The 57,320-nt window shown below is 51.6% G+C and carries 40 protein-coding genes, 1 tRNA gene and 5 pseudogenes; 36 read left to right on the top strand and 10 right to left on the bottom strand.

The features are described 5' to 3' along the window. Positions 1–278 precede the first annotated feature (278 nt). Entirely contained in the window at positions 279–1,838 is a 1,560-nt protein-coding gene (locus tag JK211_RS11980; protein WP_343876833.1) for a sugar porter family MFS transporter, read from the bottom strand. Positions 1,839–2,909: 1,071 nt separating this feature from the next. On the opposite strand from JK211_RS11980, the gene JK211_RS11975 reads away from it, so the two are divergent. Continuing rightward, a complete protein-coding gene (locus tag JK211_RS11975) occupies positions 2,910–3,695 on the top strand; it encodes an endonuclease/exonuclease/phosphatase family protein (RefSeq protein ID WP_212708915.1) in 786 nt (261 codons plus the stop codon). Positions 3,696–3,754: 59 nt separating this feature from the next. Here the strand turns inward: JK211_RS11975 and mltD are convergent, their stop codons facing one another. Both mltD and gloB read right to left on the bottom strand, forming a co-directional pair. Then, positions 3,755–5,134: a murein transglycosylase D gene (gene mltD, locus JK211_RS11970; RefSeq protein WP_212708912.1), complete on the bottom strand. Its 1,380-nt coding sequence runs from the start codon at positions 5,132–5,134 to the stop codon at positions 3,755–3,757. Positions 5,135–5,211: 77 nt separating this feature from the next. After that, complete coding sequence (gene gloB, locus JK211_RS11965) at positions 5,212–5,982, bottom strand: hydroxyacylglutathione hydrolase (RefSeq protein WP_212708911.1); 771 nt, start codon at positions 5,980–5,982, stop codon at positions 5,212–5,214. A gap of 42 nt (positions 5,983–6,024) precedes the next feature. Between gloB and JK211_RS11960 the strand changes: the two genes are divergently transcribed. Further along, a complete protein-coding gene (locus JK211_RS11960; protein ID WP_212708910.1) occupies positions 6,025–6,762 on the top strand; it encodes a class I SAM-dependent methyltransferase in 738 nt (245 codons plus the stop codon). Here JK211_RS11960 and rnhA read toward each other — a convergent pair. After that, positions 6,744–7,310 (bottom strand): ribonuclease HI, encoded by a 567-nt coding sequence (gene rnhA / locus JK211_RS11955; protein WP_212708909.1) that lies wholly within the window; start codon positions 7,308–7,310, stop codon positions 6,744–6,746. The two genes, JK211_RS11960 and rnhA, sit on opposite strands and share 19 nt — an antisense overlap. Here rnhA and dnaQ point away from each other — a divergent pair. From dnaQ to JK211_RS11825, 26 genes and pseudogenes are all read left to right on the top strand, one after another. Continuing rightward, positions 7,264–7,995, top strand: coding sequence for a DNA polymerase III subunit epsilon (gene dnaQ / locus JK211_RS11950; RefSeq protein ID WP_212708908.1), 732 nt, complete (start codon positions 7,264–7,266; stop codon positions 7,993–7,995). The two genes, rnhA and dnaQ, sit on opposite strands and share 47 nt — an antisense overlap. 131 nt (positions 7,996–8,126) lie before the next feature. Beyond that, a tRNA-Asp gene (locus JK211_RS11945) sits at positions 8,127–8,203 on the top strand. Between the two features lie 757 nt (positions 8,204–8,960). Further along, positions 8,961–9,458 carry a type VI secretion system contractile sheath small subunit gene (gene tssB, locus JK211_RS11940; RefSeq protein ID WP_212708907.1) on the top strand — a complete coding sequence of 166 codons (498 nt, stop codon included), beginning with the start codon at positions 8,961–8,963 and terminating at the stop codon, positions 9,456–9,458. Positions 9,459–9,492: 34 nt separating this feature from the next. Further along, positions 9,493–11,040 (top strand): type VI secretion system contractile sheath large subunit, encoded by a 1,548-nt coding sequence (gene tssC / locus JK211_RS11935; protein ID WP_212708906.1) that lies wholly within the window; start codon positions 9,493–9,495, stop codon positions 11,038–11,040. Between the two features lie 18 nt (positions 11,041–11,058). Next, complete coding sequence (gene tssK, locus JK211_RS11930; protein ID WP_212708905.1) at positions 11,059–12,408, top strand: type VI secretion system baseplate subunit TssK; 1,350 nt, start codon at positions 11,059–11,061, stop codon at positions 12,406–12,408. Further along, on the top strand, positions 12,405–13,130 hold the full coding sequence (tssL, locus tag JK211_RS11925) for a type VI secretion system protein TssL, short form (RefSeq protein ID WP_212708904.1): 726 nt from the start codon (positions 12,405–12,407) through the stop codon (positions 13,128–13,130). The genes tssK and tssL overlap by 4 nt, the downstream gene beginning before the upstream one ends. Beyond that, on the top strand, positions 13,130–14,797 hold the full coding sequence (locus JK211_RS11920; protein WP_212708903.1) for an OmpA family protein: 1,668 nt from the start codon (positions 13,130–13,132) through the stop codon (positions 14,795–14,797). The genes tssL and JK211_RS11920 overlap by 1 nt, the downstream gene beginning before the upstream one ends. Before the next feature lie 146 nt (positions 14,798–14,943). Further along, a complete protein-coding gene (locus JK211_RS11915) occupies positions 14,944–15,435 on the top strand; it encodes an Hcp family type VI secretion system effector (RefSeq protein ID WP_212708902.1) in 492 nt (163 codons plus the stop codon). Between the two features lie 302 nt (positions 15,436–15,737). After that, positions 15,738–18,407, top strand: coding sequence for a type VI secretion system ATPase TssH (gene tssH / locus JK211_RS11910; protein WP_212708901.1), 2,670 nt, complete (start codon positions 15,738–15,740; stop codon positions 18,405–18,407). After that, the gene (locus tag JK211_RS11905) at positions 18,400–20,757 is read left to right on the top strand and encodes a type VI secretion system Vgr family protein (protein WP_212708900.1); all 2,358 of its coding nucleotides are present in this window, start codon (positions 18,400–18,402) and stop codon (positions 20,755–20,757) included. The genes tssH and JK211_RS11905 overlap by 8 nt, the downstream gene beginning before the upstream one ends. 10 nt (positions 20,758–20,767) lie before the next feature. Continuing rightward, a complete protein-coding gene (locus JK211_RS11900; RefSeq protein WP_212708899.1) occupies positions 20,768–23,176 on the top strand; it encodes a hypothetical protein in 2,409 nt (802 codons plus the stop codon). Continuing rightward, positions 23,173–23,643, top strand: a complete 471-nt coding sequence (locus JK211_RS11895) for a hypothetical protein (protein ID WP_212708898.1) — start codon at positions 23,173–23,175, stop codon at positions 23,641–23,643. The genes JK211_RS11900 and JK211_RS11895 overlap by 4 nt, the downstream gene beginning before the upstream one ends. 226 nt (positions 23,644–23,869) lie before the next feature. Further along, positions 23,870–24,297 (top strand): annotated as a pseudogene (locus JK211_RS17100) (transposase); the annotation flags it as partial. 610 nt (positions 24,298–24,907) lie between these two features. Then, positions 24,908–25,168 carry a PAAR domain-containing protein gene (locus JK211_RS11885; protein WP_212708896.1) on the top strand — a complete coding sequence of 87 codons (261 nt, stop codon included), beginning with the start codon at positions 24,908–24,910 and terminating at the stop codon, positions 25,166–25,168. A gap of 2 nt (positions 25,169–25,170) precedes the next feature. Then, complete coding sequence (locus tag JK211_RS11880; protein ID WP_212708895.1) at positions 25,171–26,382, top strand: hypothetical protein; 1,212 nt, start codon at positions 25,171–25,173, stop codon at positions 26,380–26,382. After that, complete coding sequence (locus tag JK211_RS11875; protein ID WP_212708894.1) at positions 26,369–29,788, top strand: ImcF-related family protein; 3,420 nt, start codon at positions 26,369–26,371, stop codon at positions 29,786–29,788. Before JK211_RS11880 ends, JK211_RS11875 begins: the two co-directional genes overlap by 14 nt. Continuing rightward, a complete protein-coding gene (tssA, locus tag JK211_RS11870) occupies positions 29,789–31,402 on the top strand; it encodes a type VI secretion system protein TssA (protein ID WP_212708893.1) in 1,614 nt (537 codons plus the stop codon). Positions 31,403–31,490: 88 nt separating this feature from the next. Continuing rightward, positions 31,491–33,260, top strand: coding sequence for a type VI secretion system baseplate subunit TssF (gene tssF, locus JK211_RS11865; RefSeq protein WP_212708892.1), 1,770 nt, complete (start codon positions 31,491–31,493; stop codon positions 33,258–33,260). Continuing rightward, positions 33,224–34,303 (top strand): type VI secretion system baseplate subunit TssG, encoded by a 1,080-nt coding sequence (tssG, locus tag JK211_RS11860; RefSeq protein ID WP_212708891.1) that lies wholly within the window; start codon positions 33,224–33,226, stop codon positions 34,301–34,303. The genes tssF and tssG overlap by 37 nt, the downstream gene beginning before the upstream one ends. A 55-nt stretch (positions 34,304–34,358) precedes the next feature. Further along, positions 34,359–34,886, top strand: a complete 528-nt coding sequence (gene tssJ / locus JK211_RS11855) for a type VI secretion system lipoprotein TssJ (protein ID WP_212708890.1) — start codon at positions 34,359–34,361, stop codon at positions 34,884–34,886. 4 nt (positions 34,887–34,890) lie between these two features. Beyond that, positions 34,891–37,436 (top strand): annotated as a pseudogene (locus JK211_RS11850) (type VI secretion system Vgr family protein). After that, the gene (locus tag JK211_RS11845) at positions 37,433–38,818 is read left to right on the top strand and encodes a hypothetical protein (protein WP_212708889.1); all 1,386 of its coding nucleotides are present in this window, start codon (positions 37,433–37,435) and stop codon (positions 38,816–38,818) included. The pseudogene JK211_RS11850 and the gene JK211_RS11845 overlap by 4 nt, the downstream one beginning before the upstream one ends. Beyond that, a pseudogene (locus JK211_RS11840) lies at positions 38,818–39,714 on the top strand (Imm72 family immunity protein); the annotation flags it as partial. The gene JK211_RS11845 and the pseudogene JK211_RS11840, both read left to right, overlap by 1 nt. A gap of 64 nt (positions 39,715–39,778) precedes the next feature. Continuing rightward, the gene (locus JK211_RS11835; protein ID WP_212708887.1) at positions 39,779–40,687 is read left to right on the top strand and encodes an Imm72 family immunity protein; all 909 of its coding nucleotides are present in this window, start codon (positions 39,779–39,781) and stop codon (positions 40,685–40,687) included. Between the two features lie 171 nt (positions 40,688–40,858). Then, positions 40,859–41,308, top strand: a complete 450-nt coding sequence (tssE, locus tag JK211_RS11830) for a type VI secretion system baseplate subunit TssE (protein ID WP_212708886.1) — start codon at positions 40,859–40,861, stop codon at positions 41,306–41,308. 409 nt (positions 41,309–41,717) lie between these two features. Beyond that, entirely contained in the window at positions 41,718–43,073 is a 1,356-nt protein-coding gene (locus tag JK211_RS11825) for a VasL domain-containing protein (protein WP_212708885.1), read from the top strand. A gap of 335 nt (positions 43,074–43,408) precedes the next feature. On the opposite strand, the gene JK211_RS11820 is transcribed toward JK211_RS11825, so the two are convergent. After that, the gene (locus JK211_RS11820; RefSeq protein ID WP_249213792.1) at positions 43,409–45,688 is read right to left on the bottom strand and encodes a cation-translocating P-type ATPase; all 2,280 of its coding nucleotides are present in this window, start codon (positions 45,686–45,688) and stop codon (positions 43,409–43,411) included. Positions 45,689–45,768: 80 nt separating this feature from the next. Here JK211_RS11820 and cadR point away from each other — a divergent pair, with 80 nt between their 5' ends. The 4 genes from cadR (at position 45,769) to JK211_RS11800 (ending at position 48,835) form a co-directional block, all read left to right on the top strand. Beyond that, positions 45,769–46,218, top strand: coding sequence for a Cd(II)/Pb(II)-responsive transcriptional regulator (cadR, locus tag JK211_RS11815; protein ID WP_212708884.1), 450 nt, complete (start codon positions 45,769–45,771; stop codon positions 46,216–46,218). A gap of 113 nt (positions 46,219–46,331) precedes the next feature. Further along, positions 46,332–47,255 (top strand): extracellular solute-binding protein, encoded by a 924-nt coding sequence (locus JK211_RS11810; protein WP_212708883.1) that lies wholly within the window; start codon positions 46,332–46,334, stop codon positions 47,253–47,255. Beyond that, the gene (locus tag JK211_RS11805; protein ID WP_212708882.1) at positions 47,252–48,031 is read left to right on the top strand and encodes a molybdenum ABC transporter permease; all 780 of its coding nucleotides are present in this window, start codon (positions 47,252–47,254) and stop codon (positions 48,029–48,031) included. The genes JK211_RS11810 and JK211_RS11805 overlap by 4 nt, the downstream gene beginning before the upstream one ends. Positions 48,032–48,115: 84 nt before the next feature. Then, positions 48,116–48,835 carry an alpha/beta hydrolase gene (locus JK211_RS11800; RefSeq protein WP_212708881.1) on the top strand — a complete coding sequence of 240 codons (720 nt, stop codon included), beginning with the start codon at positions 48,116–48,118 and terminating at the stop codon, positions 48,833–48,835. A 41-nt stretch (positions 48,836–48,876) separates the two neighbouring features. Here JK211_RS11800 and JK211_RS11795 read toward each other — a convergent pair whose 3' ends face one another. From JK211_RS11795 to JK211_RS16915, 5 genes and pseudogenes are all read right to left on the bottom strand, one after another. Further along, positions 48,877–49,734, bottom strand: a complete 858-nt coding sequence (locus JK211_RS11795; RefSeq protein WP_212708880.1) for a PA4780 family RIO1-like protein kinase — start codon at positions 49,732–49,734, stop codon at positions 48,877–48,879. A 572-nt stretch (positions 49,735–50,306) separates the two neighbouring features. Continuing rightward, positions 50,307–51,611, bottom strand: a complete 1,305-nt coding sequence (locus JK211_RS11790) for a histidine-type phosphatase (RefSeq protein WP_212708879.1) — start codon at positions 51,609–51,611, stop codon at positions 50,307–50,309. Positions 51,612–51,629: 18 nt separating this feature from the next. After that, complete coding sequence (locus JK211_RS11785; RefSeq protein WP_212708878.1) at positions 51,630–52,325, bottom strand: oligogalacturonate-specific porin KdgM family protein; 696 nt, start codon at positions 52,323–52,325, stop codon at positions 51,630–51,632. A gap of 628 nt (positions 52,326–52,953) precedes the next feature. Beyond that, on the bottom strand, positions 52,954–54,162 hold the full coding sequence (locus JK211_RS11780) for a lactonase family protein (RefSeq protein WP_212708877.1): 1,209 nt from the start codon (positions 54,160–54,162) through the stop codon (positions 52,954–52,956). Between the two features lie 341 nt (positions 54,163–54,503). Then, positions 54,504–54,688: pseudogene (locus tag JK211_RS16915) on the bottom strand (Arm DNA-binding domain-containing protein); the annotation flags it as partial. A 211-nt stretch (positions 54,689–54,899) separates the two neighbouring features. Between JK211_RS16915 and JK211_RS11775 the strand changes: the two are divergent. The 4 genes and pseudogenes from JK211_RS11775 to JK211_RS11760 all read left to right on the top strand — a co-directional run. Then, positions 54,900–55,364: pseudogene (locus JK211_RS11775) on the top strand (replication endonuclease); the annotation flags it as partial. Between the two features lie 189 nt (positions 55,365–55,553). Then, positions 55,554–55,742, top strand: a complete 189-nt coding sequence (locus JK211_RS11770) for a hypothetical protein (protein WP_212708876.1) — start codon at positions 55,554–55,556, stop codon at positions 55,740–55,742. Positions 55,743–56,187: 445 nt separating this feature from the next. Further along, positions 56,188–56,382 carry a hypothetical protein gene (locus tag JK211_RS11765; protein WP_212708875.1) on the top strand — a complete coding sequence of 65 codons (195 nt, stop codon included), beginning with the start codon at positions 56,188–56,190 and terminating at the stop codon, positions 56,380–56,382. A gap of 8 nt (positions 56,383–56,390) precedes the next feature. Then, positions 56,391–57,188: a hypothetical protein gene (locus JK211_RS11760; protein ID WP_212708874.1), complete on the top strand. Its 798-nt coding sequence runs from the start codon at positions 56,391–56,393 to the stop codon at positions 57,186–57,188. Positions 57,189–57,320: the final 132 nt, after the last annotated feature.

The following is a 57,320-nucleotide window of genomic DNA, read 5'->3' as shown; positions in this document are numbered from 1 at the left end:
GAGCGGTAGTTCAGTTGGTTAGAATACCTGCCTGTCACGCAGGGGGTCGCGGGTTCGAGTCCCGTCCGTTCCGCCACTTAATAAAAGTGCATATGATATTAATATGCTTTAAAGAAACCACACAATATATTGTGTGGTTTTTTTTTGCCTGAAATTCCTTACTTATATCTCTGGCGTACACGCTAATATTACCCTGAATTTCTGTGATTATCTGTGTCGGGGAATAACAAAAAGTCCCCCGCTCAGGCGGGAGACTTTTTACAGGCATAATGACAGGATCAGGAGCGGGCAGAAGAGCCTTCGGCTATATTGCTGACCTGTTTCTTTTTAGGATAAAAACGTCCTTCTTTCAGTGATATTTCTATATCTTCCAGTGAACGACCCCTGGTTTCCGGTACAAAAAAGTAAATAAATAAAAATCCCAGAAAGTTAAGCAGAGCATAAAACCACATCGCTCCGCCAATCCCGAGAATATTTACCAGAGATAATGCCGTGGCTGTCAGCAGCAAGTTAGAGCCCCACAGTACAGCTGCATGTAAACTGGTCGCTTTTTCCCTGATCCCCATGGGATACACTTCTGAACCAATCAGCCAGCCAATAACCTGAATACCGCCGGAATTAAATACCATAAAGGCAAACAGGCAGCTAACGACCAGCCAGCGATGTTGACCTCCATGGCTATTCATAACAAATACTGTCCCCAGTAATAATAAACTAATGATCGCACCAGGCATCATCCACAGAGTCAGAGTTCTGCGTCCAATATGATCAACCACCAGTTTTCCGAAGATAGTCAGCACCAGATAAATCACAGCCACACCTAATGCCGAATGTAATGCTGCACTGCGGCTGAACCCGGCATCGGTTAAAAACGTCGGCGTATAGTAAATCATCATCTCAATACCTGATAATTGAGTAAATGCCGCAACGCCTAGTCCGGCAAACAGAGCCGGTCGTAACCAGGGCTGTTTTAAATCTCTCCACCCGGTAATCGATTTCCGTTCTACTTTATCGTGTACTTTTTGAATATTTCTTAGCTCATGACGGACTTCCCGGTCAGTCTCACGGACCATATTAAGTGCAATACGTGCATCTTTAGTTCGTTTCTGACCGACCAGCCAGCGCGGGCTTTCCGGAAGCGGTAACATACCTAACATCAGGATCAGTGCCGGTATGGCCGCAACAGAAAACATTGTGCGCCATGTCCATATATCCTGCAGGAATGCACCGACCAGCCCGGCAGTCAGTATTCCGACGCCAATGGAAATATTGAAAAAGGTCACCAGACGACCACGTTTATGGGGCGGAGCCAGCTCAGCAATGTATACCGGTACAATCTGCGAAGCCCCGCCAACGGCAAAGCCGAGCACAATACGTGCCAGTGCCAGGGTGATAGCTGAATCTGACCAGCCTGATGCCAGAACCCCGATAGCAAATATTGCGGCCACAGCCATTACCGTATAACGGCGGCCAATCGCTGCCGAAATTTTTCCACATACCAGAGCACCTATTACCGCACCTACCAGAATGGCACTGGTAACCAGTTCCTGAGCATGGGCTGAAAGTGAAAAATCATGAGTAATTTGCAGCAGGGCACCAGAAATAATACCGGTATCATACCCATAGAGAAAACCGGCAATAGCAGCGATACCTGTGGCGGTTAACAGAAATGCATCTGCACTGAGAAAATAACTGTTGCTGCTGTCGTCCTGATTACCTGTATTATTGTCGGTCTGTGAAGTCTCCGGGGAGGTGTTTTTTATCTGAGGGTTAGATTGAGTCATAATTACCTTTTTTGTTGTTAGTGTGGTGTGCGAATTATCCTTGCGAAGAGTAATTTAAGGCCTGCCAGGCAGGGGGGAAGTATCTTATATAGCGTGGTTTGATAGTCTCCTCATACTCAAAAAACATATAGAAATTAAAAATCAATAGATAAAGCTATAACAGCTGATGTCCATGATGTCATTTTTTTATGATTGATATCACAGTTTTTGATGATATTCAGAGGATATCTCTATAATTCACTCTTTGATTGAAATATATAACTGGAATTTCTGAGGGTGATATTTCTATATAACAGCTGTTTTTAGTTATGAAATATTTATATTTTTAGCCATGATTTATGGTGTTTTTTTCGTGATTTTTATCAGGAGGTGAGGCTGTTATTCTGTATTGTTTTTTCTTGTGTGTTATTTTATTTTTTATGATTGAGTTCTCTGGGTTTTCATCCCGATGGACATTATTTTTACTAGCTGATGAATATTTATTTTTTTTGCAGGAGAGGCTATTTCGTTATTAATTTTCCGGAGGGGTAGTCCGGGGCGTGCCCTTGTGTATCAAAGCCTGTGTAGTCCGTCTGGCAGGTTAATTATATTATTACCCGTGTCTTCCTGGCTGGTGCCGGTACAGATAAAGTGGCATTATTTCCTCATTATGCGCCTCATCCTTAGGTGTAATAATAGTTGTTCCACGAATCACAATGTATGATATTTCCTTACATATATATGCAGATGATTGATCTTACCCGTCTATGGTGGATACACGAATTAGTGAGTAAACTCGCAACCTTCCGGAGGTACCCGAGTAACCTGTTTAATAACCTGATTTACTCTGAAAAGTTAATAATCAGCGCGATAAAAATAGCGGGGAAATAAGCCCTGCCGTTGATATACCACCGATACTTAACCTGATAATGATCAGTGGTAAGGACTGCGGTAACATGCACGCCGATAATGTTCTCCGGGCAGATAAAAGTCACAGGCAGGGCCAAAGTGTTTTATCAGGGGGCGGGAAAAGCGGATATTATGTGTGCCGGCACGTCGGGATCAGTACCTGCTGATTGAAACCAGGGCATAAAGTCCCTATAACAGAGAGAGACGTTTTCCGCGGTGAAGAGAGCAGACACTAAAGTGCAGAAAAAAACCTATGCCATGAGATATGTTGCAGGCCAGCCGGTGGAAAGAACATTTCCTCCGGCCGCCTTATTGCATCTTGGCCAGGCGATGCCTGCTGGTGTACCTCTGACTACCGGGCCGAAGCTCAAAGTTGTGGTGTGGAATATTTTCAAACAGCAACGAGCAGAATGGCAGACAGTCCTGAAAAATTTCGGGGCACATTCTCATCTGGTGTTATTACAGGAAGCACAAACCACCCCGGAACTGATTCAGTTTGCAACCAGCCATTATCTTGCTGCCGATCAGGTTCCGGCCCTGGTATTACCCCAGCATCCTTCCGGAGTTATGACCCTGGCGTCGGCACACGCTGTCTACTGTTGTCCGCTGCGGGAGCGTGAACCGCTTCTCCGTCTGGCGAAGTCGGCATTAGTTACTGCTTACCCTCTGCCTGATGGCCGGATGCTGATGGTGGTCAATATTCATGCGGTGAATTTTAGCCTGGGCATTGATATCTACCGTAAGCAACTGGCTGTGATTGGCGAGCAGATACAACATCATAACGGACCGGTATTAATGGCCGGAGATTTTAATGCCTGGAGCCGGCAAAGGATTCGTGTTCTTTATCAGTTTATGCGTCAGCTTAAACTGCGGGAAGTGATGTTTACTCAAGACTGCCGGCGTAAAGCGTTCGGACGCCCACTGGATTTTATCTTCTACCGTAATATGACACTCAGTCAGGCATCAGTACTGGAAACGACGGCTTCCGATCATAACCCTTTGCAGGCCGAGTTCTCATTTTAATACGACGGGTCATGGGTACAAAAAAGGCTGACCGCGGTCAGCCTTTTTCAGTGGTATCTTTAGCTATTATTCACAAAGAGTGTCAGTTTATCGCCCGGTCTCAGGGATTGCTCATCAGATAGCAGCGCATTCCAGCGCATAACATCTTTGATATTCACACCGTGTCTTGCGGCGATGCTGGAAAGAGAATCACCCTTACGAACATTGTAGGTGATGCTGTTTCCATTATCAGCCAGCTGAGTGGTTTTTGCCGTCGCGGTGCCCAGTTTCAGAGTCTGGCCCGCTTTCAGACTGGCGGTACGCAGGTTATTCAGTGATTTCAGTGTGCTCATACTGATCCCGGTTTTTGCTGCAACCGTGGACAGCGTATCACCGCGGCGAACTCTGTAACTTTGTGATCTGCTGACAGTACTATTATCCGCCATTAATTCTGGCTGAATTGCCTTAATCTCGGTGGACGCCAGAGACATTTCCAGACGTTCAACATGAGACTTCGGTACCATAATGTACTGAGGACCTTGTGGCGCAGTAGCCCCCTTTTTATATCCGGCATTATAGCTTTTGAGCCGCGATACGGAAATGCCAGCCATCTCAGCAGCCTGGGTCAGTTTTATTTGCTGACCAACCTCCACCCGAGCCAGAGCACGACTTTCATTCGGCGCAGGTAATCGTACACCATAGCGCTGATTGTTCTTCAGAATTTCACTTAATGCCAGCATTTTAGGGATATAAACCGTTGTTTCTTTTGGCAACGACAGGTGCCAGAAATCCGTCGGTTTACCCTTCGCCCTGTTTTGTTTAATCGCTTTCATCACTGTCCCCTCACCACTGTTATAAGCAGCAATAGTTAACAGCCAGTCACCGTTAAACATTTTATTAAGGCGTTGCAACATATCCAGGGCCACACGGGTAGAAGCGACTACGTCTCTCCGTCCGTCATACCATTGGTTTTGTTTCAGTCCATAATTCCGACCCGTACTCGCAACAATCTGCCAAAGGCCTGCGGCGTTAGCTGCAGAAGTTGCATGCGGATCAAAAGCGCTCTCCACTATGGGTAGCAGTACCAGTTCCATCGGCATTTTACGTTGCTGTATTTGTCCGACAATCCAGTACATATACGGTTCAGCCCGTAATGTTACATCGTGGAGATAGCTCTTATTTTTCAGGTATTTATTTTTTTGCTCACGGATCCGGTTATTATCCGGAATCCCCATCTTCAACTCGTCACTAATGGTAACCCAGAGGTTGTTGTCCTGTGCGATAGTCGTTCCATCATCCTGCCATCGCGGTGACAACATCCGCTCTCCGTACTTACCATTTTCTCCCTGACCAGCCGAAGACAGACTCTGTGCATGCTGAACAGGTATATCAGCATCTTTCCCTGATGCCTGACATCCCATCAGCAAGACCGAGGCGAAGAATATCGCTTTAGCCTTCATTATGTGTGTCATCGTTGATAGTAGATTAAAAGACGAACAATCATACGTGACGTGATGGCACAACACAATAAAAAAAGTTAAAAGTTATCCTTCTTCAGGCGCAGGGCAGAAAATACCTGCCATTCTTCAGGTAAACTTATGTCAGGCAATATATTCCTTTGTAAATCAATATCATGGGTTTTAAGAAAAACATTAATCTCGCGTTCTTTCGCCAGCGTCGAAGGTAAGCTAATGCAGTTTTTATCACGTAACTGCTTAATATCATGGTAATAAGAGCGAATCTGCTGGTTTTGTGGTAACACTTCCAGTGCAAAGGCAAGATTCGATAATGTATATTCGTGGGCGCAGCAGACCAGGGTATCTGCAGGTAACTGATTAATGGTCTGAAATGAATGGTACATTTGTTGTGGCGTTCCTTCAAAAAGCCGCCCGCAGCCTCCTGAAAATAGCGTATCACCACAAAACAGATAAGGCTGAGTGTAATAAGAGACATGCCCCAGGGTATGGCCGGGAGTATCGAAGACAGTAAACTCATAGCCCAGTAATGTGACTGAACTCCCGCCTTTGACAATATGGCTGGCACCCTTAGCCTGAGTTTCCTGAGGACCGTAGACCGCCAGCTGTGGCCACTTGCCGAGTAATCCGGCGACACCATCGACATGATCACTGTGATGATGGGTGAGTAAGATAGCCACTGGCTGCCACTGATTTGCTGTTATAGTGTCCAGTACCGGCTGTGCCTCTCCGGGATCCACAATAATGCATTGCCCTGCCGGAGTGTTCAGCATCCAGATGTAATTATCTCTGAGGGCCGGAACACTGGTAAGATTTAAACGGGGAAGATTCATACGCGCCTCTCATAATCCTGAATGTTTTAGTGATGGTAAAATATGAAGCCTGCGAAAACACGTCAAACTCTTATTGCGCCTGAAGAATGGCAGGATATGCCCTGGGGCAGTTATTTTCATGATGCACTGACATATCATCTGCAGCCATACTTCGGGAAATTGTATGGTACACACCTGCTTAAAATCGGCACTCTGAGTGGCAAAATTGATACCAGCAGTTGTGCTATCAGCCATCAGGTCAATGTCAGTCTGTCAGGTGAGGGCGGAGGGGTTATTGCTGAAGATACCCGCTTACCTTTCCTCAGCAAATCAGTGGATGCCTGTTTACTGGCTCATACCCTGAGCTGGAGTCAGGATCCGCATCAGGTATTACGCGAAACTGACAGGGTTCTGGCGGATGATGGCTGGATCATTCTTAGCGGCTTTAACCCTTACAGCCTGATAGGACTGGGAAAACTGGTTCCCGGGCTTCGTCACCGTATTCCGTGGAATGGACGTATGTTCAGTAAGGGGCGGCTGATTGACTGGCTGAGTATTCTTAATTACGAAATAATTTTCCGCAGTGGCTTCCAGGTTATCCCCTGGAAACCGCAGGGAGGTAATATTATCAGTACCCACCTGCCTGCGATCGGGGCAGTCAATATCGTTGTCGCGCGCAAGCGGACCTATCCGCTGATATTGAATAAAAATCAGTCTGTTGCCCGCGCCCCGGGGATCCGTGCAGCCGTTAATGTCACCCGTCAGTTATCTGAAAATAAAACTCATGATACTGGCGAATAACCGCTGTCTTCCTGGTCAGCGACATTTGCTGCCTGGCGGGCCAGCTCATCACAGCGTTCGTTTTCAGGATGGCCGGAATGTCCTTTGACCCACTGCCAGTCAATTTTGTGATTTTGTAATGCCTGATCAAGACGCTGCCAGAGGTCAACATTTTTCACCGGCTTTTTGTCTGCTGTTTTCCAGCCGCGTTTTTTCCAGTTAACAATCCACTGGGTAATGCCCTGACGAACATACTGGCTATCGGTACTTATTGTGACGTTACAGGCTTCGGTTAATGCTTCCAGGGCAACAATTGCCGCCATTAATTCCATCCTGTTATTTGTCGTCAGCCGATAGCCTTTACTGAACTCTTTTTCGTGTTTTCCGTAGCGTAAAATTGCACCATAACCGCCGGGCCCGGGATTACCCAGGCAAGAACCATCGGTGAAAATTTCTACCTGTTTGCGCATCTCTGGTAGACTTCCTGTTGTGAAAAATCCAAGTCTGACATAAACGGCCCCTATGAGCACAGTAAAAAACCGCCAAATCGTCCTTGATACAGAAACCACCGGTATGAATATGATCGGGGTGCATTATGAAGGGCATCGCATCATTGAAATAGGTGCAGTGGAAGTGATTAACCGCCGTCTGACCGGCAACAACTTCCATGTGTACCTGAAACCTGACCGGCTGGTGGATCCTGAAGCATTCGGGGTACATGGTATTTCCGATGAGTTTCTGCTGGATAAGCCGGCTTTTTCTCAGGTTGCTGATGAGTTTCTGGATTACATCCATGGTGCAGAACTGATTATCCACAATGCATCGTTTGATATCGGCTTTATGGATTATGAGTTTGCTAAACTCAACCGCGGGCTGGAAAAAACAGAAACTTTTTGCCAGATAACCGATAGCCTGTTGATGGCACGTAAGATGTTCCCCGGTAAGCGGAACAGTCTTGATGCTTTATGTTCACGGTTCGATATTGATAACACAAAACGAACCTTGCACGGCGCATTGCTTGATGCCGAAATCCTGTCGGATGTCTATCTGGCCATGACCGGTGGTCAGACATCTCTGACATTTTCTTCGGATACAGACTCGTCGGAGAATAATACCGGGGGGATTACCCACCGTGAGGTACAGGCTGATGGTGGTTTACGGGTTATCCGGGCTGATGCCGGTGAAATTGCTGCTCATGAGTCCCGGCTTGATCTGGTATTAAAGAAAGGCGGAAGTTGTTTATGGCGAGTATAAACATCATTTCTGGCGGATAAATCGCCTTTAAGGCCAAAAAAACGGCAAACACATTGATTGCTGTAGAAAAACCATTGACGTAATCAGGCTGCCCTATTAATATTCGCCTCGTTCCCGACGGGGAATGAAGCGGAGCGGTAGTTCAGTTGGTTAGAATACCTGCCTGTCACGCAGGGGGTCGCGGGTTCGAGTCCCGTCCGTTCCGCCACTATTTGAGGCCATGCTATTGATTAGCATGGCCTTTTTCGTATGTGTGTTTTCTGCTATGCCATTACCCTGTGACCGGCATAAGAACCCGCAGGGCGGGTTACCGCCGGATATTGTATCCCCTTGCATCCGGCCTTCCCGGGCAGTGATGTCAGTGGGTTCATCGACCAGTTCAGGTGATCTGAACGCCATATGTGTTCCCCTTTGTGAAAAATATTCGATTGTAAACATTCCGCATCATTCTGCTTATTAATGGCCGTTTTTATGAGTACGATTGCAGAAGCATCAGAATTAGTGGCAGCTGATCAATTGTTCTCTGTCAGGACATAATCGGCTGATGCCCCTGACACCCAGTTAATGCCTTTCACCATGTTTCTCACCCTTAACCCGGGCATAGCCTCCGGGGAATCTGAGCCCTTTCTGTTATTACCTTCCGTCCTGAAGCCATTATTTCATTATGGATTGATATGTTTATCCCCAGTGTATTGATTTTAATCAACTGAAGATTAATTGTTTAATAACTAACCGTCCATTTTAACTATTTCGATATAAATATTTGCTTACTGCATTTCCAGTAGTTCGGCTTTCTGGTGTATCAGCGTAATCCGTCATTAATATCTGGTGTAAAATTCTTAGTTATTAACTTTGTGCGAATTAAAGATCTGTATATTTGATCTTGGTTAGATCATTATTCTGCCATCGGGTGTAAATTACTTTAGTCTGAAAGTGTGCACAGCGATAAAACGAGGGATGATGAAATGGCTGACAGTTTCCAGAACGAAGTGCCGAAGGCACGTATTAATCTCAGGCTTGATCTGCATACGGGGGGCGCAGGTAAGAAAACTGAACTTCCTCTGAAATTACTGGTGGCGGGCGACTTCAGTCATGGCCGGCAATCGGCACCACTGTCTGAGCGCAAAAAAGTGAATCTGAACAAAAATAACTTTGACGCTGTGCTTTCTGAATATTCCCCGCAAGTCAGTCTGACGGTTAAAAATACGCTTGCTGATGACGGCAGCGAAGACAACATCAGCCTGACCTTCCGCTGCATCAACGACTTCACTCCGGAGCAGGTCTCCCGGCAAATACCTCAGCTGAAAGCCATGCTTTCCATGCGCAATTTACTTCGTGATTTAAAAGCTAACCTGCTGGACAACCAGAACTTCCGCAAAGAACTGGAAAAAATTATGCGTGATCCGGCGTTAAGTGCAGAACTCAGATCCGAACTTGCAGCTCTGGCAACCAAACAGCCATAACGGTCACGATGATCTCACCGATTAATTAAGGAAGATGCTGATGTCTGTAAACAATGAGAATGCCGCGGGTGGCGAAAGTGTGGTGACCGACGCGCCGGCGACCGGCGGGGTTTATGCGTCTCTGTTTGAAAAAATCAATCTGCACCCGGTCCCGGGGCTCAGCGCACTGGATATCTGGCAGGATGCGCAGGTAATGTCAGAAGCAACGGTGGATGAACGATTAACGGCCGGTATGCAGGTCTTTCTGGAGTGTCTGGCAACATCGGGCTCAAAGGTTGAAAAGCTCGACAAAAACCTGATTGACCATCATATCGCTGAGCTGGACGGGCGGATAAGCCGTCAGCTTGATGCGGTGATGCACCATCAAGACTTTCAGGCGGTGGAAAGTCTGTGGCGCGGCGTGAAATCCCTTATCGACAAAACCGATTTCCGTCAGAATGTAAAAGTGGAACTGCTGGATATGTCCAAAGCAGACCTGCGTCAGGACTTTGAGGACAGCCCGGAAATCATCCACAGCGGCCTGTATAAACAGACTTATATTGATGAGTATGATACCCCGGGAGGAGAGCCGATAGCGGCGCTGATTTCCGCTTACCAGTTTGATGCATCCGCTCAGGATATCACGCTGCTGCGCAATATCTCGCAAGTGTCTGCCGCAGCACATATGCCGTTTATCGGCTCCGCAGGCCCGGCATTTTTCCTCAAAGAGTCGATGGAAGATGTCGCGGCGATCAAAGATATCGGTAACTACTTTGACCGTGCTGAATACATTAAGTGGAAATCCTTCCGCGAGACGGACGATGCCCGCTATATCGGACTGGTGATGCCACGCGTACTGGGCCGGCTGCCTTATGGTCCGGATACTGTACCGGTGCGCAGTTTCAACTACGTCGAGGAAGTGAAAGGCCCGGATCACGATAAATACCTGTGGACCCATGCCTCGTTTGCTTTCGCGGCTAACATGGTACGCAGCTTTATCAGTAATGGCTGGTGTGTACAAATTCGTGGTCCGCAGGCTGGTGGTGCTGTCCGGGATCTGCCAATCCATCTTTATGATCTGGGTACCGGCAATCAGGTGAAGATCCCGTCAGAAGTGATGATCCCGGAAACCCGCGAGTTCGAATTTGCCAGTCTGGGGTTTATTCCGCTGTCCTACTATAAAAACAGAGACTACTCCTGCTTCTTTAGCGCCAACTCAGCCCAGAAGCCCGCCAGTTATGATACGGCTGACGCCACGGCCAACAGCCGTATCAATGCCCGGCTGCCCTATATCTTCCTGCTATCGCGTATCGCCCATTACCTGAAGCTTATTCAGCGTGAAAATATCGGAACCACCAAAGATCGGCGTCTGCTGGAGTTAGAACTTAACAGCTGGGTGCGCAGTCTGGTGACGGAAATGACCGACCCGGGTGACGAACTGCAGGCCTCTCATCCGTTACGGGATGCCAGAGTGGTGGTCGAAGATATCGAAGACAACCCCGGCTTCTTCCGCGTGAAGCTGTATGCGGTCCCTCATTTCCAGGTGGAAGGGATGGATGTCAGCCTGTCACTGGTTTCGCGGATGCCGAAAGCAAAATCGTAACACGAGGTGAAATCAGGGATGAAAATTTACCGTCCGCTGTGGAATGAAGGGGCGCTTCTGGCCCCGCAACAATTCCAGCAGCAGTCTGAATGGGATGCATTTTCGCGGGCGGGTATTGCCGCCCGCGGAAGTACCTTTCCCTGGGGTGTTGGCCGGGTTGAGCTGGATGAAGCAATGCTGGCCTCCGGGCGGATCCGGGCGCAGTCACTGCGTCTCTGGCTCCCGGATGACACGCTGATTGACACCCGGTTCAGCGATCTGCCACCGGAGCCGCGTGAAATTGAGACACCGGCGTCTGCCAGTAATGTCCCGGTGACAGTGTATGTGGCGTTACCGGTGATGCAGGCCGGGATCGTCAATGTGCAAACGGACAAGGTACCGGCAGAGCGCCCGCTGCGCTATCGGGAAGCCTGGGAGACGATCGCCGATCATTTTGGTCCGGAAGAAGAGTCGGTGGCGGTTGCCCGCTTTAATCTGACATTCCGTTTCGGACATGAAGACAATAGCGCATGGGATACCTGCGCTGTTGCCCGTCTGTTGCGGGACGGGCAGGGGGGGTGGCGTCAGGATCCTGACTTTATCCCGCCAATGGCGCTGTTCTCAGCAAGCCGCAGTCTGTGTGAACGCCTGGCGCTGCTGAACCGCCAGCTGCGTTCCCGTCGCCAGCGTCTGATGTCCATGCGTCGTGAAAGCAACGACAGAATGGCTGATTTTGCGGTCGCTGATGTGTCGTTGTTCTGGCTGCTGAATGCGCTGAATTCCCATGGCCGGGTGCTCTCTGAGTATGAACGTTTCCCTGACAGGCATCCTGAGCAGGTCTGGGCCGAGCTGGCTCGTCTTGCCGGCAGTATGCTGACGTTTTCCCTTGAGCACGACCCGGAGGCGATACCGGGTTACGACCACAGTACGCCGGAGCAGACCTTCCCGCCACTGTTTGACCTTATCAGTCAACTGCTGGAAGCCAGCCTGCCGTCCCGTGTGGTAGCGGTCAGAATGGAGCGTATGGATCCGCAAACATGGAAAGCAGTATTGCATGATATTCGTCTGCGCGATGAAGCAGATTTTTACCTCTCGGTGCGGGCGAATCAACCCGCGTGGCAGATTGCCGGGCGGTTCGCAGAGATGTGTATTGCCGGTGCCCCGGCGAAAGTTGGCGAGGTGTCCGGTGTGGCTGTCGAAGGAATTGGTCTTATTACCCTGAGCCGCGTGCCTGCTGCACTGCCGCTGCGTCTGGAAAACCAGTACTTCGTACTGGATATGGAAAGTCCGGCGGCCCGCGAAATGCTGGATCAGGGGGTGTGCGTATTCTACGTTCCGTCACTGCTTGGTGAACTGGAACTTGAACTGTTTGCGGTGCTGCGCTCATGAATAAGGTTATCGATATTGATGCTCTGATGGTACAGACCTGGCTCACGGTGGCGCAGCTGCGCCATGGCGGGCAGGTAACGGACGGCCCTGCGCTTTATGCGGCCTGCAAAGCACAGGTGGAAAGTGTACGTGAAGCGCTGGAGCGCGCAGGGCTGAGTACAGAAAGTATTGATCACATTACCTATGCCCAGTGCGCCCTGCTGGATGAAACCGTAATGAACCGTAAGCCAGAGGCTCAGCAGCCAGAAAACAGGGACGCGATTATATCCGCGAGCAGTGGACAGGATGCACTGAATATGACCCTGGATGCCGGACAGCGAGCCTGGCGTTCTGCACCGCTACAGGCAGTCTACTTTGGATCTCTGAGAGCGGGCGAGGCCTTATATGATCGTATCGCGGAGGTGCTGCGACAGCCCGCGCCGGAGCCTGCGGTACTGGTCTGCTACCAGCGGGTGCTGGCTCTGGGGTTTCAGGGGCAGTACAGCCTCTCCGGTGTCGGGCAATCACAGCGTGATGAGGTGATAGCAGCCCTGAATGAACGAGTGCCACCACCGAAGGCGGGCGGCTCACTGGTCGTACAGAAAACCGGTCGTCGTTATACCCTGCTGCGGTCCGTCTGGTTCTGGATGGTACTGGCAGTGGTCCTGACTGGTGCTGTCTGGCTGGGCGGGTATCTGTGGCTGCAGGACTTGCTGAACCAGCAATTGCCGGAGCACCTCTGATGCGCGGCCGAACACTGCTCCGGGCTGCCCTGCCGGTATTGCTGTGCCTTGTCGCGGTGCTGTGGCTGGTCTGGGGATTTATCCCATGGCCGGTCACCGGAAAACTGGTCCTGACGCTGGTCGTTCTGCTGATTTCCGCTGTGCTTATCCGTCAGGGTTACCGTCAAAAATGCCCTGTTGTTCAGGCTGATGAAGCAGGTCACTTCCCGCCAGAAAGCCATACCGGGCCGGTAGTGCTGATCTGTGGTGATGTGGATGGTGCCATATTTGCGGGCGGCCCATGCAGGGGGACGGCACAGGGCTGGTATCTGCGGATAGCGGAACTGACCGGACTTACCTCTTTTGCAGAGTGCCTGCTGGCGCGCACTCCGGCGATGGCAGGCCAGCTCGCCGTGATGTACCGCTGTCTGCCGGACCAGCATGAGGATGAGGCGTTGTTGCGTGCGTCACTCAAAGCGCTGCGTCTGCAGATGAAGCAGTTACGGGAACTTACCGGCTATAACGTTCCGTTGGTGCTTAATGCCGAATTCAGTGGTCCGGAAACGCCGTGGATAGTGGTACGAGGCAATACGACGCTAGTGTGTCCGGATGAAGAACCAGCCATCATGCTTAGCGAATGGCAGCAGTGGTTGCAGGCAGCCGTTGTTCAGCCGTATCTGACACTGGCGAGATCACTGCTTCACTGCGTGGTGCTGGATGAACTGGGCAAAGCGGATCGTTTGTATCCGGCCGTACTGCCCTTTGCTGTCACTCTGCGTTTCGGTGCGCTATCCACCTCGCTAGCTGCGCTGTGGCCACAGTTATTGTTTCGCCGGACCTGCATAGCTCCTGCCGGTCGTGTGATTGCATATCAACCTCGCTGGCATTTTGCCGATGCTGTACTCCCTCTGCTGGCCCCCTATACCACCCCGTTGCAGGGGGGAAAAACAGGGCGTCGGGTGGTCATGATTCTGTTGTTATGCGTGCTTGGCGCCATTGTCCTTTCCGTGCGACATAACCAGTCGCTTATCCGCAGGGTCAGCACCGACCTTCAGCGCTGGCAGGCTATCCCGATGAATCATTATGTTGCGAAATCGCAGGCTCTGCATGCTCTGCAGCAGGATGCTCTGTTGCTGGAGCGCTGGCAGCGTCAGGGAGAGCCACACCGTTACGGGCTCGGTCTGTATTCAGGTAACCGCCTGTGGCTGGCGGTTCAGCAGGCGATTGATACTTATGTCCCTCCGCCGCCGCCACCGAAACCCGGGCCAAAGCCGGTACCGAAAATTGTGCGCCTCGACAGCATGTCGCTGTTCGATTCCGGCAGCTTCGATCTCAGGCCCGGCTCCACCAAACTGCTGGTTAACTCGCTGGTCGGCATCAGGGGCAAACCCGGCTGGCTGATTGTGGTGGCGGGCCATACGGATAACACCGGTAAGCCGGCACTGAACCAGACGCTGTCCCTGAAGCGTGCCGAAGCGGTGCGTGACTGGATGCGTGACACCGGGGATGTACCTGAAAGCTGTTTTGCGGTGCAGGGCTATGGCGCAAGCCGTCCGATCGCAACCAATGACACCCCGCAGGGCCGGGCGCTTAACCGCCGTGTCGAAATCAGTCTGGTACCGCAGGCGAATGCCTGCCAGCGACCGGGCCCACCCCCGGCGCCATCGCAGAATAATGGCGCTTTATAAAAAGAATACACAAAGTCATTCGGGCCGGATCGCGGCGGCAACGGAATGAGTCCCCGGCAGCAGAGACAGCTCTGTGAACGGGGCGAATGACGGTCGCCGGCAAAGAGGCAGCCTGAAGGATGATGTGTATAAATGGAGAAATTATCATGGCAATCCCTGTTTACCTCTGGCTGAAAGACGATGGCGGCGCGGACATCAAAGGGTCTGTGGACGTTCAGGATCGTGACGGCAGTATTGAAGTGGTGGCGCAGCAGCATAACCTGTATATCCCGACCGACAACAACACCGGCAAGCTGACCGGTACCCGTATCCATACCCCGTTCCAGTTCACCAAGCAAACCGACTCGTCCAGCCCGTACTTCTACAAGGCGGTAACGACCGGCCAGACCCTGAAGTCCGCGGAATTCAAGTGGTACAAAATCAACGACGCCGGCCAGGAAGTGGAATACTTCAACACCCTGCTGGAAAACGTGAAAGTAGTGAAAGTGCATCCGGTGATGCATGACGTCAAGGATCCTGCTTACGAGAAACATAACCATCTTGAGCAGATCGAGCTGCGTTACGAAAAAATCACCTGGACCTACAAAGACGGCAACATCATTCATTCCGATGCCTGGAATGAGCGCGCCACCGCCTGATTACGCGTCATCTTTCGTGCCGCAGGCGCGTTGGCAGAGTTCGTTCACCCCGGCCACCGCGTGATCTGTGCTCCCGGGGACTGACAAACCTGCCGTCTGCCTGCGACACGAACTCTTTCGCGTAATCCTCGTTTTTAAGCGGAGGGGAATAACCTTTCCGCTGTTTTTGCTGAACGCCGGCCTGTGCGGGCGTTCAGCAAAAAAACTTACAAACTGCCAGCACGACCGTATGCGCTCTGGTCCCCAGCACGGGAAAAGCGATGGGCGGTAGCGTGTCCGGGAACCGACAAAGAGAGACACTTATGGAAAAGTCAGCCATTCTGCTGCGACGTCTGAACCCTTACTGTGCCCGCGCGATGGAAGGGGCTGCTGCGCTCTGCCAGACCCGCGCCCATGCGGAAATTTTTCCAGAGCACTGGCTGCTGAAACTGCTGGAACAGGGCGAAGGGGACCTCTCTGTGCTGGCCCGCCGCTACGAGTGGGACATGGACAGCATCTGGCAGGATTTACTCGGCTGGCTGGACAAGCAGCCGCGTTCGGTACGCCACCGGCCACAGCTCTCGGACAACATCCGGATGCTGATGCAGGACGCCTGGCTGCTGGCTTCACTCGCCGGAGAGCAGAGTATTCGCAGTATTCACCTGCTGATGGTCCTGGTGGAAAAACAGAACCTGATACGTTGTGATGGCCTGTGGCCACTGCTGACGCCCGGTCACAGCCAGCTGGAGCGCCTGCGTCCCCTGCTGGATGCGCAGTCGGATGAACGCCCTGAGCTGCAACTTGACGCTGAACTGGTCCGGGAGCATAGCAGTGAGGCGGAGTTTGTGGGGCATCCTGCGGTGACAGAGTTGAACGCGGGGGAGCTGAGTCCGGCGCAGCAGAACGCGCTGGGAAAATTTACCCTCGATGTCACCGCCAAAGCCAGAGAAGGCAAAATCGATCCGGTGTTCGGCCGTGATACGGAAATACGCCAAATGGTGGATATTCTCTCGCGCCGTCGCAAGAACAATCCGATGCTGGTCGGTGAACCGGGCGTCGGCAAAACGGCACTGGTTGAAGGTCTGGCACTGCGTATTGCAGAAGGTAATGTGCCGGAATCGCTCAAGCCTGTCATCCTGCGCACACTTGACCTCGGTCTGCTGCAGGCCGGTGCAGGCGTGAAAGGTGAGTTCGAACAGCGTCTGAAAAACGTCATTGATGCCGTGCAGCAGTCGCCGGTACCGATTCTGCTGTTTATTGACGAAGCGCACACTATTATCGGGGCCGGTAATCAGGCGGGCGGAGCCGATGCGGCCAACCTTCTGAAACCGGCACTGGCGCGTGGCGAACTGCGGACTATCGCGGCCACGACATGGTCTGAGTACAAACAGTATTTCGAGCGCGATGCCGCACTGGAGCGTCGTTTCCAGATGGTGAAAGTTGACGAGCCGGACGACGATACCGCCTGCCTGATGCTGCGTGGCCTGAAATCGCGCTACGCGGGGCACCACGCTGTGCATATTACTGACGATGCGGTGCGTGCTGCAGTTACCCTCTCCCGCCGTTATCTGACGGGGCGCCAGCTGCCGGATAAGGCCGTCGATTTACTTGATACCGCCGCTGCCCGCGTGCGTATGAGTCTCGATACGGTACCCGAACAACTGACCCGCATCCGCTCGCAGATTACTTCTCTGGAAATGGAGAAACAGGCGCTTCTGGAAGACATCGCTATCGGTAACCAGAGCCATGGCGAGCGCCTGGCCGCCATTGAACAGGAAGAAAATTGCCTTATCGTTGCGCTTGATGAACTGGAAACCCGGTACGGTCAGGAGCTGAAAATTACCGAACAACTGCTGGAAACCCGCCGTGATATCACCCGGCAGGGTGAAACGTACGCGCTGCAACAGGAGCTTAATGGTATGCAGCACAGCAACCCGCTGCTCTCCGTTGATGTGGATGTGCGTACCGTTGCCACTGTGATTGCCGACTGGACCGGTGTGCCGCTGTCTTCCCTGATGAAAGACGAGCAGACTGAACTGCTAACCCTGGAAGATAACATCGGCAAACGCGTGGTCGGTCAGGATGCAGCACTCAATGCCATTGCCCGGCGCCTGCGTGCCGCCAAAACCGGACTGACCCCTGAGAATGGCCCGCAGGGCGTGTTCCTGCTGGCCGGACCGAGCGGTGTCGGTAAAACGGAAACCGCGCTGGCACTGGCAGACGTGCTGTATGGCGGTGAAAAATCGCTGATTACCCTCAGCCTCTCAGAGTATCAGGAACCGCACACGGTTTCCCAGCTGAAAGGTTCCCCGCCGGGCTACGTCGGTTATGGACAGGGCGGTATCCTCACCGAAGCGGTGCGCAAGCGCCCGTACAGCGTGGTGCTGCTCGATGAAGTAGAAAAAGCTCACCGCGACGTGATGAACCTGTTCTATCAGGTGTTTGACCGCGGTTTTATGCGCGATGGCGAAGGGCGCGAAATCGACTTCCGTAACACCGTCATTCTGATGACCTCTAACCTCGGCAGCGACCATATCATGCAGCTGCCAGAGCATCAGCCGCAGGCGACCGAAGGCGACCTTCAGGAACTGCTGCGTCCGATCCTGCGCGACCACTTTCAGCCTGCGCTGTTGGCCCGCTTCCAGACCGTGATCTATCGCCCGCTGACGAAAGCGGCAATGCGCACTATCGTGGAAATGAAGCTGTCACAGGTCAGCCAGCGCCTGAACTGTTACTACGGCCTGACCACGCGGATTGATGAAAAACTGTATGACGTGCTGACCTCTGCCTGCCTGCTGCCGGACACTGGCGCACGCAACGTCGACAGTCTGCTGAATCAGCAGATTCTGCCGGTACTGAGTCAGCAGCTACTGACCTATATGGCGGCAAAGCAGAAACCACGCAGCCTGACTCTGAAATGGGACGAAGAAGAAGGCATCGTGCTGGAGTTTGATGGCGCGCAGAAGACACTGCCGGAGGTAAACGATGATTGAAAGTTTAAACAGCCTGGCGCAAAAAGCGATAAACGCAGCTCCGGGTCTGTCCCGTTACCGGATGGATGTACATGGCTGTTCACAGTCGCTGGATGTGCTGCGGTTTCGTGCCAGGGAAACTCTGAGCCAGCCGTGGCATTATGACGTTACCGTCACCTGTGCGGCGAGTCTTGCCAGCAATGATGTGATGCTGAAACCGGCTTGCTTTACCTTCCGGACTCCGCTTTATAACGGTACGCCAGCGGTGCCGGTGCGCACTGTGTATGGCGTGGTTGATGCATTCCGGCGGATCTCCGCATCAGCGGATGAGATCACCTATTCCCTGCGACTCGTGCCGCGTATTGCCCTGATGCAGCATACCCGGCGATGTGCGGTATACCTCAATCAGTCCGTGCCGGAAGTGGCGGAACAGATACTGCGTTCTCACGGGCTGGAAGGGGCGGATTTTGAATTCCGCTTATCACAGCATTACCCGGTCCGCGAACTTATCACCCAGTGGCGTGAAACAGATCTCGCCTTTATTCAGCGTTTGCTGGCCGAAGTCGGTATTTACTGGCGTTTCGCAATGGACAGCCGCATTGAACAGGATGTGGTGATTTTCCAGGACAGCCAGGTGCAGTATCAGTTTGGCGTGAAACTGCCCATTATTCCGCCGTCACGCACCAGTGATAACGGCCAGCTGAGCGTCTGGGATATTCGGGCCACAGACCGCGTGGTCACCGATAGTGTGGCTACCCGCGACTATAACTACCGCGATGCGCTGGCCCCGCAGGACAGTTCGGTGACGGTTCTCCGGGAGGGAGGGGCAACCACTGGTGAGGTGTATCATTACGCCGAACCCTTCCTGAACGCAGGGGATACTGAAACCCCGGAAGGCGGGGCCTGGTTTGCCCGCCTGCGCCATGAGCGTTACCTCAATATCCGGCAAACCGTTACGGGGCGTGCCAGCAGTCCGGTTCTGGCTCCGGGCGAAGTGCTGGAACCACAGGGCAGTGGCCTTGCGGATTCGCTGAAAAACGGCATTGTCATCACCGGGGTTCACACCTCAGGTGCACGCGATAAGGGCTTCCGGTTGCACTTTACGGGTATTCCTTATAGCGAAACGGTCTGCTACCGCCCCGCGCTGCTGAACCGCCCGGTGATTGCCGGCTCCCTGCCTGCGAGGGTGGAGAGCGATGAGAAGCATGACACCTACGCGTACCTCGACAATCAGGGACGCTACCGCGTCCGGCTTGATTTTGACCGCAGTGAGAGTGAGCAGGGATATGCGTACCTCTGGCTGCGCATGGCGAAACCTTATGCCGGGGACAGCTACGGTTTCCACTCACCACTGCTTGATGGCACTGAAGTCTCGATAATGTTTGAGGGTGGTGACCCGGACCGTCCGTATATTGCCCACGCACAGCATGATTCCGGACATCCCGATCATGTTACCCGCGATAACCACACGCGCAACATCTGGCGCACCGCCGGGGATAATAAATTCCGTCTGGAAGATCAGCGTCAGCAAGAGCATTTCAAGCTGGCGACGCCGTTTGGCAAAACGCAGCTTAACGGCGGCCATGTGGTGGACGCTCAGCGTGAACAGCGCGGTACCGGCTTTGAACTGCGTACCGATGAATATGGGGCGCTGCGTGCCGGGCGGGGGATATTCCTGTCTGCAGATGCGCAGCCAAAAGGTGAAGGACAGATGCTGGATATGGCGCCGGCCGTCAACCGCATTCAACAGGCTAACAGCGAAATGCAGGCGCTGAATAATGCGGCCGAAGCGGCGAAAGCACTGGTCAGTGATATTCAGGCACAGAACAACCTGGTGATGCAGAGCATTGCTGATTTACAGGCCGCAGTCCTGCTGGTATCGGCTCCACAAGGTATCGCCCTTACCTCAGGTGAGCACCTGCAGCTCACCAGTACACAGAATACAATGTTGACAGCAGGTAAGAACATCGACATGGGGGCGATGCAAAACATTTCTATAAGTGCTGAGAATGAGCTGGGGCTGTTCGCACATAAAGCGGGTGCCCGGATGATTGCTAACCTCGGTGACGTGGAAATACATTCCCGGCACAACACACTGGAGGTGAGCGCACAAAAGGCGCTGACCATCACCAGTACTGACGATGAAATCGTTATCAGTACACCGAAAACACTGACAGTCAATGGTGGTGGCTCTTACCTGAAAATCAGCGACAGCGGTATTGAGCATGGTTCGAGAGGTGACCTGACTATGAAGGTGGGGAAATACCTGGTACCGGGCAGTGGCAGTGATTTGCCTGTCTCTTCTCCGGATTTCAACAGTACCGAGATAGCCGAAATTAAACGCGTCATCAGTAAACCACTGAGTAACTGAGGGAACAGATATGTCGGTATTACCTAAATTCAGCTGGCCTGTGCCATTCAGCAATCGCGGCAGCGACTTTGCCAGCCAGCAAGACCTGATGTCGCATCTGGAAGGTGAAGCGACGGGCTGGTACATGGTGGGAAGCAACGGTATGTGGCACGGGGGGATTCATATCACGAGTAGCACCACGCCGTGGTGTGCTCTGAGTGGCAGGGCACTTTCCGAACAACTGGATTTTCCGGTGGCTTACAAAGGCGAGCAGAGCATTCGTTGTATGGCGGACGGAGAAGTGGTGGCGTACCGGATTTGTCGCGATTATCTGACCGTTCCCTGGGAAACGGGCTCTCTGAGTATCTCCGGTTCTTTTGTTCTGGTGCGGCACTTCATTCAGCCGGGCGAGAAAAAAGAAAACGGTCTGCATTTTTATACACTGTATATGCATCTGGCGCCTTACTCCGCTTACGCTTCCAGTGAAAACGAAATGCAGTGGATGGTGAATGATAAGCTGTCTGTATTTAGCCGCGAGTGGATTCCTGATACCAGCGCTGAAAACAGAAACAGATATCGCATAACCACCATCCCGAAAGGTTCACGGATTGAATGGGATGCTTCAGATTCAAGCCTTAGTGCGACCGGGCCTGAAACGCGACGTTATGGCCTGGTCACGTTCATAGGACTGTCTGATAAAGTAAAGGCCAAAGGTACGAAGAGCAGTCTGGTGGAAGGGCAACAATACTGGATCCTGGCGGACAGAGATAATCTTGTCCCGCCATCAGGCGCGGCTGTACGTCCGTCCTGGTGGTCGCATCTGTTGCCGCCTTATGCCGAGCCGATGCAGTTTGATACAGTTGTTTGTCCGGCGCCGTATCCAATCGGTGCAGGTAACAGTGTCGGGCACTTGGGTTATTTTCAGGTACCGAAAGAGGGTGGCTATGATGTCCGTTATCAGGTACACATCGAATGCCTGAGTGCTGATGACAGCCTGCCTGCGTTCCTGAAAAATCCTGAGAAGGCGGGGGAAAGTACGCCACGTTATCTGAAGTGTCCCCCGGGCCTGCCGCTATTCTCGAAAGACTTAAACACAAAGGCAATGGTCAGTGATGGCAGGGTCACCCGTGGCGAGGCAATCCTGAAACTGAGCCAGGTGAAAACAGAACCGGATGCTGATAAACAGGAATACTGGTTTTTGCCGTATGCGAACGGCTACGTGCCGAAAAGTAATACATCGGCTGAGACGCTGTCGCAATACGATCTCGAAAAGCTGGGGTTCACTACAATAGTGGACGAAGCGCTGAGCTTTGATCATCTTGATGGCACAACATCACCCAAAGGGATGGTTCGCAGTATTGTTAATCGTCTTCTTGATGCATCAAGTACTGACACGCGGTTAACCCATCGTGCAGTCCCGTACAATTATCAACGACTTTTGAACCGGATCGACAGTCGTGTCAGCCCCTATTCATCCCGGGAGTATCTGAGCGCTATCCACAACCCGTCTTATCGCGGTGTTACGAATAAGATGATAGTGAAACATCCCAGCGAGTGGTATCACAAAAAGGATACATCTGTCTGGCAATCGTTTTTGAACAAACTGACAAGTGATGCACCAGAGTGGCGGGAATACTGTGAAGCCTATCTTGATAAGATGGTATGGATGCAGGATGCCGGTAAATTAAAACTGGGATCCTCTTTGTGGCATATGCATCCGGTAGCGTTTTTAGGTATGCTGACCGCGGTTAGCGATGGTGTTACATATGAACAGATAAAGAAAATTTTTCCAACAGCTTCTGATTCCGATATAAACACAGTCGTTGAAGAACTACGTGGAAAACTAAAAATATTCAAGCTAGATACCCCAACACGATTAAGTCACTTCTTTTCTCAAATAAGAGGAGAGGTTGGTGAAAGCATGAAAGGAGTAACAGAAAAATTCCAATTTTCACCTGAAGCACTACTTACCTTCAGTAAATACTACAGACAGCATCCCGGTGAGGCTGAAACTGATGGTTACAAGAAAAATTCAGCAGGTAAGATTATTCGCGCAGCTGATGAACAAGCTATTGGGCGTAAACACTATCTTCGGTTGAACGGTAACCGGCAGAGTCATCCTGATGATGGCTATAATTTTAGAGGGAGAGGGCTGATTCAAATTACAGGTTACGAAAAATACCATGGTTTTATGGTCGATTATCCTAATTATTGGAGTAGCGGTACGCCGGATACTGTTAATTATCCCGAAAAAATAAACGAGATGCCATATGCTATCCGAAGTGCTCTTTGGTTTTGGTTGAAATATAAACCGTATAATGCAGATCAAGGCCGGGGTCTCTCTGATGTACCAGATGTTACGCGCGTCGTAAATGGTGCCCACATGGGGCTAAAAGAACGCGAGAATGCTTATAAAATTGGAGAGGATGTATTTAAATGAAAAAATATATATTTGTTTTTATGATGTTTAGCATATCGTATGCTAACGCAAGTGAATGTGCTAAAAATGAAACTTTAATTGCATCATGCTCGTTATCAGGGAAACTGAGCCGCATAGCTACATTTTGCGCAAAACCAAAAAATGGAATGATTAAGTACACGTATAAAAATGGAATGGAAACAGAGTTAGTAGTTGATTTTGATTTTGAAAACAGGCTAAAAAGATGGGTGGATTTAGCAACATATACGACATATTTAGGATTCAGTAGAGGCGAATACTCTTATATCCTAAGTATTCCTGAAGAGAAGCCCGGAGTTGTCGCGCAACTTGATGTGAAAAAAAACAATAAAATTATAAGTTCGAAACAATGTGACTCTAACTCCTTTGGCGATGAAGGGATTAAAATGAATAGTATTGAGGATGTTTCGGATGATGTAGTGAGGGACGGTGGGTTTAAATTCCCATAAGATAATGGTTAATGGGAGTTTTTACTTCCTTTCCTGCTTGCCATGACTTAATGATACGTTGATATTTATATTTTCGATACGATATTTTATTTTTTAATAGATGGAAAAGAAAATCTAACTATCCCAATCCTTCCCGGGGGGAATGACGCTAGTGCAATAGCCCCCGTTTAAATCGGGTACTTCGCCAGTAAGATATAGTCATGGAGCTATGTTTAAGGAGTGTCCAGTGCAAAGAATCGAAGTGATCACTGGCGAGCAAAAGCGCCGTCGTTATACTCCCGAAGAGAAAGCCCGTTTTGTTGCGATCGCCATGCAGCCCGGTTATACCGTCTCACTCGTTGCCTGGCAATATGGTATCACACTCAGTTTTCTTTTTAAGTGGAAACGGCTCATGAACGATGGTGGGAAGTCTGCGATCGCCGCAGGCGACAAGGTAGTCAGCGTCGTCGGGGTCAAAGCACAGGAGAAAAAAGTTCAAACAGCCTGAATAAATGCCGGGCCGCAAAACGATGGAAGCCGAAATCCTTCGGGACGCGTTTGAGATAGCCCGGCAAAAGAGTTGATATCGCGTATGCCATTGCTGCCATCGGACGATCCCCCCTCATCCGAATAGCCGAAGCGTTCTGTGTATCGCGTTCGAATTTGTATGAACGCTATCGTCGCGCGACTGCACACCTCAACCGTGCTTTTGGCGATGAAATCGATGCTATCGTTAACAATACTATTAAAAAAATAATTACATTAATACTTCAAGCCTTATTGAAGGAAAAATAAAATGTCGTCAATGCATGATGTTTCAAAATAAATATCATTATATTTGTAAATTACATTAAATGATTAAGTATCTGGGGTGAACCTGTTGAATATAATTTATTGTAATAACAAAGGGTGCTTAAAAGGCATGCTAAAAAACCAGTGGTTATTAATGGTGTTAATGGTTTGATTATATTGCAGAGTAGTTAAGGACGGGGATTTAATTGCGCGTGAAGTGCTTACTGGCGAAGTGAATGCGATTATAAAAATCATTTGCTGTTTAATGTTAAGTCACTCAAGGAATATTTGCGTTTGTCATTAGGTGAAAAAAATAAAGTCATATTTTATTCAGGAAAATAAATTAACACTACTGATAATTGAGAGTGATATTTTTTTGATCAGGTATATCAATGCAGAAAATAAATCACTCGACGGTAATGTTGTCTTTAGCGACCTGAATATTTACAGCTAACCCATGGTCTGAAAGTAATAAAATTAAAGTGAGTGGAAAATGTTAAAAATAATCCGTAAAGGGGATAAAACGATCCATGGCGGTTCGGTGTTAACCTGTTCCGCCACCATGAAGTTTGGTGGTATTGGCGCTGCTCGTAAAGGGGATAAAGTCTCTTGCCCTGAGCATGGAGAAACCACCATTGTTGAAGGTAACCCTGATTACCTTGATGAAAACGGCCTCCCGGTGGCTTTTGAAGGCCATAAATGTGGCTGCGGTTGTACGCTGATAAGCTCTTTTTCTGCGGCGAAGGTTGGTTGAATATGCCGATTTATCTGGATGAAGTCCCTGAAAATGCCGATGGGGTTTCACGTCCGTCGACAATGCGTTGGATAATTTTTCTGGTTGTCATCCTGCTGGCTGGATTGGTGCTGACCCTGTGGCAATGGACCGGAGATCAGCGTGGGATCTCATTCTGGTTTACGGCGATCGGTCTGCCTTTTTGTCTGTGGGGGGGGCTGTTTGTCTTTCGTCATATCGGGTACCGGCTTGAACTCAAGGGTGAAGCGGGCTGGAACTACGAAAGTGATGACCTGGAAGAAGCCGAAATTTCACGTGGCAGGCGTTTTTCCTGGGTTCTCAATACCTGGGTACAGACCCCGGCCGGTCGGGGTACGGGAAGCCTGAGCGCAGCAATGGCGTTGGGCATTCCGCTCCTGAAAACCACCAAACCGCGAAGTGGCGGAGAGTCTATCAGACACGCCCCGATAACGGATTTTGATGCCGGCCCGGAGGCTGTTGCAAAAGCCATTGAAAAAGCCGCGCTACGTATAAACAAAACACTGAAACGCCTTCCTGAGGAACTACCGTGCTGGCTGGTATTAGAGTGTGATGCAGAGCTTTCGGTAGCGAAAGAGGCAGAACTGCTACAGCTGGTCACAGAGAAATCCGGGAGGGCGCTACGTCAGATACCGGGGCAGGGCATGAATGCTCTGGATTACTGGCTGGATCATCACTGGGCCAAACCGTCCGTACTGGTTATTCTGACGCTCACACTGCGGACTTTACCACAGGAAAATGATGCAGAAGCCATAGCTGCAATAGTGCTGTGTAACCGAAAAAGTCACCACTACCCTGATGCTGTCAGACTACATCGTCCGCAAAAGAGCATCCCCGAAACACTGACGCATAATATGGCGCACGCTCTTCGCTGGGCTGGATTATCCCCCGACGCGATCAACGGTATCTGGATTACTGGTGAAGCTGTTACTGACAGGCCCGGACTGAATCAATCCTGTGAAGATAATAAATTAACACTCAGCCTGACGGGCGATATTAATAATATCGATGCCACGCTCGGGTATGCCGGTCAGGCATCACCATGGATAGCAGTGGCACTGGCCGCGGACAAGGTTTCAGAACCGGGGGGACAGCTGGTTGCAGCACAACCGGATCCCGGAAGTGACGATATCTGGCTGATCTCAATGACGATAGCAGAACGAGAAAAGGACATTATCAGGGATGAGCAACGATAAAAAAGGAAATACTAAAATAAAACCAAAAGCCTTGCCCGGACTCGCTATTCTGGCGCTGATTTTTGTCTCAGCAATCATTATTTTTGCTCTGACAATTGGCAGTAATTTTGTCGACAGAATATTTGGTCTCGGCCCGTATCCCCTTGAGTGGATAGTGACGCTCTGCGCGATCGTCAGTGTCATTCTGTTGGCTCTGCTCTGGAGCCTGGAACAACTATTTTTCATCTCCGGAAGGAAAGGAGCACGGCGGGCATGGGGTCACAACAAAGCGTATTCGGCCTTCCTTCCTGATAGTAACGCCGCAAATACCTTTGTTGACGAAAAAGAGCGTGCAGAGAAAAGCTTTAGTGCCGAAGCCCTGACTGATCACCTGCAGTTACGCTACCGCCGCCGCTGGAAGGCAAAAGTACGTCTGCTGCTGGTACAGGGCAGTGACAGTGATCTCGAAAAAGTAGCCCCGGGCCTTAAGCGCGATCACTGGCAGGAGAGTGACGGAATTGTGCTGATCCATGGTGGGCAGTCGGACAGCGTGCCCGGTGACGAGTTTCTGTCGGCACTGAAAGCCGTTCGCCCGCAGCGTCCACTGGACGGGGTGATACAGGTGATGAATGCCGATACGCTCCCTGATACGGCCAGACAGGACACCCTGCTGCGTGTGCGTCAGAAAACCGATATCCTGCTGGGCTGGCAACTGCCGGTCTGGCTGTGGGTGGTCCTTGAAGGGGCATGGGCAGATGATGGTGACAGGGCTCCGCCGACGGGAGCTCTGTTTGGCCCCGCAGCCACAGCGGATGAACGCCGTACAGCACTGGCGACACTGTCGTCAGAGTTGCAAGGGGCCGGTGTGGCCGCTCTGCTGGAAAACTCGCAGCATCACTGGTTATTAAACCTCTCTGAGGTATTGCGGGGTTGTCTCCGCCAGTCTCTGCTGCCGTTATTCACCATGCTGATGTCCGGTCCGGTACCTTATCGCCTGCATGGCGTGATGTTCAGCCCGGCATTGCCAGGTGCAGCGACTGTCCCCCATGCGCGGCTGTCACCACCGGTCTGGCAGGTACTTGAAACGGACAGCCTGCGGGCGCAGGCCCGTAAAACCGGTGTTCACTGGCAAAAAGTGCTGCGCCTGATGCTGCCGGGGCTGGTCCTGCTCTGGGGGGCCGGCACGTTGCTGTCACTCTCCGTCAACCGTACCCAAATCTGGCTGGCCCGGGATACTGCCCGGATGGCTGCCGATACAAAACAACCCCTGCCGGAGCGGCTGCGTCACCAGCTGGCGCTGCAGCAGACCATTGCCCGTCTGCAGAACCGGGAAGTGTACGGCGCGCCGTGGTACACCCGTTTTGGCCTGAATCAGGACCGCGACACTCTGCAGATGCTCTGGCCGCTGTACGCCCGTAACAACCAGCAGCTGATGCGTGATGTACTGGCAGATGAACTCCGGCGTCAGCTGAATGCCTTTGTTCAGCTGCCACCGGCAAGTGATGCGCGTACCTCCGCCACCCAAAAAACGTATAGCCTGCTGAAAGGGTACCTGATGCTGGCCCGCCCCGATAAAGCCGATGAAAACTGGCTTGCCGGCAACCTGCTGAAAATCTGGCCGAAGCGCCCCGGCGTGCCAGACAGCGTGTGGCGGACTCAGGGACCGAAGCTGCTTGGCTTCTATGCCCGGAATTTACCGGTTCATCCGGCGTGGAAAATTACCACCGACCGTATGCTGGTTGGCACGGTGCGCCAGATTTTGCTTAAACAGATTGGACAGCGTAACGCGGAGTCCGGGCTGTATCAGGAGATGCTCGGGCGTATTGCCCGCAACTGGCCGGATTTAACCCTCGCGGACATGACCGGTGATACGGATGCCTCATCGCTGTTTTTATCAGAAGAAATAGTGCCGGGGATGTTCACCCGTCAGGCCTGGGAGGAGCAGGTGCAGGATGCGATTGATCAGGTGGTAAAAAACCGCCGCGATGAAATCGACTGGGTGCTGACTGACAAAACCCGGCAGCCGGGCAACGATGTGTCACCGGAAGCACTGAAGCAGCGGCTGACAGAGCGCTATTTCACCGACTTTGGTAACGCATGGCTGAATATGGCCAACAGTATCCAGTGGCAGGAAGCCGGATCGCTCTCCGAAGCCATTGCTCAGCTTAACCTGCTGGCAGATATCCGCCAGTCTCCTCTGGTGGCGCTGATGAACACCCTGGCCTGGCAGGGCCAGACGGGGGCCAAAGGTGAAACGCTTGCGGATTCCCTGGTGGAATCTGCGAAGAAACTGGCAGGGCGTCAGAAAAACGCCAGACAGTTTATTCAGCAGGCACAGGGGCCCAAAGGGCCGCTGGACGGCGTGTTTGGTCCGCTTACGGGGCTGATGGCCGGGAAGGACGGTACCGGCTCGAACGGTAATCTCAGCTTCCAGTCCTGGCTGGCACGGGTGACCCAGGTGCGCCTTAAACTGCAGCAGGTGACCAGTGCGCCCGATCCACAGGCCATGGCCTGGATGCTGGCCCAGACCGTTTTCCGTGGGAAAACCATCGATCTGACGGACACCCGTGACTACGGAAGCCTGGCGGCGGCAAGTCTGGGGCAGGAGTGGAACGGCTTTGGTCAGGCACTGTTTGTTCAGCCGCTTGACCTGGCCTGGCGTCAGGTGCTGGCTCCGGCCGCAGGCAGTCTTAATGCCCGCTGGCAGAGCACTATTGTTTCGCAGTGGAACACCGCTTTTGCCGGACGTTATCCGTTCAAGGCCACCGGCAGCGATGCTTCATTGCCATTACTGGCACAGTTCCTGCGAAGTGATTCCGGGCGTATCGCCGCATTTATCAAAAACAACCTCAGCGGCATATTGCATCAGGAGGGCAGTCACTGGGTGGTGGATCCGGCGGCAAGCCAGGGGATGACCGTTAACCCGGCGTTTCTGTCAGCCATTAACCTGCTGGCTGACATTGCCGATATCGTCTTTGCACAGGGCGATGCCGGGGTTCACTTTGAACTGATGGCGCGACCGTCGAGGGATGTGGCGCGAATGCAGCTGACCCTGGATGGACAGAAACTGGATTACTTCAACCAGATGGAAAGCTGGCAGAGTTTCAGCTGGCCTGGCAACAGCTGGTACCCGGGGGTGAATCTGAGCTGGCGATCGACCAGTAGCGAAATGCGCCTGTATGCGAATAACCAGGGAAACTGGGGCTTTATCCGTCTGCTGGATAAGGCGCGTACCACCCCTATCGACAGCAGCCGGACACAGCTGCAGTGGACCACCCCTGAGGGTAATCCGCTGAAATTCATTATGCGCAGCGAGCTCGGTGACGGACCTCTGGCACTGCTCAGATTACAGAGCTTCAGCCTGCCGCAGACTATTTTTTCCGTGGGCACCCCGCGCGGTTTGCTCACCTTTTCCGGAGACGAATAAATGGCAACTGCAGAAACACTCCTTAACCTGTGTCTGCCGGATGCAACCCGGCGTGCTGCACTGCTGGTACAGACCCGGCAAAGGCTTTCCCTGTGGTTGCCGTGGCTGACGACGCTGCCGAACGGTGCCGGTGACGACCCGGTCTGTGAAGATGATTTTCAGCTGATGCGCGAGGAAATCAATAAACTGTCAGGCACCGATACAGACGCGCTGTGCCGCCTGGCGGAAAGTATTCTCACCCGGCATGCCCGCGATATCCGGGTGGTGACCTGGTATACCTTTGCCCGTCTGCATCGTGACGGTGATGCCGGTCTGACCGATGGCATCCTGTTGCTGGTCGCGATGCTCAGCCAGGCCGGGGTGCACTGTCACCCACAGCGCAGCACCGCCAGACTGGCGGCACTCGACTGGCTGAACAGTGAAAAAGTACGCGATGCATTCTCGCGCTGGCCGGACGTGACGCGGGAAGAAACCGCCTGTACAGCTGCGGCCCTGTGCCTGCTGGAGACCGTTCTGGACTCGTTACCAGAGGCAGGGCGGCCTGCATTTACCGGCCTGCTGAGTATGCTGGAAACTCGGCTGGCTGGTAGCGGCGGGCTGGATACACCGCTGGCAGCCTCCCGGACAGGTGGGGCGGGTGACGACAGTCATACTATCCCGTCATCAGGTAAGGCTGTTCCGGTGGCCGCTGCTGTCAACTCTGAAGTGGAGCTGGTTCGCCAGTTACGCGTACTGTCCGGCTGGGTGGTGGAACAGCCGCAGGGCTGGCTGGCGGCCCACCGGATGATGAAAGCTGCCCGCTGGGACCTGGTGACGCATTTACCGGCACTTGATGCCAGCGGCCGTACACGCCTGCTGCCGCCCAAAGCGGACTACCGCGCCCAGCTGAAACGCCTGTATCTGCAGCAGAGCTGGACTGAGCTGGCGGAGCTGGTGGATGTGATATTCATCGAAGGCGGTAACCGCTTCTGGCTCGATTTGCAGTGGTATCTGTGGCAGGGGCTGAGCCGTGCAGGAAGCCCCGGGGATCAATGGGCAGATTACATTCTGAGCGATCTGCGGCTGTTACTTAAACGTCTGCCGGGCCTGGAAACGCTGGCCTGGAGTGACGGCACACCGCTGGCTGATGAGGCGACGCTCAACTGGATAGCCGGACAGGTCAATGATGAGATGCCCGGGTTCAGCGATCTGCCGGCAGTGGCCAGCGTCCCTCAGACAGATGACATTCTGGCGCTGGAAGCGGAAGCGATGGAGAAAGGTGACCGTGAGGGGCTGGAAACGGCGCTGGGCTGGCTTCAGAGCCGTCCGGGTATGGACTCACCACGAAGCCGCTGGTTACTCCGCTTACTGATGGCCCGGGTCGCAGAACAGTATGGCCGCAACGAGCTTGCCCTGCACCTGCTCGGCGAACTCACTGCCAGTGCGCCGCAACTGACCCTCAGTGACTGGGAGCCAGGATTACTGTTTGATGTACAGGCCCGTCGTCTGCGCTTACTGCGTCTGAAAGCCGGACGCAGTGAAAGCGACAAAGCCCGGCTCACCCCGGAAATGGATGCACTGCTGGCGGGGCTGATTGCGATTGATCCGGCCCGGGCGATGGTGCTGTGCGGATAAATCACCGCCAGCCACGGTTTTTCAGTTAACGCCCCCCCTCTTGATGACATCTTTCTTTTGATGATTTTTCCACTCAGGATTTCCGCACATGGATGATTTAACCCTTCGCTACTATGAAGCTGAAATGCGTTACCTGCGCGAAGCAGGTAAAGAGTTTGCCCGCGCCCACCCGGACCGGGCGGCGATGCTTAACCTGGATAAAACCGGAGCCCGCGACCCGTATGTGGAGCGCCTGTTTGAAGGCTTTGCCTTCCTGATGGGGCGGCTGCGTGAAAAACTCGATGATGACCTGCCGGAACTGACTGAAGGGCTGGTGAGTCTGTTGTGGCCGCATTATATGCGCACTATTCCGTCGCTCACCGTAGTGGCCTTTAGCCCGGAGTGGCAGCAGCTGCGCAAAAAGGAAACCCTGGAAGAAGGCTTCCCGGTGCTGTCGCGCCCGATCGGGCCGGAGAAAACAGTTTGTCAGTACCGTACTACCCGTGAGGTAGCGCTGCAGCCCCTGCAGCTGGCAGATGCCCGTCTGCAGACCGAACCGGATGGCAGAGCCGCTATTCGTCTGTGTTTCGAATGTCCGGATAAAGTGGACTGGTCAAAAGCCGGTATCGATAAGGTCATTATTTACCTTGATGCTGACAGTCCGGTGGCTCCGGCGTTGCACCTGGCGATGACCCGACAGGTTCACGCCATGTACGTCCGTCACAGCAGAACCGGTACCGCAAGGGTGGCCTTTGACGGCTGGTGTAAACCGATGGGCTTTGACGATACCGACCGCCTGTGGCCGAAAGGCGATTCAGCGTTCAGCGGCTACCAGCTGCTGCTGGAGTATTTCAGCTTCCGCGAAAAATTCATGTTTGTAGAGCTGCGGGGGCTTGAACTGACCGGCCTCAGTGCCAGAAATACCTGGTTTGAGATCGATATCGTGCTGAATGGTAGCTGGCCGTCGGATCTGCCGTTTGACACCGAAAACTTCCGTCTGCACTGCGCCCCGGTGATTAATCTGTTCTCCCTGGAGGCTGATCCGCTGACACCAGACACGCTACAGAGCGAATACCTGCTGCGTCCGCTGCGTGTTCAGGACGGGCATACGGAAATCTACAGCGTGGATGATATTCACGGGGCGGTGAAAAACGGCAAGCATCCGTATGTACCATTCACCAGCTTCCGTCACCGTGGTGGCATGATGCGCTTTGATGCGCCGGAACGTTACTTCCACACCCGCGTGAAGCGCGGTCCTTCGGGACTGTATGACACCTGGCTTATCCTTGGCGGAAAGTCCTTCGAGCTTGAGCAGTTGTCTCACACTCCGGAGTCGCTTTCGATCCGTATTACCGCAACCAACGGCCAGCTGCCGAGGCGCTCACTGGAAAGCACCCTGCTGGACCGGGTGGTGAAAGCCGGCAAAGTACCGGTAAAAGTCCTGAATCTGAAAGTGCCGACGCTGCCACTTTATCCACCGGCCAGTGACCGCTTCCACTGGCGGGTCATGAGCCATCTGGGCTCCAGTTTCCTGAGCATGATGGATAACCCGGAGGTACTGCGCGGAACACTGGCGCTGTATGACTGGACCGGTGATGAGATGAACCGCCGCCGCCTGGAGGCGATTGTGGCGGTGAAACATACCCTTATTCGTCGCTTTGAAAAGGGCTTTATGTTGCGCGGGGTCGACATCGAAATCACCCTCGATGCTGACAATTTTGCCGGGGAAGGGGATGTCACCCTGTTTGGTGAGATGTTGCACCGCTTCTTTGCTCTCTATGCCGACGTCCACCTTTTTAATCAGCTGACACTGGTACTGCAACCAACAGGGAAACGACTGCGATGGAAAGAGAATCACAGCCAGCACATTCCGGGCTGACAGAGGCACTGCGTAACAACATCTGGCGGGTTAATTTCTACCGCTTATGCCAGTTGCTGGAGCAGGAAAACCCGGAGGCTCCTCCGCTTGGCAGTACCGACAAAATCAGTACTGACCCGGTGCGCTTCCGTCCCTGGCCGGGGATGGGCTTCCCGGTCAGTGAGCTTAAAGTTATTGAAACTGATGAGGATCAGCCCGGCCAGGTACCGACGGTGCGCACCACTTTCCTCGGCATGTACGGTGTGGATTCGCCGCTGCCGACCGCACTGCTGGATGATATCGCCCAGCATCGTGAGGGGTATCAGGCGACTTCCGCGTTTCTGGATATCTTCAGCCACCGTATTCTGACCCAGTATTACCGTATCTGGCGTAAATATGCCTATCCGGTGACCTTTGACGCTGGTGGCGAAGATGACATCTCCCGATGTCTGCTGGGACTGGTAGGGCTCGGTATTCCGGGTACCGCAGAACAGGTGGCGACACCGTGCTCTCGTTTTCTGGCGCTGCTTGGCACCCTGCGCCTGCCAACCCGCAACGCCGAAGGTATCCGCCAGCTGGTGACTCTGCTGGCCCCGCACACCCGGGCCACGGTTATCCGTCCGGACCCGGTGAAAGTATCCATAGAGAGTCGCAGCGGACTCGGTAAAGCCAGTCGCGTGTCTCTGTCACAGCGTGCCACCCTCGGCAGGACCGGGAAAGAGGCCTGCAGCCGTATTCTGCTGATGCTGGCGACCGATAACAGACAGGAAGCACAGGGCTGGTTGCCCGGCGGGCAGATACATACCGACCTGATGGTGCTGCTGCGGGTATATATGGGTTACCGCGCCGATGTACGCCTTCGTCTCACGGTGCCGGTTAGCTGCCTGCCTGAACCCCGGCTGGGTAAGACAAACCGGGTGCAGCTGGGACGTACCGGCGTGCTGGGCCTCAACCCTGATAATCCGGCGGAACGCAGCCACCTGACGGTCAGCACGGGTACCTATGCAGGGCTGACCTGCAGTGCGCTTTCGCCGGCACAGCCCGCCGGCTATCGGTTTGGCTGATAACTCAATACCCGCCCCCTGACAATCCTGTTGTGACGTCTGAAAGGAACCTGAAATGACATTCACTTCCCTGCAATCTGGCGCATCTCTGATGTTGCTCACTGTTCTGCTGACGGGCTGCGGCCTGACTCAGTCGGTAACGGATGGCGCCGTCAGTATCACCAAGGCCATCTTCTGCAAAAAAATAAAGGTACTGCACCTCGACTTTGAACCACGTGCTGCCGCCAATGCCGATGAAAGTCAGACACCGCTCGCGACTATGGTGCAGGTCTGGCAGCTCAAAGACCGGCAGCAGGTGGATGCCGCGGATTATCAGAAACTACTGCGCGATGCGAACACCAGCCTGAAAGAGGATATTGTGGCCAGTAAGTCACTGCTGGTGATGCCCAAAGGCAGCATCATCCTCAATATGCCGCTGGAGCAGGCCGCAAAATTCGTCGCAGTGGTCGGGCTATTCAATCGTCCGGACCTCGATAACAACACCTGGAAGCTGGTGCTGAGCCGCGCTGATCTCGACCCGGATAAGCCGCGTACTATCCAGCTCAACAGCACCGGACTGACTCTGGTGCCGCTAAAGGAGTAAGCATATGGACACCCCGCAGGATAACGGGCCGACCCGATATACGCTTGAGATTAATGACAGCCTGCTGAAACCCGATGTGCTGAACTTTCACGGGCGGGAAGCACTGAGCGAACCGTTCGAATGGCGGATTGAGTTCACCACGCCACAGCTCGCTATCAGTCGTCAGGATACGATGCTGAAATATGCCACCCTCCGTATGCACAGCGGCAGGGTGGTTCAGGGCATCATCACCGGTTTTGAATACCTGAAAGAGACGGCAGATCAGAGCCATTTTGCCGTGACAATCTCGTCGCGTCTGTCTTTGCTGGCTTATTCCCGCCGCTGTGCTGTCTGGCAGAATGTCGCGGTGCCGGAACTGGTGGAGCAGATACTGCGCAGCCACGGGCTGGAAGCGTCAGATTTTGAGTTCCGCCTGGAACGCGTTTACCCGGTCCGTGAGCTTATCACCCAGTGGCGTGAAACGGACCTGCAGTTTATTCAGCGCATTCTGGCTGAAGACGGCATCTGGTTTCGCACAGGCGTCAACCTCACCACCGGCTGGATACGGTGACCTTTGCCGATAGCCAGCGACAGTATCAGTTTGGTGTGCAGCTGCCGTACCGTGATCCCTCCGCACTGTATGACGGCGCGGTTGAAGCGGTGTGGGGGGCACGGGTGTGGCATCACACCGTCACCGGCAGCGTTACCACCCGGGATTACAATTATCGCACCGCCGGCACACCAATGGAGACGACTGCAGACGTCAGAACCGGGGTTGCCACCACTGGCGAACACTACCGCTACCTGGTGCCTTACCGCGAAGCCGGTGATAACACCACTTCTGAACCGGAAACCGAAAGCGGCGCCTGTTATGCCCGGATACACCATGAATATGCGCTGAATAACGCTATTCGTCTGCACCTGTTCAGCAACGCCAGCCACCTGACGCCGGGCATGGTACTGGACACCGGGAACACTGAGGTGCCGGAGCTGAAAGAGGGAATGGTGATTACGCTTGCCACCTTCCGCGCGGCTCGTGACACCCGTCTGCAGGTCTCCGTGTGGGGCATGCCCTGCAGCGAGCAGTTTTGCTTCAGACCACAGCCAGTGCCGCGCCCGCTGATCGCCGGGACGCTGACCGCCCGCGTCGAAAGCGATGAGAAAAATGCCCTGTATGCCCATCTGGATGAACAGGGGCGCTACCGGGTGAGGCTGGACTTCAGCCGTGAAGATGCCGGCCCCGGCTATAACTACTTGTGGATACGCCAGGCGAAACCCTATGCCGGAGAAACGTATGGCTGGCACACACCGCTGATTGGCGGCACCGAAGTGGGGATTGCCTTTGACGGCGGTGACCCGGATCGCCCGTATATCGCTTATGCGCACCATGACTCTGAACATCCGGATGTGGTGACCCGCAATAACCGCAGCCAGAACATTCTGCGCACCGCAGGGGATAACGAGCTGCGAATGGAGGACCAGCGGCAGGCAGAGCATATTACGCTCAGCACGCCGTTCGGCGCCACCGCGCTGAACCAGGGCCATATCGTGGATACGCAGAATCAACCGCGCGGCACCGGGTTTGAGCTGCGCACCGATGAGTACGGAGTCATCCGGGTGGCGAAGGGACTATTGGTGACAGTCGCAGGCCAGGCCAAAGCCGAAGGCGATGTGCTGAGCATGGAGGAAGCCCTGCGAGAAATTGATATGGGGCGTCAACGGCTGGCCCTGCTGGCGGATGCGGAACGGCAGGCGCTGGCGCTGGAAGCGGATTTAGCCAGCCAGATAGCGATGTTCAATGAGCGACTAAAACCTCTGAATGAAGTGATTCATTTCACGGCACCTGAGGGCATAGCGGTTAGCAGCGGTGAACACCTGCAATTCGCCGCGACGGATAATATCGGCATCAATACTGGCGGGGATATAAGTACCGGTTCGCGGGATAATACGGCGTTGCTGGCAGAGCAGGCTCTCGGATTTTTTTCACGGAACGGTAAGCTGAGCCTTATCTCCGGCCAGGGACCGGTACAGATTCAGGCACAGAATGGTGCTTTGCAGATGAGTGCAGCACAGAAATTAAGTATCAGTAGTATGGGCGACATGCTGTTCGCCGGAAAGAAGAAGGTAACGCTGATTGGCGGTGGCAGCTACGTGAAGATTGAAGCGTGGGGGATAGAGTACGGGACGCTACATACCTTCACCCGCAATATAAGACGCACGCTGAAACTTCGTTCAGCAGATCAGACCCCGGATTTACCATGGCTTGCCGGGCCGGTAAGAAATCCGGCTGATGCACTGATGCAGTACCTTTACCATGATGACGCGCCGGTGGTCGGTGCGCCGTTTACCGCAACCCTGGCGGACGGTTCAGTACGTACCGGCAATCTGGATGGCGCTGGTTACCTGCACCTTGATGATGTACCTGAGGGGCCGGTCAGGGTTGAATTGGGGGCAGACAGCCGTAGCTTTTCCCGTAAGCTACCTGAGGATAACCCGCGTTACCAGCTTCAGGCGATAAATACAGGTCAGGCCGGAGACCTGATTACCCGTTACACAGGGAGTGAATTATGAGTGATATCAGCACCACCGCCTGGTTTAAACAGACCAGTCTGGAAACCAGTCAGTGGATTTGGGGCACCCTGCAGGGAGCATTTAATGAAAAGCAGACTATCGGGCAGATTATTACCGATGCCGCGATAGGCATGGTTCCCCTGGTGGGGGATATCACTGCGGTGCGTGATTTACTGGCAGTATCGATTGGCTTAATCAATGAACCTAAAAAGCGGGAAAGTACCACTGAATGGGTGTTTCTGGTGATTCTGCTGTTTGCACTGATCCCGGTGATTGGCGGTGTTATTAAAGGCGTCGGACGTCTGTGCCTGCGGGTCACAACAAAGGCGGCGGAAAATGTGGAAACGCTCAGTGATATGGTCAGGTTTCTGAATCGTGTCGGTGAAGGGGATGCACCGAAATGGCTGAAGGCACTGGATCTCCAGTCTCACCAGACTGTGCTGCTGGATAAATTTGGTGTGTTCTGTAACACCATGATAACGGTAACCCATACAATCCTCGGTTCGGCACTGGGACGAGCCTTACCGGATAAATGGTTCGTGCAGCTTCGCTCGCTGGCAAAAGGTTTTGTCATTCTGCGGGATATGGGCGGACGGATGATCCCGCCGGCGCTGCAGGAACTGAATACAAAGCTGAGAGTGCTGCAGGCAATGGTCTATAAAGGTGACATTCTGGAGCTAGGAAAGAGCTCCGGACGAGCTGCTGTTTACCGTGAAGCGGAGGCGTACCTTATCGAGCGTCCTTTAAGGGAAGCGCCGAAAAAGGGGACCCGTTACCCGAGTCTTCATGCTGAGAAACTTCATGAAGACAGACTGCGGCTGAAATATTCAAAAAAAAGCTACCCGGATTTACTGGGGCATAAAGGTAAGAGCCCGGCATTTGGGGATAAGCAGGTATTTACGAATATTGCATCTTTCAGTGGTGAAATTACCGCCAAAAGCGCCAGGGAAATGGCGGGTAGTACAATTTTTCGCGCTTTCGGCAATGAGACTGCGCTGGCGACAACGCCCGGTGGCTCCCGTGCTGCCGGGGGATTCTGGGGTTACCGGAAAGTCCCGGGCAGTGCAAAGGAGTGGCGGCAGCTGTCAGCGGTGCTGGATGAAATGCTGAAAACAGAGCTTAACCGTATCGGTGAGCAGGTCAAAGCGACCGGACTACCGGTCAGCACTGATATTAATGGCGTAAAAGCGGAGTTTTATCCGACAGACTGGAAAGAGGCGGAAGGCCTACACGGTTACAGCAAACCTGAGGGGATAGCGCCGCCTTATGCCACATATACGCGAAAACTGCATGACGATGAGCTGCGCAGTAAAGCGAATGGCCGAATAATGATTAATGCCGCCCGTGCGGAACATCAGATAACCACAGGACGTGAACTATGATGAGCATCAAAAAAACCAAATACCCGATGAGTGATGAACAGGTGCGTCGCAGACTGTTCTGGCTGTTGCAACGGCTGAGCAGCTACAGTCTGTGGCAGCGCAAGCGGGATGCCTGGGCATGCTTTACTGAAAAATATGAACAGGCGCTGAAAACCTGGCCGGAGGAGATTACAAAGGGTTTCCACCCGAAGAGTATTATCAGGGCATATGAAGCATTACGCCTTTACGAGAAAGGACTGCCGGAACTGGCAGCGGGCAACCGGCAGGTATGGCAGCGTCAGTCAGGAGTATTTCATCAGCTTGCGCGACCCGTAGATCTTATTGATAAATATTTTTATTATCCCTGCCATGATGAACGAGGAGGGCAGCGGGAACCCTATCCCCCGGAAATAGAGGAAATTAATCAGTGGCGGGTTGCGGCAGAGTTCCGGGGAGATAACCTGCTGTATCCGCCGCACGATAATGTCTGTAACTTTTTTGATGCTGAATATTTGTTAGAGCCTGATAATTACTGCTATAACCTGAAAGCGCTGATTTATCCGGTCTTTCCTGAACACCTTCCGCCCGTGCCGGAGCGCAGCGATATTATTATAAAAACCGACGATGCGGTGCCCTGTGACGGTATCTGGGAACCGGTGGAAATTATATATGACCGTAAATTCCTGGTGTTTAAAGAAGGTATCCGCGGGTTTAAAAACCTCGGTGCCTATAATTATTTTATCCGCGGAATGAAGGCACCGCTTCAGATTTATTATGATGTATTAATGGAAAGCGCCACTGAAATACTGATAACCGATGACCCGGTCTGCTACCGGGATGTGCACTGGCGACTGGTCTGGGAAGATACGCGTTATTGTGACGGTATTATTCCGGATGAATCGGAATATTTTCTGGAACAGCGATAGCAGGAGTGTTTATTGAATCCCGTGCGGAACATCAGACAGCCACAGGACGTGAACTATGATGAGCATCAAAAAAACCAAATACCCGATGAGTGATGAACAGGTGCGTCGCAGACTGTTCTGGCTGTTGCAACGGCTGAGCAGCTATACCCTGTGGCAGCGTAAGCGGGATGCCTGGGCGTGTTTTACTGAAAAATATGAACAGGCGCTGAAAACCTGGCCGGAAGAGAAAACCAATGGTTTTGATCCAGAGGCTATTATCTGGATTTATGACGCCCTGCGCCTTTACGATAAAGGACTGCCGGAACTGGCAGCGGGCAACCGGCAGGTATGGCAGCGTCAGTCAGGAGTATTTCACCAGCTTTATCGGCCCGTGAGTTTAATCAGAACTTATTTTTATTATCCCTGCCATGATGAACGAGGAGGGCAGCGGGAACCCTATCCCCCGGAAATAGAGGAAATTAATCAGTGGCGGGTTGCGGCAGAGTTCCGGGGAGATAACCTGCTGTATCCGCCGCACGATAATGTCTGCAATTTTTTCGATGCAGAGACTCTGCTGGCTCCCAATAAATATATCTACAACTTAACTCATTTATCCTATCCGGTCTTTCCTGAACACCTTCCGCCCGTGCCGGAGCGCAGCGATATTATTATAAAAACTGACGATGCGGTGCCCTGTGACGGTATCTGGGAACCGGTGGAAATAATATATGACCGTAAATTCCTGGTGTTTAAAGAAGGTATCCGCGGGTTTAAAAACCTCGGTGCCTATAATTATTTTATCCGCGGAATGAAGGCACCGCTTCAGATTTATTATGATGTATTAATGGAAAGCGCCACTGAAATACTGATAACCGATGACCCGGTCTGCTACCGGGATGTGCACTGGCGACTGGTCTGGGAAGATACACGTTATTGTGACGGTATTATTCCGGATGAATCGGAATATTTTCTGGAACAGCGATAGCAGGAGTGTTTATTGAATCCCGGACAGAACATCAGATAACCACAGGACGTGAACTATGATGAGCATCAAAACAGATGTCCAGGTACGACGCATGCTGTTCTGGCCGATACCGCAAAAGCAATATTAATACTGAGTGGATAGAATGTAATTGGCATATAAAGGAGGTTAATTATGACTCAGAATCCCCCTTCGCTGTATGAAATTCTCTACGGCAATTTCACCGGCGGGCTCGACGTGTATCAGGTCAGCGAACAGGACCAGGTCATATTGTCAGTGCTCGACAATATGCAGCGTATCCTCAATTGCCGCACCGGCACGCTAAAACATCTGCCTGACTATGGCCTGCCGGATATGACCAGAATCCTGCAGGGCATGCCGGGAACAGCCCATGAACTGATGGGTATCCTGTCGGCTGTTCTGCTTAAATATGAACCACGGCTGAAAAAAATAAGTGTTGTACTGCTGGAGCAGAACGTTCCCGGCGAACTGCGCTATGCCATTGACGCTGAACTCAGAGAGGTTGGTTTGGTTCGTTATGGTACCGAATTTATGCCCGCGGGACGCGTGGTGTTAAGACACCTGAAGCAACAGCAGTACCCGGATACCATCCCCCGTATCTAAGGCCAGTTAACACTCTGTCAGTAAAAGCTCGCCGACAGACCACCGTGGCAGCGATCAGTAACTATAAGACTGGTATTGCAGAGTTTCATCGGTGAATCATACAGCGGCGGGCGCAGATGGACGCGTGACTGGCGGGTAGCGGACTGAATATGGATCCGTTTACTTCCCCGTCACGGCTCTGCCGTCAAATAGTCTGTGACGTCACCCCGGCGTTTATATGTGGTCATAAACAGTAAGCGACCGGACCTTTGCGGGTACATTATCCCGTCCGGACAGGGGGTTGATCAGCGTACATTTTCCGGGCTGGTTTTAGCCAGCCAGAGACTGTGGTATGCCAGTATCAGCAACGCCATAAACCGGCACAATAATCCTCTCCACAGTGCCGGCTACTTCAAATGGATATCAGGTCATGAATGACATTACTTCGCGAAAAATTAAAACCGGTGGCGATCCGCGTATGCTAACGGATTATATCTCCCTGCGTGATGAACTGAGTAAGCTGACACATCCGGCACGTCCGGATGTCGACTGGCATTACGTCGAAAAACGTTGTCTCTCACTGTTTGAGATGAACGGGGTGGAACTACAGACAGCGGCCTGGTACACACTGGCCCGTATGCAACGGGCCGGTATCTTCGGGCTTAATGAAGGACTCGTGATACTGGAGGCGCTGATTAGTCATCAGTGGGATGTGCTTTGGCCGCGGCCTGCCCATGCCCGAATGGACATCCTCCGCAGCCTGAGTCAGCGTCTGCAACAGCGGATACGCTCGCTCCCGTTTAACTACCGCGACCTTAGTCAGCTGTACCGGGCTGAACAACTGCTGATAAGTCTGGGAGAAAAGCTGCAGCACCCGGAGCTTAAGCTGGATACTCTGCGTGCTTTGATACACAACAGCGCTGTCCGGCTGGAAAACAGTGCTGGTATAACCAGCCCCGGGCCGGCCATTCAGCCCGGCATCGTATTACCTGCGACCGTGATTAATGATATGGCGGCAGCCTCGGGTGGCCCTGCGGGTTATTCTGATGAAGACAAACCAGACGGTGTGATGAAGTGGGTGTACGTCATGCCACCGGAGCAGCAGCCGGCAATGCTCGCTCCGGTAAATAAATGGAAATCTTTCGCTGCCGGTATGTTTACTATGCTGGTGATCAGTAGCGTCGCTGTATGGAGCTGGCAATATCTCCGCCAGTCAGACCCGCTACAGGCTCAGCTTGTGGCTTCACTGGCTCCGTTACCTTTACCTCTCACCCCTGAACAACTGGATGTGTTACGTCAGCAACGTCCGTCATCACAAACGCTGATAACACAAACACAGCAGCAACTTGTCCGGCTGGATAAGATGTCACCCGACTGGAATATTGACTACAGTCGTCAGTTGATTAAGCAGGCCAGTATCCTGTGGCCTGAGCAGGCTAAACCGATGGCATCACGCTGGCAGCAACAATTTGCGGCGACCACCTTACCAGCGGCGCAGCTTAATGGCTGGTATCAGGGAATGACAACGTTACAAAAACTGAGTGACCGGCTGAACAGGCTGGATCAACAGAAGGGAAAATATATGACAGTCAGTGAGCTGAAATCAGTCGTTTTTTCCACTATGCAGTCATTTAATCAAGCGATACCGGCTGAAGAGCAACTGCGGGTGCTGTCACAAAACCCTTCAGGAGAACCTTTACCTGTTGCTGCCCGGTCTCAGCTTGAAATGCACCTGAAACAACTGACAGTCCGTTATGCTGAAATAAAACAGCAGGTATCAAAATAAAAGCGGTTTACGGACAGAGCGCACACCGCGCTGGAAAACGCCGGTTCGGTTGATAAATTAAACTGAAGGAAGAGTGAAAATAAGATCCGGAGCTGGTGTTTAATTTATTTATCAGTGCGCACAACGTTTTATAGTGCAGTAAACCGATCCGGATGGCGGGCAATTTAAGCCAGATATGGTCTGACCGGACCCCGGATAAATCCCCGGCAGCTGCCAGATCAGATCCGGGAGCTAATACAGGGCGCGGTAACGCGCTATAATAGCGGTTTGTGACAGGGGACCGGCCATTGTCACCCACTGAATGCACCGGTCCGGGGATAACAGCGATGACCGGATCAGGCATTGGCGGAGTAACGCAGGATCCTTAATCCGTTAGCGACCACCAGCAGACTGGCACCGACATCAGCAAAAACCGCCATCCACAGCGTTCCTGCCCCGAACAGGGTCATAACCAGAAATACCAGCTTAATAGCCAGCGACAGAGAAATATTCTGTGTCAGGATCTGGCTGTTTTTACGCGATAAGCGAACAAACATCGGAATTTTACGTAGATCATCGTCCATCAAGGCCACATCAGCAGTTTCGATAGCAGTATCGGTGCCGGCAATACCCATCGCAAAACCAATATCCGCCCGGGCCAGGGCCGGGGTGTCGTTAATCCCGTCGCCAGCCATACCTGTGACGCCCCGGCGGCTGTATTCCTCTATCGCCCGCAGTTTATCGTCCGGCAGTTGTTGTGCTTTTGCCTGGTCAATACCGACCTGACGGGCTATTTCGGAGACAGCAAACGGGTTATCTCCTGACAGCAGCAGAGTTTTTACTCCCAGCTGATGCAGCTCATCAATTGCCTGTTTACTGGTCAGTTTCACCGTGTCAGCCAGGGCGAAAACGGCCAGTAAACCGGTTCTGTGACCTAAAAATACCAGCGTTTTTCCCTGTTTCTCCAGAGCAATATAACGCTCTTCTGTATCCAGTAGCTCCACGCCCCGTGCCTGAAGTAAACGGCGATTTCCCAGCCAGTATTCTTCGTTATTAATGATCCCGGTGATCCCCTGGCCGGTGACAGAGGTAAAATCATTCACGGTTAACGGAGTCACCCCCTCACTGTGCCTGGTGACGGCCTCAGAGACCGGATGATCAGAATAGGCGGATAAACTGCCGGCTATCGCCTGTGCCTGTTCAGGAGTCAGCATGCCAGGGGTGATCACATCGGTCACTTCCGGTTTACCCTGTGTCAGGGTACCGGTTTTATCCAGTGCCAGCCATTGCAGTTTTTTCCCTTGCTCAAGGTAAACGCCCCCTTTAATCAGTATGCCCATACGTGCCGCAGCCGTCAGGCTGCTGACCAGTGTCACCGGGGTGGAAATAACCAGCGCACAAGGACAGGCAATCACCAGCATTACCAGAGCGTTATAAATCCACGGCGTCCATGGCAGGCCGAAGAACAGTGGCGGCAGGATAGCCACAGCGAATGCCAGCAAAAAGATAACCGGTGTATAAATCCGGGCAAACTGATCGACAAAACGCTGTGTCGGGGCTTTACTGGCCCGTGCTGACTCCACCGAACGGATGATTTTCGCGAGGGTGGTATTCTGTGCCACAGAGGTGACCTGATATTCGAAACTGCCCGACTCATTCAGTGTGCCGGCGAAGACCTGATCATCTGTTTTCTTTTCTACCGGCAGGCTTTCTCCGGTAATTGCTGACTGGTTCACGGTCGAGTTTCCCCGCACGATAATGCCGTCCAGCCCTATTTTTTCGCCGGGTTTCACCCGTACTATCGCCGAAAGGGGCACATCCGCCGGCTGCATTGGTTTCCAGCTATTATCTGCCTGGCGGACATTCATCCACTCCGGGGCCAGTTTTAATAGAGTGTCAATAGCGTTTCTCGCCCGGTCGAGTGCTTTCGCCTCAATCATTTCAGCAATATTAAACAGCACCATTACCATCGCGGCTTCCGGCCATTGCTGTAACAATAATGCCCCGGTGACTGCAACGCTCATCAGGGCATTGATATTCAGATTGAGGTTTTTAATGGCGATCCAGCCTTTTTTATAGGTCTTAATCCCTGCCAGTAACACGGCGGCCAGGGCACAGAGTGCCTGTAACCAGCCGGGAAATTGCAGCCAGCTCAGGGATTCGGCTGCGAATGCCAGTACTATGGCGGTGATCAGCGGCCAGTATCGGACAGGGGGCGGGGGCACGATACTGCTGGCGGTATTCTTACCGGGTAATTCCGGCTCAAAACCGAGAGAACGGATAGCCTGTAAAATATCGTCCAGTATCTCCTGGCGGTGAGTCACCGTCAGTATCCTTTGCATCAAATCAAACTGCAGGCTGACGACCCCGGGCATGGCCGAGAGTTTTCCGGTAATCAGATTTTCTTCGACCGGACAATCCATCTGCATAATACGGATGGCCGTGATAGTACCGCGACCGGTGTTTTTCCCTTGTGGCAGGGCATCCAGTACCGGCTCTGCCGCGGTGCAGCAGTGCTGATGGTCACCGGTATGTTGTTTCCCGGCAGAAAGAGGGCTGACAGCAGAAATTTTTCCTGTCGCAGACGGTATTTTACGGGGCTGAAGTAAGTTGTTATTTTTTTCGTGACTGTTCATTGTTTGTTCCGCTAGGTATACCCTGGTCGTTATAGTAAAAACCCTGCAGTCACTACAGGGTCAAGAGGTGAGGAGATAAAATGAAGATAGGAGAACTGGCCCGGCAGTCGTTATGCAGTGTCGGGACTATTCGCTACTACGAGAAAGAAGGATTACTGCCGGAAGCACTGCGTGACCAGAATAATAATTACCGTTACTACGATCAGCAGCATCTGGATACTTTACTGTTTATCCGCCGTTGCCGGGCGCTGGATATGGCGCAGGATGAGATCAAACAGCTGTTACAGGCACGTGCCCAGCCGGAAGCTGATTGCACGGTAATTAATCAACTGGTGAATGAACATTTGTCCCATGTACGGGAGCGGATTGCCGAACTGTCGGTATTAGAGAATCAGCTCAGTGAATTACAGGCCTCCTGCTGTGACAGTCTGCCAACCCGGGATTGCGGTATTCTGAAAGAACTGGAACACCCTCAGACGGAACTACCGGTACTGACTGGTAAACATATCGGCAGTACCCACGGCCACTGAATTGATCTGTGCTGCAAAACGGACAGAAAACCGGCAATAATTCGTTGTGTTGGTATTTATATCTCCGGATAATCGCTATGTATTTTTTTACATATCGAAAGGAGTTGAAAATAATGTCCAGGGGCCTTTGTACGATTTTAGTTGCACTGTCTGTCAGTATGCCGGTACTGGCATCGGACAACATTCGCGTGACCTATGCCGGATCGATGGGAAAAGTGATGGACCAGGAACTTGGTCCGGCGTTTGCCAGTCAGCAGAAGGGGACATATCAGGGACAGGGACAGGGGGCTTATGGCATGGCCCGCCTGCTGGCCAGCCATAAAATTGAGGCGGATGTTTTTGTTTCCATCACCCCCGGCCCGATGCAGATACTGAAAGACGCCGGACTCATCGAGACCGCGGTTCCGGTTGCCAGTACCAGTATGGTGATTGCTTATAATCCGAAAAGTAAGTATGCCGCGCAGTTTGCGGAGGCCGGCACCCGTCATGACGGCAGTTGGTTACAGGTAATGACCACCCCCGGATTACAGTTTGGCCGCACAGATCCTTACCTGGACCCTAAAGGACAAAACATCGTTTTTAGTCTGTTGCTGGCTGAGAAATATTATCGTCAGCCCGGCATTGCAGAACAGATTATGGGCTCACCACAAAATCCTCGTCAGGTTCATCTGGAAGGCGGGTTGCTGACCCGGCTGGAAAGCGGCCAGATTGATGCAGCGGCAGGTTACGAAAGTGAAGTGATTTCTGCCGGGCTGCCCTATCTGTCATTCCCGGACCAAATAAACCTCAGTAATCCGCAGATGGAGCAGCAGTGGTACAACACTGTCAGTTTCACTATTAAAGACAGTAAAGGGCAGGATAAAGTCCTGCATACTCAGCCGCTGGTGTACTACGCCGCAGTACTGAAAAATGCCCCTAATGGTGTGGCCCGGGGACAAAAATTTGTCGACTTTATGCTGACTCCGCAGGGACAGAAACTGTTCCGTGACAGTGGTTATTCCGCGCCTAAAGGGAAAGGTCTGTACCAACAACAATGAGATCACGATTCAGGTTATTACCCTTACTCACAGTGCCGGCATTAGTGATGCTGGCACTGCCTTTTGTGACGTTGTTTGGTATGACCCCATGGCATGATTTTTCGCTGGCCTACGGTGACAGCGATGCGGTGCTGGTCTCTGTCGGTTACGGGTTGTTGTCGCTGATTTTTATTATACTGGCGGGTCTGCCGGTTGCCTGGTGGCTGGCAAATTCGTCGACGGAAGGCCTGCTGAGACGAGGGGTTGAGTTAGTGGTATTACTGCCACTGATGACTCCTCCGCTGGCAATGGGAATTTTACTTATCTCTGCACTGGGTCCTTACAGCTTACCGGGCCAGTGGTTATCTGCTTTCGGATGGATGCTGGTCAATAATCCGGCGGCTTTTATGGTGGCGCAAATTTATGGCGGGCTGCCGTATTTTATTGTCACCGCCCGTTCGGCGTTCAGTGCCGTTCCGCGTGAAATACTGGAAGCTGGGCAGACGCTGGGGGCCAGACCATTCCAGCGTTTTCGCTATCTGGTCCTGCCGTTATCAGCTTCAGGGCTGGCTTCGGCTGTTTCTCTGGCCTGGGTACGTGCGGTTGGTGAATTTGGCATTGTGATGATTTTTGCCTATTTTCCGCAGGGAATGCCGGTTAAGTTATATACTAATTTGCAAAACGATGGTGTGGATGCCGTCTATACACTGGTCTGGGTATTATTGCTGGTGACTCTGCCGGTCCCGTTATTCTGCTTTATGCATTCCGGAAAGCGTGAGCGTTTACTTCTCAGGTAATCCAGGTGATCGCCGGTGATCATTTTCCCGGGGTGGGATCCCGTCCGTCTCTTATGCTGACGATCCGTATGGCCGGGCGCTGATATGGCTTATGCCGCCAGCGTGGTTTGTTTTGCCGGATTTGATGGTTGCGGAAACCGGTTTGCAGGGACAAACTGTGGCCGCAGATATTCTGTTGGTCAGGAGAATCAAAGTGATACAGAGGATAACGCAATGACGGTCCCGCGGTTGTTTATTGTACACGGATTTATGGCTGCCCCTGAACACCACTGGTTCCCGTGGTTACAGCAGGTGGCAGAACAGGCGGGGGTGGTGACTGAGGCCCCGCAGCTCCCGGAATCGCACAGTCCGCAGCTTTCACACTGGCTGGAAAGCCTCGAAAGTGTGGTCGGTGAGCCGGATGAAAATACCTGGCTGGTCGGACACAGCCTCGGCTGCATCACTCTGTTGAATTATCTGAATCAGCGTTATCCGCAGGCTGTCACCGGAGGTATGATTCTGGTCTCCGGATTCAGTGAGGCGGTTCCCGGCCTGGAAATGTTAGCAGATTTTGTCCGGCAACCGGTTGATAACCATCGGATAATCAGTAACGTCAGACAGCGGGCAGTGATCGCTTCACTGAACGATACTATTGTTCCTGCGGCGTTTTCGTTACGGCTGAGCCAGCAACTGGCGGCCCCTTTTTACGGTATTCCCGACAGTGGTCATTTTTTAGGGCGTGAGGGCGTCACAGAACTTCCCCTGGTCGCCAGTCTGTTACAGCAATTCTGGTCACAGTCCGCGGCAGGTTATATTCCTGCCTGATATCCACCGGGGGAAACTGCCTTTCGGGTTCTGCAGGGAACTCAGTCTTGCTGATCGCGCTGCTGGCTGGCGCGCAGGCGCTGATAATATTCATCTTCGGCAGTCGTAATTTCATCCAGCAGCGAATCCATATCGACCTGATGTTCCTGCTCGATAAATACCCCGCTTAACGGCGTTTGCGGGGTTAGTTTGCCTTCCTGATATAACTGCCAGATTTCTTTGGCGTAGGCGGTATTATCCAGTTGCGGGGCGAACTGAGCGTAGTAAGCGGTAATATTATTCACATCGCGTCTGAACATTGCTTCGGCATGGTTATTGGCTGCCGCATCCACCGCCTGTGGCAGGTCAATAATGACCGGCCCCTGTGCATCCTGTAACACGTTAAATTCTGATAAATCGCCGTGAACAATACCGGCACACAGCATACGGACGATATTTTTCAGCAAGGTATTAAAACCGCTGATTGCCTGTGTTTCGCTGAGGGTGACTTCACTGAGACGCGGTGCAACGGCGCCTCCGGCATCGGTTACCAGTTCCATTAATAATACACCGTCAATACACAGGAAGGGCCGGGGTACCCGCACACCGGCATTATCCAGCCTGAACAGAGCATCCACTTCTGCGCTTTGCCAGGATTCTTCCTGCTGTTTGCGGCCGAATTTAGATCCTTTCTGCATTGCCCGGGCGTTACGTGAATTACGTACTTTCCGGCCTTCCTGATAATGCACTGCCTGCCTGAAACTGCGCTGTGTGGCTTCTTTATATACTTTGGCACAGCGAACCTCGTCGCCACATAACACGGTGTAGACGTCAGCCTCTTTACCGCTTTTCAGGCGTTGTAAAACGCTGTCGATAAGTCCGTCATCGACAAGGGGCTGGATACGGTTCGGGATTTTCATGCGGCATTAGCCTTTAATTCAGCCGCTATTCTTAGCAATAAACAGATCTCGATACTGTAAAAGCGGGCAGGTTGATAAATAAGTAGCCGATTATACCGAAAAAAATACCTTTGGGGAGTGTGGTTTTTAACTAAACCGTTAAGAGTATTTATCAGAAAAAACAGAAGATTAATTATATTTTGCTCGCTTCCTTCTGAATCAGTCGCGGGATCTTTCAGCCACCGGACGGTGCTATCCAGGACCGGTGGACGGGGGGCACGCCTCCTGTGTCAGCAGTTAATGGCGTGCTGGCGGGGTAATTATACGCTGGCTACCGGCGAGTTTATTGGCATGATTACGGGCGATACCTGCGGTAAACCGCTCAGTGAACCGGGTGAAACAGAGTAGCCGGGGGTATCAGCACTGGCTACTCTGGCAGCGGGACTGGCTGGCAGGTAGATTGGTGACACAGTGCTGATGCCATCGCAGTGGGCGCAAACGCGGGCTGAAAATTTATTCACTGAGTCGCGTATCGATTATCGGCGACAACGGGCAATACGCTGATAAATATTACTCAGATCGCCAGGCGATACTTACTCAAAAACCGGAAGGTTATTCCCGTCGTTCACCAGATTCTTCTCTGCCAGCCGGACAAAAGTTTTTATCGGACAGAGTTCACCAACGGAAGTTTCATGACAGTCGGGATTTTTAAATTCAGCAACCGGTAACGGGTTACGGGCATTTAACGGAGAAAGACGCCGCCACTGATCTAATGTTCTGGCAGCAAAGATTAAATGAATAAAGTGTTCTCCGGTTTTTTTATCCAGATAACGTTCTGTAATCAGGCTGCCGCCGGGGGGAATATCATTGTGAGGATATCCGGGCAATTGCCAGTTAAAGCCGAGCATCGTTTGGATCTGTGCGATATTAGTATCATGACCGACCATAATAACCAGCGGGCTTTGCAGATAGGGTTTTTCTGTTAAAGGGGACGGGCTCTGACTGCGGGCGGTAATAGCCGCGACTAACTGACGCATTAATAATGAGCCACCGTGACTGGCATATTCGGGTGTGTCGCTGAGAAGGTCATATTTTGCAGCATGTAATGCCATCAGGTTACTGACCTGTTGCGCATTCCGGGCATGACCAAAAGCGACCTGTGATAACGGCAGGTTTTCGCTATATTGCAGACGAATCGTCTCACCGATTGCAGCCCCCCCGGCAACCGGACCGGTTAATTTTACTTTTCCTTTATTATTTATTTCGACGCCCCAGTCGCTATCAGGAAATTTGCAGCTTTTTTCGTCCGTGTGACATACCGCCTTGCGTAAGTCAGTAACGGCATTAGCATAGGTGGTTCTGGCCTGTGCCGGTGAACCAAGCCTTTCTTTTACCTGTTGTATAACTTTATTTTCATCCGGCCGGGCTATCCCCATTGCCATCGTATCAAACAATGGATCATGTTTGCCGGTTGTGGAATGTACCACCATCCCGCAACCGGGAAACATACCATCCAGTAATGCAGCTCCGGTCGCTTTAGTCCGCTGGTCGGGGGCTGCCCACAACCATACCTGATCTGCTGCCGGGCACCCTGCATGACTCGCCAGTGGCAGCCCGAGTTCCCGCCATTGAGTGAGCTGATAGGATCCCTGGGCGAGTATGCCTGCGTAGCCATGGCCGGTTAAAAAACCATCGGGTACGTTCCACTGTGGCCATATTTTCCCGGTTGCCTTATTCAGAGCGGGAGTATCGGTGGGGGCCCGTACACCATGGCGGATAAGCATAACGACTTTTTCCAGCTGATAGCGGTCACTAACCTGACGGGCTGCGCTGGAAAAGGGGGACAGGATAAGGCTCAGACTTGCCAGCAGAAGATTGAGTATCAGTAACGGTTTCATTGGGGTTATTCCTGCGGATTAAAATTTGTAAGAGATGCCGGTAATGAATTCAGTCTGACGATCAGCACTTTTTTTCGATACTGCCAGATTTTTCACCCCGATATAAGGTACTAAATGTTTTGTCAGCTGATATCCGACTTCAATTTTATGCTCGATATTTTGATGTTTATTATTATAAAGCGTTTCGTTGCTGTTATACCAAATCATGGTATAGCTGAACTGAAAGTTTTCAACTTTTTGTGTTATTTCACTGTCAATCCGGTCCGTTTTTTTTATCGGTTTATTCCGGCGATCAGTTATTTCTTTCCGGTAGCGAAATGAAATTCGGGTATTATCAGAAATACGGTATTTAAGTTTTATCGATGGTTTATATTTTTTATCTTCTTCTTTTATTCCATAGACCATGCCGGGTTCAATACTGAGCTGTTTTGTGAACGGCTGAGTATATTTAATCTTAAACTCTTTCTCATTAAGTTTTCTGTGGTCAAAAAAGTTACCTGCATCGCCATTGGATTGTTGTTCCGGATGAAATTTTAGTTTCGCAGAAACCCCCAGTCCGGATGAAAAGTTATGGGATACGATGAATTCATCTGTGTGTTGTCTGGAAATATCTTCATACTTATGTTTGTAGTCGATCTCTAATGCCAGCGCTCTGTCTGATATGACGATAAACCCGACTCCGGCGATCACGGGGATTAATATTTTTTTAATCATATTTTCTTATTCTTACATTTTATGGTAACCGGGACATTACTTGTTTAATGTGTCATTTTAATTTCATAAATATTTCATGTTTACTGCGTGGAAATTTTTGCGTGGACATGATCGAATCTGATAAGTAAACAGGCAAAACATGACATTTTTTATCAGGGTTTTTATGGTGTATTATCGGGGGCAGGCTGGTTTTTCCGGCAGTGTACCGATTTTTATTTTAGCGTACCACACCACAAAAAATGGGTGTTTTAAAGAGAAAACATAATATTTTCAAAGAGTATCCCTGACGAAAGAATACGCTGACTGGCAGTTAACCCGTGATCATGATGTATTATTGGGGTCCGCAGGAAAAATTTCATCATTAAAGCGGATAGTCATTATCCCGCCTGATGGATAGCCCTTATCCCGCAGGAGACAGGGAAAGCTAGTGGTGACAGAGAATCGGAATAATGACCTGTGGTGATAGCTGTACAGATTAATGGCTGAAGAATAAAACTATCGCTGACGACGCGATATCCAGTGGCCGTACCTCTGTTTTACTGTCGAAATAAAAGACAGCCTCCGTATATGGAAGCTGTCCCGGTGATTGCTACTGTATTAAATAAATTTACCGGCAGAAAATCAGAGATTAATTAATAAATTTGATATCTGTTGGCGTTCCAATTTGCACAGTAACCCCGGTCTCAGTCAGGGCTCCGGTATCAATATCGCGGCGTAATTCTACGACATTATTTGAAAACAGATTGGCGACAAGAATATATTGCCCTGTTTTATCGAAAGCAAATGCCCGTGGCTCTATCCCACCGGAGGAAAAGCGGTTACTCAGAGAAAGTTTCCCTGTGTCCTGGTTAACTTTATACACAACAATCGTATTGTCATGGCGACGGTCTCCCACGTACAGGAATTTATGGTCAGGGCTGAATAATATCCCGGCACCCCCTTTATCGTTAGGATCCTTGCTGTCAGTCAGATCGACAACCTGTATTTCTGTAAGTTTATCATGATCTGCTTGGTAAACGTGTACTCTGGCGGACATCTCGGTACTGACATAAGCGAATTTACCATCTGCGGAGAATGTCATATGCCGTGGTCCTTCACCCGGAGCAAAGTACAGATTAAATTGCGGGGCGGCCGTGAAAGGCTCTTTATTATTGGCATGATATTTAAATGCATGCACAGTATCATTGCCCAGATCAGCAACAAAAAGCATTTTCCCGTCAGGACTTATATTGACGGAATGGGCATGTGCGCTTGCCTGACGATCCGCGATAACATGAGAACCTTCGGTAAAAGGTACATGCTGGATAAATTTACCCAGCCCGCCGTTACTTTCGATGGGAAAGATAGTGATACCGGCATGTCCGGGATTTACGGAATAATTTGCGACCAGTAAATATTTACCGTCGTGAGTAATGGTAGCATGTGTCGGATAAGCGCCAGCGCTGTCAACCGTGTTAATGGTGGTGAGCTTTCCGTCTTTACCGGTGCGCAATGCAGTCACGGTGCCCGCTTCGTTTTCATTGGTGGTATAAGCGAATTGCTGATTATTGCTGAAAACAATCCAGGAAGGGCTGGATTGTTTTAACACCCCGACGGGCAGTAAACTGCCATCTGAATTCAGGCGCAGGGTGTAAATTCCCTGACCCGGATAAATGGCTTTTTGCACACCATCCCCGGTTGTCTGTCCTGTCCAGGAGCCAACCAGTAAGGTCTGGACCGGCAGTTTTACCGGTGGCCTGGCTAATGGCACACTTTCATTTGCATAGCAGATACAACTGGCAAGCAATACAGGGACTAATGCTGCCTTCAGAGCTTTATTGTAATGTTTTTTATTCATTGTTTTTATGTAATCGAAATGTTTCTGGTTTGGTGAGTTTATATAAAACCAATGAATATTCAACAGAATTACATACATTACTTTACATTGATTTAACTACTGGTGCTGTTGGCAGGTTTTTTGTATGATTTTTGCCCGTAAATGTGCTGACAGAGATAAACATAATGTTCCGCAGTGAATAATAGAATTCGCCAGGCAGAGCCAGAATCAGTCAGTCATCGATTACCGCAACTTAGTGGCTGGTGGCTGAGTTAATAGAAGATAAGGTTTTGCTGCCCGTAACCACAGATTTATTGATAAATTGTTCTGATCTGATCACAGAGATCTGATCTTACCCGTCAATGCTGATCACCTATCTGACGTGCGGTAGCAAGTGTCAGAGAAGGGCAGGAGCCAGGACTAATATTTGTACGGTTATTATTTGCTGACCGCGAAAGTGCCACCGCTTCTTATCTGATATTTTAACGATCAGAAAAAGCCCATCGCTATCATGCAGCGTAAAGCCTTTCTCCCGGACTCGTGGCAATAACTGTCCCCGGGTAGGAAAATTTCAGCATTCCTCAGGGTACCAGCCTGCCGGAGGAACGGCGGAACCTTTGCCGGACTTAGAAAATATGAGCCGGAAAGAGCTTAAAGCATTAAAAATCAGATTACGGCAAGTGAAACCAGTACAGCGAAAGGGCTATAAACAGGAAATCAGTGAGCAGCAGCGTCTTCAGCCTGAACGTGAGCTGAGAATTGCAGAGGGCAGGATTTGCACACATGCGGTGAAGTGGAAAAAGGTCCGTAAGGCCGTTGACGTTCAGGAGGCGACAGCCGACCAGGGCGCTTGCGCCCCTTGGACTCGTGGCAATAACTGTCCCCGGGTAGGAAAATTTCAACATTCCTCACGGTACCAGCCTGCCGGAGGAACGGCGGAACCTTTGCCGGATTTAGAAAATATGAGCCGGAAAGAGCTTAAGGCATTAAAAATCAGATTACGGCAAGTGAAACCAGTACAGCGAAGGGGCTATAAACAGCAAATCAGTGAGCAGTTGCGTCTTCAGCTTGAACGTGAGCTGAGAGTCCGGGGATTTGATGGCAATGAAAAAGAGATCGATTTGTTGCTGCGGGGTGGCAGTATTCCATCCGGATCAGGACTGCGGATCTTCTATCGCAATCAGCGTCTGCAGGAAGATGATAAATGGCGACAGTGGTACTGATAACGCTGTTTTCATATTTTCAACTTTTTCAAATATTGTCGTGCAGATCCGTTTAATGGCAGAAAGTATTTTACATAGAGAAATACACATTATACTGCATGTATAAACAGTACTATTAAGCGAGGTATTTGTGAATTGCTTCGCAAAAGCCAGGGTTAGGACTATCTTCCCAGGGACAGGAGAGAAACAATGCAGGATTATCTTTTTGAATCGATAAAGCTCCAGCGCATTGATTTTTTTATCAAACTCGTAGCCGCCAGTGAGTGCAGCGAAGAAGAAAAGCGGCTGGCGAACCAGTGGATGTCAGAGCTGACTGACGAGCTGATGGCTAAGATCCGCTACCATGAGTACGCCAGGTCGATGGACATCAATAATTGAGGGGCGCCTGAGTTAATTGAAAGGAGGGGGGCGTGGGTGTTCATTTATTTTATAAAACAGTAATTTATTTTTTCAGCGGTAAAGTTAATGGCGTTAAGCTTAAGCTTAAGCTGAGAGGGTAAAACTGGATGGGGGGTTGCCTGCAGGCCAGATAAGACAATTAGTTGCTGATAGTTGCGGACCTTGTGGATCATAAAGCAGGTTTTAACATCCACAAGCTTGAACAACGGGCAATGAAAGGCGTTAGGCGTTTAGTGTTTTACCGATTTTATAACTACTATATGTAGTTTTACAGGCAACTTAGATTGAATTATGAACATTTTTTGTTGTCGTAGAAGTAGAAATGGGGTAAATAAACGATTCCATAAGATGCTTGCAGCTCTGTACTGTTCTGCTTCAAAACCATCATAATGGCATTTTTATGCAGACACAGTGAGGAGGTTATATGACTAAAATTTTTGGAAAACTCATCACAACGCCTGGTCGGTGGATGCAGGGCGTTACACGGAAGGATATTGAGCAATCCAACAATAGCAAAATCACAACTGATGCTAATGGGAATGCGGTTCTGAACATGGATAACAAGCAGGTTCGGGAGTCGATGCAAGCCAGAATGCGGGAGCTTGCAGCTAAACGTTAAGGATATCTATGGGACCCTTAATTATCATGGTGGTCCTCGTATGTGGATTTTGGTACACAGAGAATCACTACCAGTCCCGTATACGTCATGCACGGACTAATGGCTGGACCTCATACTTCTATGTAGCAATGCATGGATGTAAGTTTGTAATCCAAGGGTTTGGATTAATTACTTTTTTTTATCTGGCTCTGCTTGTTGTCAGCCTTTTGAGCTCTATTCCTCATTTGTTTTCAGCTTCTTATAAAACACAAGACCTTTATTCCTGGCTGACTGATAAGACCATCCTTTCGTATCCAGTGTTTTTTGTTTTTTCGATGGTTGCTGCAAGCCTTATAGCTTATGTCGCGGGCGATTTAGCAAAAAAAGCGATTATAAATGAGGAAGCCCGCCAGGCCGCTTATCGTGAAATGGCTGCAATGGACGGAGTTGAGTCGCTTTTAGTACAGGCAATTGATGAGGATAAGCTGATTTTTGTCACATTAAAATCGCGGAAGGTTTACATAGGATATGTAGCCGCGCCTCGAATTGAACATAGCCAAACTCAACATTTAGCAATCATCCCTTACATTAGTGGGTATCGCGACAAGGATACACTCCGTTTCCATGAGCAGCATCGGTATTATGAGCTGTATCTGGAAAAAGGTATTGCTGATAATCAACATGAGCGAGGGTTGAACTTGCAACATTTTCGACACGTGATACCAATGGATCAGGTTGAGGCTATTTCGCTATTTGATACAGAGATATATGGCTTATTTGACGACTACTCAGCTCCAGAAAGTGCGAAAGAAGATACTATTGCATGACTATGCTGCATGAAACCGCATGATCGTTTAAGGATCGTTTCTACTGAGCCCCCGCCGGTAGTGTTCAAAATTCTGTGTCATTTCAGTAAACTAATCTAAAAAAAGAGATGACACATGACCAGGCCCACCTTA

Origin of the sequence: Tatumella sp. JGM130 (assembly GCF_018257525.1) — a bacterium.
Classification (GTDB): domain Bacteria; phylum Pseudomonadota; class Gammaproteobacteria; order Enterobacterales; family Enterobacteriaceae; genus Tatumella; species Tatumella punctata.
This window is presented reverse-complemented; position numbering and strand designations above follow the sequence as displayed.

What these genes read in the sequence shown, in the direction of transcription:
- mltD (WP_212708912.1), bottom strand. Translation starts at nt 5,134, where the DNA reads ATGAAGGCTAAAGCGATATTCTTCGCCTCGGTCTTGCTGATGGGATGT.
- gloB (WP_212708911.1), bottom strand. Translation starts at nt 5,982, where the DNA reads ATGAATCTTCCCCGTTTAAATCTTACCAGTGTTCCGGCCCTCAGAGAT.
- JK211_RS11960 (WP_212708910.1), top strand. Translation starts at nt 6,025, where the DNA reads ATGAAGCCTGCGAAAACACGTCAAACTCTTATTGCGCCTGAAGAATGG.
- dnaQ (WP_212708908.1), top strand. Translation starts at nt 7,264, where the DNA reads ATGAGCACAGTAAAAAACCGCCAAATCGTCCTTGATACAGAAACCACC.
- tssB (WP_212708907.1), top strand. Translation starts at nt 8,961, where the DNA reads ATGGCTGACAGTTTCCAGAACGAAGTGCCGAAGGCACGTATTAATCTC.
- tssC (WP_212708906.1), top strand. Translation starts at nt 9,493, where the DNA reads ATGCTGATGTCTGTAAACAATGAGAATGCCGCGGGTGGCGAAAGTGTG.
- tssK (WP_212708905.1), top strand. Translation starts at nt 11,059, where the DNA reads ATGAAAATTTACCGTCCGCTGTGGAATGAAGGGGCGCTTCTGGCCCCG.
- tssL (WP_212708904.1), top strand. Translation starts at nt 12,405, where the DNA reads ATGAATAAGGTTATCGATATTGATGCTCTGATGGTACAGACCTGGCTC.
- JK211_RS11920 (WP_212708903.1), top strand. Translation starts at nt 13,130, where the DNA reads ATGCGCGGCCGAACACTGCTCCGGGCTGCCCTGCCGGTATTGCTGTGC.
- JK211_RS11915 (WP_212708902.1), top strand. Translation starts at nt 14,944, where the DNA reads ATGGCAATCCCTGTTTACCTCTGGCTGAAAGACGATGGCGGCGCGGAC.
- tssH (WP_212708901.1), top strand. Translation starts at nt 15,738, where the DNA reads ATGGAAAAGTCAGCCATTCTGCTGCGACGTCTGAACCCTTACTGTGCC.
- JK211_RS11905 (WP_212708900.1), top strand. Translation starts at nt 18,400, where the DNA reads ATGATTGAAAGTTTAAACAGCCTGGCGCAAAAAGCGATAAACGCAGCT.
- JK211_RS11900 (WP_212708899.1), top strand. Translation starts at nt 20,768, where the DNA reads ATGTCGGTATTACCTAAATTCAGCTGGCCTGTGCCATTCAGCAATCGC.
- JK211_RS11895 (WP_212708898.1), top strand. Translation starts at nt 23,173, where the DNA reads ATGAAAAAATATATATTTGTTTTTATGATGTTTAGCATATCGTATGCT.
- JK211_RS11885 (WP_212708896.1), top strand. Translation starts at nt 24,908, where the DNA reads ATGTTAAAAATAATCCGTAAAGGGGATAAAACGATCCATGGCGGTTCG.
- JK211_RS11880 (WP_212708895.1), top strand. Translation starts at nt 25,171, where the DNA reads ATGCCGATTTATCTGGATGAAGTCCCTGAAAATGCCGATGGGGTTTCA.
- JK211_RS11875 (WP_212708894.1), top strand. Translation starts at nt 26,369, where the DNA reads ATGAGCAACGATAAAAAAGGAAATACTAAAATAAAACCAAAAGCCTTG.
- tssA (WP_212708893.1), top strand. Translation starts at nt 29,789, where the DNA reads ATGGCAACTGCAGAAACACTCCTTAACCTGTGTCTGCCGGATGCAACC.
- tssF (WP_212708892.1), top strand. Translation starts at nt 31,491, where the DNA reads ATGGATGATTTAACCCTTCGCTACTATGAAGCTGAAATGCGTTACCTG.
- tssG (WP_212708891.1), top strand. Translation starts at nt 33,224, where the DNA reads ATGGAAAGAGAATCACAGCCAGCACATTCCGGGCTGACAGAGGCACTG.
- tssJ (WP_212708890.1), top strand. Translation starts at nt 34,359, where the DNA reads ATGACATTCACTTCCCTGCAATCTGGCGCATCTCTGATGTTGCTCACT.
- JK211_RS11845 (WP_212708889.1), top strand. Translation starts at nt 37,433, where the DNA reads ATGAGTGATATCAGCACCACCGCCTGGTTTAAACAGACCAGTCTGGAA.
- JK211_RS11835 (WP_212708887.1), top strand. Translation starts at nt 39,779, where the DNA reads ATGATGAGCATCAAAAAAACCAAATACCCGATGAGTGATGAACAGGTG.
- tssE (WP_212708886.1), top strand. Translation starts at nt 40,859, where the DNA reads ATGACTCAGAATCCCCCTTCGCTGTATGAAATTCTCTACGGCAATTTC.
- JK211_RS11825 (WP_212708885.1), top strand. Translation starts at nt 41,718, where the DNA reads ATGAATGACATTACTTCGCGAAAAATTAAAACCGGTGGCGATCCGCGT.
- JK211_RS11820 (WP_249213792.1), bottom strand. Translation starts at nt 45,688, where the DNA reads ATGAACAGTCACGAAAAAAATAACAACTTACTTCAGCCCCGTAAAATA.
- cadR (WP_212708884.1), top strand. Translation starts at nt 45,769, where the DNA reads ATGAAGATAGGAGAACTGGCCCGGCAGTCGTTATGCAGTGTCGGGACT.
- JK211_RS11810 (WP_212708883.1), top strand. Translation starts at nt 46,332, where the DNA reads ATGTCCAGGGGCCTTTGTACGATTTTAGTTGCACTGTCTGTCAGTATG.
- JK211_RS11805 (WP_212708882.1), top strand. Translation starts at nt 47,252, where the DNA reads ATGAGATCACGATTCAGGTTATTACCCTTACTCACAGTGCCGGCATTA.
- JK211_RS11800 (WP_212708881.1), top strand. Translation starts at nt 48,116, where the DNA reads ATGGCTTATGCCGCCAGCGTGGTTTGTTTTGCCGGATTTGATGGTTGC.
- JK211_RS11795 (WP_212708880.1), bottom strand. Translation starts at nt 49,734, where the DNA reads ATGAAAATCCCGAACCGTATCCAGCCCCTTGTCGATGACGGACTTATC.
- JK211_RS11790 (WP_212708879.1), bottom strand. Translation starts at nt 51,611, where the DNA reads ATGAAACCGTTACTGATACTCAATCTTCTGCTGGCAAGTCTGAGCCTT.
- JK211_RS11785 (WP_212708878.1), bottom strand. Translation starts at nt 52,325, where the DNA reads ATGATTAAAAAAATATTAATCCCCGTGATCGCCGGAGTCGGGTTTATC.
- JK211_RS11780 (WP_212708877.1), bottom strand. Translation starts at nt 54,162, where the DNA reads ATGAATAAAAAACATTACAATAAAGCTCTGAAGGCAGCATTAGTCCCT.
- JK211_RS11770 (WP_212708876.1), top strand. Translation starts at nt 55,554, where the DNA reads ATGCAGGATTATCTTTTTGAATCGATAAAGCTCCAGCGCATTGATTTT.
- JK211_RS11765 (WP_212708875.1), top strand. Translation starts at nt 56,188, where the DNA reads ATGACTAAAATTTTTGGAAAACTCATCACAACGCCTGGTCGGTGGATG.
- JK211_RS11760 (WP_212708874.1), top strand. Translation starts at nt 56,391, where the DNA reads ATGGGACCCTTAATTATCATGGTGGTCCTCGTATGTGGATTTTGGTAC.